We start from the raw sequence: 45,886 nt of genomic DNA, 5'->3' as shown, positions 1-45,886 counted from the left end.
GTCAGCATAAGTAAGATTATAGGCGGTACTGCATCCGGCCGCTGTAAATAACAGCAGCATTAAGGGGATGATAATTTTATTTTTCATAATTCTTTATTTTACATTTTTAAGTATGATGGTATTACTGTAATTTTTATCTGAGTGATGCTTTATTCATTTATACGATTTTCATTTCTTCCCTGCCATTTTAAATTGTTTTTTTGTTGGCTATTGATATACAAAAAGAAATAAAATGCAGAACTGCCAACAAACATGTTCCATAGACCATGCGGCTGAAAATAACTCCCGGGATTGCATAAAACCTTGTTTTTATCAAATTCAAACCACAATAAGGCAATCAGAATCGAGCTGACGCTTAGAATAAGGTAATGTCTTCCCGGATAACCAGGTTTGGCTAAAATGTTGACGATGGCTAATCCCAAAAATACCAGTATGATTATAAGTGCAGCAATACTTTCTTTTCCTTTTGGTATTAAAAAGGATAGAAAAAGATTAGTTGCAAGAAAGGTTAAAAAAGATACGGTAAATGATTGCCGTTTTTGTAATGTTGATAGATTGTTGTTCCGGGTAAGCCACCGGCTGTGTAAAAAAAATATTACCGGGAAAAGCGAAAATGAAAATACAGCCGAGTAATCAAATTTATGTGCGAGATTTATGAGTGAAGCATGGTAAAATGTACTTGCACAAAAAACATAAAAAAGGATAAGGGCCAAAAGATAGCTATAAACCGTATTCAGGTCATGAGTATCGCCATTATGTCTTTCTTTCCAACTCCTTTTAAAAATAATTATTGAGGCAATTAAATAAATAATATTGCCGAACGTATTGATTGGCTGGCGCACAGGGTTACTAATGCCAATTTTTTCACAAAAGGAAGCAGGTATTTTTTTATCAAAAGCAAAGGGTTCCCAAATATGTTGTAAAGAAGAATTTTGATTCAGCCACCAAATTGTTAAACCAAAAATCAATACAATACTTGTCAAAAGAATAATCGTTCCGAAACCAATATAAAAGTTCGGAAGTATTTTCTGTTTTAGGTTGGTATAATATGTTTTTATGTCTGAAAGCATTGTACTTGAATAAACCTATATTACCCCTGTTTGATTTTTAAAGTCATAGCATTAATAGCGACTATTACAGTACTCAATGTCATTAACACAGCACCGGCAGCGGGGCTTAATAATATACCCTGCTTATATAACACGCCTGCTGCTAATGGCAATGCCACAACATTGTAACCGGTAGCCCATATTAAATTCTGTATCATTTTCCTGTAAGTAGCTTTACCAAATAAAATCAGATTCACAATGTCTTTTGGATTGCTGTTTACTAAAACAATTCCTGCCGTTTCTGCTGCAATATCACTGCCACTGCCAACAGCGATACCTACATCTGCAATTGCCAAAGCTGGCGCATCATTTACGCCATCGCCTGTCATGGCGACAAATTCGCCTTTGCTTTGCAGGTCTTTTATCTTCTCTAATTTTTGATGGGGTAACACTTCTGCAATAAAACCATCCATGCCTAACCGTTCGCTTACTCCTTTCGCAACAACTGCATTATCGCCGGTGAGCAGGGTGGTTTTGATTTTATTTTGACGCAATGTTTTTATTGCATCAAAAGATTCGGGGCGGATCTCATCAGCAAGCGCAATAGAACCTGCTATATCTTCATCCACTAATACAAATACCAATGTTTCCTCAGCTTTTACCGTATCATCTTTTGTAAGAAATGTAAATTTTTCTTTTAAATAGCCAGGACTAACTACCATTACATCTTTACCGTCAATGATTCCGGTAATTCCCTTTCCAGTAATGGCTTCAAATCCCTTTACTTCAGGTAAAACCATATTTAATTCTTTTGCCTTGGCAGTAATACCCGTTGCAATTGGATGCTCTGAATTTTGTTCCAGTGCAGCAGCATATTGTAGTACCTGTTCCTTTGTGAAGTTTGCGCTGTGCGATACATATCTTATTACCTGGAATTTGCCAACAGTTAATGTTCCTGTTTTATCAAATACAATCGTGGTTATTTTTCTTGCATTTTCAAATGCTGTTCGGTTCTTAATCAGCAATCCACTTTTTGCAGCCAATGCAGTTGATTTGGCAACTACCAATGGTACAGCAAGGCCTAAAGCATGGGGGCAGCAGATAACAATTACAGTAACCATCCGCTCCATTGCAAATGCCAGCGATTGCCCCGTTAAATACCAATATAAAAATGTGGTAATCCCAGCAAGTAATGCAATTATAGTTAACCATTTTGCTGCTTTATCTGCTAAGAGTTGCGTATTTGATTTGGAGTTTTGTGCATCCTGTACCAGCTTAATTACCTGTGATAAGTATGAATCCTTAGCACTATGTGATACCGTAACTTTAATAGCACGATTGCCATTGATAGAACCGGCAATTACTTTTTCCCCTTTTATTCTTTGTACCGGTTTACTTTCTCCCGTAAGCATACTTTCATTCAAATAGGTTTCACCGTCAGCAATGATTCCATCGGCTGCCACTTTTTCTCCGGGTTTTATTAAAATCAAATCGCCTTCTTTCAGGGTGTCTGTTTTCACATCCACCGTCATTTGCCCACTTACTTTGTGTGCCTCTGAAGGCATAAGCTGGACCAGCAATTCCAATTCTCTTGATGCTCCTGCTACCGATTTCATTTCTATCCAATGCCCCAGCAGCATGATGAGTATTAGTGTTGCCAGTTCCCAAAAAAAATCCATACCCTGCAAGCCAAACACAATGGCTACGCTATACACATAAGCAACTGTGATGGCAAAGCCAATCAGGAACATCATACCAGGATTTTTTGCTTTGGCTTCATCCACCAATCCTTTTAAAAATGGCCAGCCACCATAAAAGAAAACGACAGAGGATAATGCCAGCAAAACATATTTTGAACCTGGGAAACTAATATGAATATTCAACCAGTGCTGTATCATTTCCGATAAGAGCATTATTGGAATAGTAAGAACCAACACGGTGTAAAACCTTTTGCGAAAATCAGCAATCATGCCACTATGCTTATTGTCCTTTCCATGAACACTATCCGAATCTGCGGTTACAACCGGCTCAAGGGTCATACCACATAATGGGCACTTACCCGGGGCATCCTTCAAAATGTGTGGGTGCATTGGGCAGGTATATTTTTGAAATGAGTGCTGATTTTTAGAAATATCAACAACTTGCGAATCATGTTTCTCAGGATGCGATTTACCTACAGATTTTTTTATTTCTATCAGAGTCATTCCGCAAATTGGACAACTGCCCATTTTATTCTCGATAATTTCCAGGTGCATAGGGCAGGTGTAAAAAGTATCTGTTGGATGATTATCGTTATGATGTTGATTTTCCATACTAAACAGTTTTATAAATCCTTATTTTCTTGATGAATTGTGGTTAATCATAATTTTCCATTCTCCTTTTACTTTTCTTAAAACTGATGTTGCTACTCCTTTGCGTTTTACTTCGGTATTATCTTTCGCCACAATAATTGTATAATTATAAGTTTCGGTGGCAAAAGCATAGTTGCCATCTATCTGCACTTCCACTATGTAATCGCTGAAAGTAAAAGATTTGAACTCTTTTAATTCAGGAGCAAGATGATGTTCCAGATAGTGAGCATAGCTGCCTTCACTGCCGCCGGATTCATACATTTTTGAATCCGCTGTAAATAGTTTTTCTGTACCGGTAACATCTAATTTTTCAACGGCGTTGTTGTATTGCTTTAATACCAACTTTACGGCATCTTCGTCTTTGGCTTTTGGTGATACCGGTAAGTTGTTGTCCTTTGTCACGAACTGTTTTATTGCTTCTCTCTCTGTGCCTGCTTCTTTACTTTGCGCAAACGAAGAAAGCACTACTAAACAAATTGCTAAAGCGCTTAATATCTTTTTCATTTTATTCTTTTTTGATGAATAAGAACACAGGTACTTGTTACCTGTGTTCTTATAAAATGATTAATGGTGATGAGCATCGGCAGGTTTGGCAGGTTTATTTTTAAACTTTGCCGAAACTGATTTACCATTTACTTTAAATGTTGCAATAGCATTGGCATACGTAGACGCTTTGGCATCATCTGCCATAAAGCCCTCGGTGCCCATTGGCATAAGAGCAACAGTTTTTGAAGTACCATCTGCAAACTGCAGCAATACTGTGCCGGTTATCCCTTTGTTAGATAATGGTTTTGCATCACCATCCAGCAAAAAGAATTGCAGCATACCATCCTTCAATAATATTTCTGCATGGTTTGGGTCAGCTTCCTGTACCGTGCCACCGTGTGGGCCTTTGCCTGCAACACCTACATTGTGTGGATTCTTTTGTGCAAACGTTGTAGTAATGCCTAACAGCATCATTGCAAATACTGCAACAATTGTCTTTAATTTTAATGCTTTCATTTTGCTTTGTTTTTATTTTTAAAAATTAATGTTTCATTTCTTTCATATCCATGCTATCATGCTTCATATCTTTCATGTTAGCGGCCGTACCTTCACTAACATTCATAACAAAGTCACTTGTGTAAACTTTTCCCTTGCTTTGAAACTGTATCCAGCCACGGTAAACACCTGGTTTATCAAATGTTGTGTGTAAGTCAAACTTGCCGCCTTCCACACTTGGATGCACATGTAAATACTTTTTATCGGCAAGGCTTACTACCACCATGTGTGCTTTTGCACCGAGGTAATCTTCTAAAGTATTTACATCTACTTCTTTACCATTCAGCATCATTACACCATTGATGTGCATGGGCATATTGGTTAAAAACTTGCCACCTTCAGGCGAAAGTGAAACAGAAAATCCATCACCGGCTGCGCCACTTAATTTATCTGCCCCATAAGTTTTTGCTGCAGGTACAGTACCTGCTACTGTTACACTTAAATTATCTACCGTATGGTTGGCACCGCTTGGTTTATAATCTGCAAACAGGGTGTATTTTCCGGGGAAAGGGAATTTCTCTTTTACTGTATAAGAACCATCAGCGTTTAATTCAGGATGAATATGATTGAACCAGCTAAGGTCTTCACTTACTACTATCAGGTGTATTTTTTTCGTATGCTCCACATCCAGCGGAACTTGTTCATTGGGTTTGTCTTTCATTTTGGGTGTAAGTGATAAAGTAACTTCCTGGTTGGGGTTAACCGAAGCAGGGCTGGTACTGAACTGCATGGTTACATTACCCGGACCTGTTGCGTTGTCGTTATGCTCCAGTTTCATACCGCATTTGGGGCAGGTATCGCCTTCTTTACCGGTTACTTCGGGGTGCATGGGACAGGTATAGGTTTTCATTACTCCCATTTTCATTTTTTCCTTGGGCGAAAGATTCATCTTAGAACCACACACTGAACATTGTCCGGGTTTATCACTTGTAATATTTGGATGAGCAGGGCATTCATAAAGGCCAACTACTTCCATTTTCATTTTTTCTTTTGGAGTAAGGTTTCTGCCACATTTTGGGCATTTCCCCGACTTATCCATAATTACATCAGGATGCATGGGACATACATATGTTACTTCAGCGGTTTCTTTGTTTTTGTTTTTTTGCATGGTTGAATCCTGAGCAAAAACTGAAACTGTAAGGATGGTTAAGGCTGCTATCATCAGCATTTTAAACGATTTCATTTTTTTAAATTTAAGTGTTACTGGAATTGAAAATTGTTTTTAGTTAATGCATCTGTGCACTTGCAAGTGCCCGGATGCTGGCAAGAAACCGTTTGAAAAGAGTTATAATTAATTATGCAATTGTGTATTCTCAATTTCTGCTTTTAATGGAAAGACGTGAAGCCAGAAATACTCAGTGAGAATATGCAGGAAGAAAGGTATTAAATACGAAACACTCTGATGAGTAAGTAAATGGGGTCGGTACAACTTCGTTTGACATATTTAGTCCAGGAGTTATTAGCATTAAAACCGCCGCTATTTAAGATTAAATTTTGAAGGCAATTAACGGGAGGTAAATGAGGTACAAATGAAATAATATTTGCAATAAAGTATGCCTGAGTTGAATTGTGGTTGTCTGCTTTGCTTACAACGAGCTTATCTTTGCAGCAGCCTTTCGGCATTGCTTCGGGGTTGCAGGAACACCCGGTTTTTCCGCCAAAATTGATAATGGAAACATGTGTTAGATGCCCGCTGCAGTAGTGAAAATTAATGGAGACCCCCAGCGCTGTGCTGGTATAAACTATCAGAAGAAATATGGCCCCTAATTTTTTCACTGAAAAGAAATTTACAATGTAAAACTACTGTTAACCTTTTTCGAAAAAAAAGAGGTTAATCATTCAAAACAATGACTTTTGTCATAAAGTTAAGGTTTACTTATAAAAATCACGCCGTTTTTGCTATCTTCTCCATAATATGGTGACTTTCACCAAACTTACAAAGAGCATCGCAATGGCTGCGGAGTTCTGAAAAAAGAATGTATTTGATAACTACATTGCTTTGCTTAATGGCAGGACGGCACAATTGCAGGCAAACATCCTTCTCTCTTTTATCAGGCACTATCAAATAAAAAACTTCGTCGCCATCTGCAATGGTATAACTCAAATCTGTTAAGCGCAAAATACCTGAATAAATGCTGGTGCTTTTTTCCACTTCAAATGCGGCGATAACATTGTTTGTCCCTTTTTGAAACCACAGCACATCAATCAATTTTACTGTATTTAATGTTTCTTTATCCAGATTAATTTCAGGAAACTGCTGTAAACTCAAAAATGAAAAATTGTTGCCACAATGCGACCTAGAACGGTCGTTGGAAGCTGAAATAACATCATAGCCCAAAGCATTCCCAATTTTCAGCAAATGGTACTGCATTTCAGTATGCAGGTTTTCTTCTTCTTTTTCCTGCTGGACATCCGCTTGTCTTTTTTCGATTAATTTTTCCAGTTTTTTACGTTCCGGTTCAGATAAATATTCGTCACTGCCTAAAATTAATTTCTGTGTCCCTATTTCAAATAACAGCCCTGCTATAGCTCCCAGGTCTGATGATAATTCGGAACGCTGCTGGTTATTGGTATCAATCATTACTTCTCTCAACTTTAGATATTCACTCCAGCTACCAAGCTTCTTTTTATCTTTAAACAGAAAATTGAAACCATTAATGATAGCAGTATTAAAAGGTGGAATGATAGTGGGGTGAAGAAAATAAAGGATACTGGCAACAGCAGGCCCAAGTCCTTTTATTTTTAAACTGTCCAGTTTGATAATTTCCTTCAGTATTTGTTCTTCTGATTTCGCATTAAGGCAGTTTTCCAAAAACTGCCCGAAAGCCAGTTTATTATTTTCGTTCTCATAAATATCAGGGATCCTCAACTTTGGTTTCCAGTAAAAGGGATGGGAAGCTCCTTCAAATACTTGTTTTTGCTCGGTGATACAAGTGAGTACAAATTCTAAAGAAGAGCCTTTAAAATCATTAGGAAATTTCTTGCTCTTAATATCATCAATCACCTGCATTACACCACGCCGGATGGAGCGAAAGGCCTTTAGCCGTTCTTCATTATTAATAAACCATGTGTTAAAAACAGATTGTTTATCTTCTTTATACTGCTGGATGATTTGGGAAAAGTTGCTGTTCATAAGTGTGTTAAAACAGCAAAATACGTTATTTACAGCAATCCTTCTTTCGCACAAAAATCACTTTGAATATTTTCCAGAAAAACTGTCCTATTGATTTTATTATAGTCATTACAGCATTGTTAGTAACATAATTACACTCATTCCAATCATCAGTGCGTCTTCAATAATAGTGATGGTGCTCATTGGTAAATTAAATACATCACCGAGGCAGGCACATTTTATTTTGCGTTTATTTAAAACACTTTGCAAAACTCCAATGATACTTACCGTCATCACCGCAAAGGTAACGATGTTGGTAAGGATAGGATTGAACCCGGTTAAGAAGGCTAAGCCTAAAGCCAATTCAGTAAATGCATAAACATAGCCCCATGCAGCCCACCTTTTGGCAACAATATCATACATACGGTAACTCTCAGCAAATCCTTTCAGATTAAGCAATTTGAAAAAAGAAAAAACCAAAAAGAATTCTGCCATGAAATGATTCATCCAACGCATCCATACAAAATCTCCTTGCATCCATTCCAGCAGCAATGTGGTGACGGTAATGTAACCAAAAATCAGCAGTATAGGTTTGTAGGTTTGCACCAAGGATTTTAATTCGTCCTCAGATATAGGCAATATTACTTCATTATGTTGGTGATTAGTCTCGGAGAGCTTGTATTTGGGATAATCTTTTAATGCAGTCTCTAATTCTGCAATTGCAATTTGGTTATCCATATCAATAATTGCTTTCCCTGTTGGTAAATCAATACTGACATTGTTAACGCCTGTTACTTTCGATAGAAGCTCAAGCACTTTTGCCTGACAACCGCCGCAGGTCATTCCGCTTACGTTATAAGTATGTGTCATTGTATAATTATTTCTGCCTCAAAATTACCACCTCATTGCCGGTCAAATATTATAGAATTGTGGGATTGTTTTATAAAATTTTGGTAAGCTCTAAGTAATACAAAATATCGATCCTTCATAATCTTTAGGATAGCAGTGAGATATTATTTCCTATACATTTAAAACCTAAAAGCACTGAGAAATACAATAGGTATCTCAGTGCTTTTAGAAAAATTATATTTTTATTTATACCGATTAAATACTTATAACTGTTTTCGTTGATAATGACAGCAATCGGGCAATTTCTGATACACTGAGTCATCAGCTCTGTACATCTCAGTATCATTACCAACAGATGCAATTTTCTTTTGAACATTGTCGGCTGCATCTTTTTTAAACACACTATATTTTAAAGTAAGTACCTGTGAATATTCATTCCACACGGCGGATTTTATACCATCTACAGTATATGCTGCAGTTTCAATACGACGTTTATCCATACTGCATGTGCCGGATACTTTTATCTTCTGTGTTTTTATACCAATCTCTCTTTGTGATTTATCACTTTGTGCATTGGCAGATTGAAATGTTGCACATGCGACCAGAATTGCAAATAATAAATGAATCTTTTTCATTTTATTTAATTTTTATTGTGAATAATCGAAACTAGGGGCTGCTACACGCAGGCTTGTTTATTTTATAAGCAGTAAAATTGAATTTGAAAAGGCTATTAATGATATACCCACTACCGGCAGAATGCCGGGTATTAAACAAGAAGGGAATCAAATACGGAAATTGCAATTAAAAATGTAAGAAGAAATGCCATGATGTATCGGGTGAGCATGGCTTGTATTTGCCACATTCATTGGCTTAGTTGCCAATGTCATTATTTCAAAAGAAAGCGTAAATAAATTCAGGCCGGTAAAATGCTTTACAGAAGTGGTTATATCATCAGCGGCAATATGGCTGTCTTGTATTTTTAAGCTTTTAAACTTTGTTTGGCAGCATCCACCTTTTTCATCTGCCATACCACACTTTCCTTTAACCTCCTGCACAAAGCTAATAGTGGTTGATTTTAGTTTGCCACAGCAATAGAATTGCCTTATACCCACTCCAAAGCTGGAAAGGCCATAAACACAAATCAATAATATGAGGGCAACTTTTTTCATTTATATATTAACGAAACTGAGAACAAAGATATTTCACGCCACCAGCTACTCTTGTCGGCTATTTTACAAAGCTACATACTTTCTTATAATGGGGTTTATATAGTTATGGTAAAGATTTATATGATTTTGCTCATATTAGACTGAATCAATAGACTTTCTATGCCTGCCGCCAGCCTTTTTAAAATGGCTTGGCGTAAGTCCGGTTACTTTCTTAAACTGTGCAGAAAGGTGTGCTACACTGCTATATCCTAACTGATATGAAATTTCACTCAGATTCATTTCATTGTAGATGATTAACTCCTTTACTTTCTCAATCTTTTGCAGGATAAAGAACTGCTCAATTGTAATTCCTTCAACTTCGGAAAACAATCGGGAAATATAGCTATAGTCTTTGTGCAAAGCTTTGCTTAAAAAATCTGTGATACTGAAATGCCCTTCCACTTCAGCCGATTGTGCTTTTTTAATCAATAAGCCTTTAACTCTTTCAATCTGTTTTTGTTTCTGGTCATCCAGTATTTCAAATCCTAAAAAATTCAATCTTTCAAATAATTGACTTATTTGTTTTTTTGTTGGTGACTTTTTTAATTCAACCTCGCCCAAATTAATCCGGACAGCTTTCAAGTTTAACTTTTCAAGTTCCTGGCTAACGGCTATTACACAACGGTGACAAACCATGTTCTTTATAAATAAAGTCATAAGGGTATATACTTACTGTAAGAATGCATTAAATTATCAGTATTTCTACACCGCAATATCGCAATTTTAAGCAAGGCTATGGCTGTATTTGGGAAGGTTGTTTAGAGTAAGGTCTGATTTCCAGCATTATTATAGAACAAAAGCATGGTAATGCCAAAATCGGTATAAAAATTGAGTGTCAATAATTTATAGACAACCAATTGAGCTATGATGAGAGCAACATTAAATGACAGGGAGTTGGTAGCTGACATTTTAACCCGGTCTTTTATTGATAACAAAAGCGTCAATTACATAATTAAACAGGATGAAAAAAGAGAGCAGCGTATAAGAGAACTGATGGAATATTCATTTGATATCTGCAATTTATTTGGTGATGTTTTTATTTCAGATGATAGAAATGGATGTGCTTTGATTGTTATGCCTGATAGAAAAAAAGTTACAATAAAATCAATTTTACTGGACATAAAAATGGCTCTTTCCGTAATAGGGTTATCAAATATTAAAAAAGTCATTAGCCGGGAATCTGCCATCAGTAAGATTCATCCAGGAAAAGCTATTTATTATTTATGGTTTATAGGTGTTCAACCATCAGAACAAGGACATGGGGTTGGTAGCCAACTCCTCAATGAAATTATTCAAAAGGGAATTTCTGAGAAAAAAACTATTTGCCTTGAAACATCCACTCTAAAAAACATCCCCTGGTATGACAAACATGGTTTCAAAATATACCAGGAATTGGATTTTGGATACAAGCTGTATTGTATGAAAAGGCCGTAACAAACATATAAGGTTATGCTTTTGTCTGGTACCCAAATGCATGTGATAACGTTTCTGTTTATTTGTATAGAAACAGTTATTCTGTTTTACCTAGTCATCTACCGGTTTGCAAGACCAGATGATAAATCAACTAAACTTAATATTGCCCTTATCCTGTTGCTTATTCTTTACAATGTTACTGGTGGCTTTTTGCCTGACCCTAATTTGCCAGGTTCTTTTTTTATACAAGAATCTATAGCCTATGGAACCGGCTTTATTACCCCCTGTTATTTTCCGTATTATGTTCATAAATCTTTTGCACTTGAAAAAATGAAATTTCATGCGTACCGGGGAGTCGTATTTTTTCTTGTTTTGCCTTACATAGTATTTGTAACTCTCTTCGCTGCGTCCGGTAATCTGGATACTGCAAAAAACCTGCTTATTATTCCGGTTATTTATGCGCTATGGGTAATTTTCACATTGATAAGTAGCGTAAAAGTTAAGTATCAAAATGATTTTAGTATAAGAGGGGCGAAAGAAGAAGTTGCTGTTCTTTTCCTGAGCCTGACACCCTGGGTTGGATTACCTATTATTGACTACTTCAACTTGGGACAGGCAGTGGAAGCTACTACAACAAATACTGGTTTTCTTTTATTGCTGGCGCTGCAATTGAAACAGCATATCGTTCGGTTACGGGAAGAGCATGAACGGCTGATTACTTCTGAAGAACAGTTGCTTAAATGGAATGAGCAATTACAGGAAGAGGTGAGAAAACGTACACAGGAATTGGAAAGGATTAGCCGGGAAGAGAGACTTACACAAAATTGCAAATTGTATAGCTTTACAACCAGAGAAATTGAAATTGTTATACTCGTTTACAAAGGGTATTCGCATAAACAAATTGCTGAAATGTTGTTTATTGCGGAAAGGACTGTTGCAAAACATGTACAGAATATATTTGAAAAGGCGCAGGTATCTAATCGCTTAGAACTGAGCAGGAAACTGGATATGGTATAAAATGCGTAGCAAGCAGAAAAGCAAAAAATAGTCAATTTTACGCAGTGAAATAGTAAGATTTACGTATTGGATTAGGTTTATATTTTGATAGTTGAATTGGTATTGTTTATACCAAATCAATCATTATGTCAAAAAGAGAGAATGGCGTTGCTTCTGATGCGGAAGTAACGGGAAAAATGGAGTTGACATCAGCCACGGAAATACTTCACCAATGGAGTAATTCGCTAAGTAATACATTAAAATATGGAGATAATCCTTCTGGCAGTCAGGAAATTCACATAATTGGGACTTTATTAAACCAGCATACCAATATAGCTGAAAATCTGCAACGACTCATTCTCGATGAAATGATTGGCAGAAATGCTGCGAAGGACAAGGAGCAATTTATCCGAATGGTTCAGATGATGGCAACGAGACTACTCGACCATCTTTCAGTTTACACAAACACAAATCTGAATAAAACCACAAGTGATTCAGTGGTATCATTCATACAGGTCCTGCTAAAAACAATATACTTTGTTCAAGAGTTTTTTGGAAAGTATTTTGACAAAAATGAGAGAGTACCTGCGGCGCTTGCAACTATTTACAATAAGGAAATAAATAGTCTTGCTGAAAAATTAAAACATGTATTGAGTAGTTCAATGCCAGCTGATACTGGTCTATCTGAAGTAATAAACAATCATTTCATGGAGCCAACAGAAAGTCATCAGCACAATGTCACTTATCGTCAGTTGTTCTACGAAAAGGAACTTCTGCAAGAACTGCTAAAAGAATATAACTTTACCAGTTCTTCTATAAGAAACATATTGTACTATTTTAATTTCAACTGTTCCGGGTTTGTGATTTATGAGTTTGACAGATTAGTGAACCTGTTAACCCCACTTGCATCAAAATCGGAGAAAATAAACCTGCTTCGGTCTGAACTAAAAAGTATTAATCAATTACCTTTCAGGATAAACTATTGCTTTGACGATAATATGCCTTCGCTGAAGGAACAGGTTAGCACATGGATAGCAGAAGAAATAAAGTATTGTGAGGCAGGGAATTTTATGCAGGTAGCCAACTTATCAGGAATTGACCCCGAAAACAAAATCAATACAACACTATCGGTTGCAAAATTGGGCTTACTCATTAGGCTTTTGGTAGTTGATAAAATAATTGTAAACCGTACTATGGCTCCCATGTTACGAACTGTCGCCAAAACCTTCACCACTTTGCAACGGGAAGAAATTTCATTTGGCAGTCTGGAAACAAAATATCATGCCCCTGATAAAGCAACAATAGGTATGATGAAAGAAATGCTCCAAAAGTGGATTCATATATTGGGAAAGTTGTAAGCGCCTCATTTCTGTCGGCGAAACAGAATATTCAATTAAAATTTGATTAGCCTGGTAAGGCCATTTTTATCAAGATACTTCCACAGTTCCTGGTAATGATGATATGTAAATCCACTTAAGTTTAGTAGCTGGCTTACCGGCCAATTTAGTATTTGGCCCATATTCTTAAAACAAAGGCGGTCACACATATCTTGAAACTCTGGAGTAAAGAGATGATTTGATAGGGGACTTCTTCTAAATAATTCTTCATTCATTGCTAAAACTTGTAAGTAATTATTAACTGCGGCCTTTTTAGACCGCAATTATTATGCCTGTTTAGGTCATCTTGCCAACTCATTTTTTTTTATGATTCGGCAAAGCGACAAAGGCAATTTAAAAAAGTTGGGTTCAAATATTAAAAGGCTTCGGGAAGCAAAAAAACTAAGCCTCCGTGAGCTGTCGTATGCTTGCGATATTGATAACAGCAAGATTTCAAAAATTGAAAAAGGCCAAATCAATATAACGTTTACTACAATCCTGCAATTAGCAAAGGCATTAGAAATCTCCCCTTCCGAATTACTTATGACGGAGTATGATTGATTTCGCTTCCAGGCTTTTTTCATCCTTCAGGTAGTCCTACTGTACCTATCTCAAATTCGCAGTTTTTGGAAATGTTTTTGTATTCCTTTTATAGATACAAATTCATAACCAAAGATTGACAGTATTATGTTACAATTAATATCATGGGGTCAATACATCACAGCTCTGTTGTTTGCCTTAATTTGCTATTACGTCTATGTAGCTTACAAATATTTTCGTTGGGAAATACTTCGCCTGATAGGAATAAGAAAAATAGACGAAACAGGTATAGCAATTCCTGTTGCAGAAATCAAAAAACAGTTTTCAGTAAGTAATCATGCTGATTTTTTACCAAAGGAACCTGTTAATGAAATAAATGGTATACTTCAACCATTTTGGGATGAAGTGAATGCTTACTTGGCTGAAATAAAGCTGGAGGCCCCAAAAAAGGAAATTTGTTTTGCTGTTAAGATGATATTGGAGAAATATCCAGCCTTAAAAAGTGATGAAAACAAAATGGCAGTGGAAACAACAATATCTGGTTTACTAAATCAATATTTTGCTGGAAGATTTACAGCAACAGATATGCAACATATCTGGCGCTGAAAAGTAATGCTTCATTATCTGTGTGCAGGAAAATCAAGTGCGATGGGTTAAGTATAGTGAAGCATTCTTTTTTATTATTTATTTCTCAAAATTAATGTGTGTATGAAAAAAGTGATTGAAAGAAAAAGGGTGATTTGCGGAACACTGTCCATTTTATTACTGTTCCTTACTGTATCAGTGCTAGCGCAGGATGGCAACGCTGGTATTAATGAAGCCAACACCAAAGTACGAAGCTATTTTGCTGCCGGTGTAAACCTAATGTATGCAGTTGGCGCCATTGTGGGGTTGATAGGTGCCGTAAAAGTGTACCAGAAATGGAATAGCGGCGACCATGATACAGGTAAAGTAGCAGCCGCATGGTTTGGCAGTTGCGTATTCCTGGTGATAGTGGCCACCGTTATCCGTTCATTCTTTGGAGTATAAACCCATTTTGTATGAAAGAAATCTTGATTGGCAAATTACTGGAGTATATCAGGGATAATAATCCTGATATACTTTTTGATTTAGAAGCTAAAGATAAACTCCGTGTTTGGCTGTATGACAAGGTAAGTACCGCCGGGCCATTAATAAAGCAGTTAAAGAATAGCAGCCGGCCTGAATATATTATTGTGGAAACTTGCCTGCAGGAAATTACAAAAGAATTACGTCCATCGAGATACAACTACATACTGAATATCCTGGAAACGGAATTTGAAAATGACTATAAGCAACTTCTTCAATCGGGATTGCTTCAGCATGAGGTTGTCAATATGATTAGCTTTTGTAATTCCACTTTTGATGACCTGGTGTTTGCCGAAGAAAATGAGGACAATCAGTTTATCCGCTATGCCATAACCGGCGCAGTAAGTGAATACCTGGAAAGTAACCGTGTGAATGAATCTGTGAGCAATGAGTTACAACAGTCAGCAAAAACTTAAAGACAATATTGAAGCTATTCGTATTGCGTTGAACTGGTCGGAAGAAAATAAATTGTCTTTTGACCAGCTTTCTGCTTTGAAGAAATATTCCGGCTTCGGTGGATTAAAAGCAATTCTGTTTCAAAAGGCATCCAAAGAAGAATGGAAGAAGCAAAATGCTTCTAAAGAAGATTTAAAACTATATCCGCAAATAATTGAACTGCATGAACTATTGCAGCAAAAACTTGGTGAGAAAGAATATGAAGATGCAATTGATTCTATCCGTAACAGTATTCTCACTGCTTTTTACACTCCTGAAATAATTCCGCAAACACTATTTAGTGTTTTAAAAGAGAAGGGTATTGAACCTACTGCTATGTATGAACCAAGCAGTGGTGCTGGTGTGTTTGTAACGGAAGCAGTTGCTGCATTTCCATCATTGCAAAAAGTCAATGCTATTGAGAAAGATTTTCTTACTGGTAAAGTATTAACCGCATTAAGTAGTTCGTTATCCATTCCTGCTTCCGTTCAAATAAAAGGCTTTCAAGAAACTTCGGGTTCAGAAAACAGCCAGTACGATTTAATCGTAAGCAATATTCCCTTTGGCAATTTTAAAGTGTATGATGAAAGCATGCAGGAAAAAGAGCTGAAGGATAAAATTCACAATTACTTCTTTGTAAAGGGGCTCAATAAGCTGAAAGACGGTGGTGTAATGGCTTATATCACTACCGATGCCTTCCTAAACAGCCGCTCTAACCAAATCGCCAGGGAATATCTTTTTACCCGTTCGGATTTTATTAGTTTGAATGTAATGCCGGATAACCTGATGAAAGATACAGGCAATACCGAAGCTCCAAGCCATTTGCTGATTGTTCAAAAGAATCAAACTAAAAAATCTCTTTCAGAAGAAGAAAAACAGTTAACTAAAACAGTTGAACAACAAAACGAATTTGGTAACTATCACCACAATCATTTCATCGTTCTTCATCCTGAAATTATTCTCGGTAACCAGATAAAACCCGGCAGAGACCAATATGGTAAAGCACATGAAACTATCTGGCAAACCGGCGACATTAATTTGATTGCTCCAGCTTTAAGCAGAACTATCAACGAAGGGTTTGATAAAAGATTTAATTATGAAAATTTCAATCAGGCAATTACACAAATTGAAAAGCCGAAAGGCAAACAGCTTACTTACACGGATATGCCTGAAAACAAATCCGATAATTCTTCAGTTCAGTTGGGTTTGTTTGATACCGGTTCAGCAACTATTGTAAACCGGGCTGCGGCTTATATCAATCCGTTGGATGCAACAGTAATTGATAAAAAGACCGCGAGAATTTTAAATATCATCCGAACGAAAGACAAACCGGAACATGAATTGATTGTTTTAATGACGGCAAAATCAACTGCCTTCAAACAATATGTATATAAACTTTACTCCAATACTGATGAATTACAGTTCTCCGCTAATTGGATGAATGCAGCTTTACTTCAGCATGAATTGGCTGGCTTAACCAATTCACTCAAAAAATATGACGAGCAATTTTATAACGATGGTGAAGCAGTGTTTCATGTTTCATTGGGAGAAGTTGACAGGCTGGAAACATTGAAGAATATAAATCCACTTTTTAAAGAAGGTACACTGATTGTACATAACAACAGGGTTGGCTTTGTTTCTTACCTGGCATTCGATGATAACGAGCCTGTTTTTATGCCCAGCCTGCAAGATAAAAAAGACCTTGGTTTTTATCAGCAATATACCAACATAAGGGATATGTATTTATCCCTTACAGAAAAGGAAAACACAGGTATTGCAGCAGATGAAAATTTGAGAAAAGATTTAAACGAAGGATATGAAGCATTGATTAAAGGATATGGACTACTAAACGCTGCTGCTAATCGGCAAAGGATTCTTAAAGATGAAGCATTTGGATTAACCATGCTTTCCTCAATCGAACGAAAAGAAGGGGAACAGTTTATTAAGTCTGATATTCTTACTCAATCCTTATTACCGAAACAGGAAGTTTATACAACCGACAATCCTTTAGAAGCCCTGGCAAAAAGCCTGAATGATAAAGGCAAGGTGGATATGGAGTTTATTGCTGCAGCAACAGACAATACAGAACCTGAAACCATTGCCGCTCTGGGTAACCATATTTACATTAATCCGGCTAATAATGAATGGGAAACAGCCGACCAGTTCTTAAGTGGTAATGTGGTAAGTAAGTTGCGAATTGCAACAGAAGTTGCAGAGAAGAATCCCGATAATCTGCAACTGCTAGAAAGTCTTACAGCAATACAAAAAGTACAACCCGAAAAAATTCCATTTGAATTGCTTGATTTTAATTTGGGAGAAAGGTGGATTCCCCTTGACTACTACAATCGTTTTGCTTCACACTTGTTTGAACTCAATACCGAAGTAAATTATTTTTCTTCTTTAGATACTTTCAAAGTAAAAGCAAAGCTCACCAATGCCAAAATTAACCAGGAGTATGCTGTTACCACAAAAGCCGGTCGGCCAACTTATGGCGATGCCTTGTTGGAATATGCCTTAGAAAATACTACGCCGTTCTATACTTATGAAATAGAGGTAGCTGGCAAAAGAATCCGTGTGCCGGATAGTGAAGCTATACAATTAGCACATCAAAAAATAGAATCCATACGCAACGGTTTTATTGACTGGCTGAAAGAATTACCTGATAACGATAAAAAGGAACTTGAAGCATTATACAACGACACCTTTAATTGCTATGTGCTGAGAGAGTATAACGGCAACCATTTGCAGTTTCCGGGGTTGGATAGAAAAAGATTGGCTATTGATGATTTGTACAGTTCACAAAAAAACTCCGTTTGGCGTATTGTGCAAAATCGTGGAGCATTGATTGACCATGAAGTTGGTTTAGGAAAGACATTGACAATGGTGGTAGCTTCCCATGAAATGAAGCGGCTGAAGATTGTAAACAAGCCAATGATTCTTGCACTTAAAGCTAATGTGCGGCAAATTGCAGAAACTTACCGAAAAGCTTACCCCAATGCAAGGATACTGTCACCGGATGAAAATGATTTTACACCGGCTAAACGGATGCGGTTGTTTAATGAAATAAAAAATAATAATTGGGATTGCATTATTCTTACTCATGACCAGTTTGGAAAAATTCCCCAAAGCCCTGAAATACAAAAGCAAATATTTGAAGCGGAGCTTGACAATGTAGAAAGGGATTTGCATACCATAAAAGAAATGGGTGGTGAAATTAGCAGGCGAATGTTGAAAGGTCTGGAAATACGCAAAACAAATCTTGGGGTTAAACTTCAGGAATTGAGAAAAAGTATTGAAGAAAAGAAAGATGCAGGTATTAACTTTCGGGAACTGGGTATTGACCATTTATTTGTAGATGAAGCCCACAAGTATAAAAATCTTACTTACACTACACGACATGATAGAGTTGCTGGCCTGGGAAATAAAGAAGGAAGCCAGAAAGCATTAAATATGCTGTTTGCCGTTCGGGAACTGCAAACAAGATTTAACAGCGACCTGTGTGTTACATTTCTTTCTGGCACACCTATCAGTAACAGCCTTACTGAAATGTACCTGCTGTTTAAATACCTACGTCCAAAGGAAATGGAACGACAGCGGATTGAAAATTTTGATGCCTGGGCAGCCGTGTTTGCAAAAAAGACAACTGACTTTGAATTTTCAGTTACCAATGAAATTATTGCGAAAGAAAGGTTCCGTCACTTTATTAAAGTGCCAGAGCTGGCTTTATTCTATAACGAGATTACAGATTATAAAACAGCAAAGCATATTAACCTTGATAAACCTGAAATTGATGAACAGTTAATCAATATTCCACCAACACCAGAACAACAGGAATTTACAAAACGACTGATGCAATTTGCCAAAACCGGTGATGGTGAATTAATTGGCAGGCCAAGACTGACAGATGAAGAAGATAAAGGCCGTATGCTGATTGCTACGAATTATGCTAAGAAAATGGCAGCCGATATGAGGTTGATTGATGCTGAAAAATACAGTGACCATCCTAATAATAAGGTAAATGTTTGTGCAAGAAAAGTAGCTGAAGTATATGAGCAAAGCAAGGAACACAAAGGCACTCAAATTGTATTTTGTGACATTGGTACGCCAAAGCCTGATGAGTTTAACATTTATGATGCTCTGAAAGAAAAGCTAATCAATGATTTTAAAATTCCTGCCCATCATATCACATTCATACATGACTGGACAGATAAGCAAAAACCTGAACTGTTTCGTAAAATGAACAATGGTGATATACGCATTTTATTAGGCAGCACAGAAAAGGCAGGTACAGGACTGAATGTTCAATCGAAAGTAGTTGCCATGCATCATTTGGATATTCCCTGGAAGCCCTCTGAACTGGAACAACGAGATGGCCGTGGAGCAAGGCAGGGGAATATTGTTGCAAAGGAGTTTTACAATAATAAGGTTAAGAACTTTATTTATGCTGTTGAGCAGTCATTGGATAATTACAAGTTCAACCTGTTAAAAAATAAACAAACCTTCATCAGCCAGATGAAGAACTGCGAACTGAATGTAAGAACAATTGATGAAGGAAGCATTGATGAAAAGAGTGGTATGAACTTTTCTGAATACATCGCCATCTTATCCGGAGATACTACACTGCTGGAGAAATCGAAGATGGAAAAGAAGATTGCAGTATTGGAGAGTTTACGCAATGCCCACCATAAAGAAACATTCCGGTCAAGGTTTAAATTAGAAAATCTTCAGGAAGATAAAAGTAAAACACTGCAAACTTTAGACAAGTTGAGTATAGATGAAAAGCAATACAAAAGTCAGTTACAGTATGATAAAGACGGAATAAAGATTAATCCTGTTCATCTCGAAGGTCTAAATAATGCAGATGCAGAAACTATCGGCAAGCATTTAATCCGTCTCTACACAGCCTGGAAACCTGATATTGGTGACGATGATAATAAAAAGGTTGGAGAACTGTATGGCTTTGATTTATTTATCCGCAGGCAAAAAGAAACTTATGAGGACAAAGGCTTCTTTGAATACAAATACAATAATGTATTTTATGCCGAGAATAAACAGACCGGCATTAAATACTCTTGGAACCAGGGGCATATCAATATTGACAACCCCAAGCTTGCGGCCCGATACTTTTTAAATGCAATTGACCGGGTGGAAAGTTTAAAAGAAAAATATCAAAGAGTACTGAGTGAGCTGAACCAAAACATTCCAATGCTGGAAAAGATCGTGGCAAAGCCTTTTGATAAGGAAGATGAATTAGGGCAGTTGAAGAAAGATGTATCAAGATTGGAAAGGGAGATTATGCTGAAGATACAGGAGAATCAGATGAAACAGCATGAGGCTGCTGAAATAACTATCGAAGCACCGGTAGTAAAAATGGAGCCTGGCATATCCCAAAACACTAAGAGTCTTTTGCCGAAGAAAAAACAAGATGATGTTAAAACAAGAGGGATGCGGATTTGATGGATGTAGTCCTACTCATAGACTTTTCGGTTCCGCCATATTTTGTTAATATTGTGGTCTGCAAGAAAATTACCACTAACGAACCCAATGTTACAGGCATTGTTGTTCGTATTTCTTATTTCAAGCACATTATTAGTTCTGTTTCTAATTTACTTTCGTCTTTTGCCCAATGACCGTAAATTTCAATATATGGAAGTATAATTTCAAATCCTCGCTTGGCCAGTTCGTCTGTCATTTTTTGTCCTGTTTGCTTTATGAGATTGTGACTTCCAATGTGTTTATAGTAAGCATATTTTTCTACGTCTATTATCATTTTTTCAAGTCCAAAGTTGTCGTTGGCGATAGTTGGATTTTCAAGTTCAACACCTGCAAAAACTTTGTCGGCAGTTTCGTAAACCCAAATATTCTTTCCCCTATTTTTTATTTCGTTGGTTTTAATTACATCCCACATTTTGCCGCTCAACTTAAAAGCAGTTCCAGCATAATCTTTGTTTGTCGCTATACTGCCAAAACCGTAGATATCTAATTGAAAGTTTTTGGTAATTATCTCTATGCCCATGTTATTATGATTTACTTGTTTATGCATGTCAATCATTACAGTCGTGTTAGATGATTGCCTGTTCGTCTGCGAAGGACTGTCTACTGATAAACTTACAAACTGTCTGAATTGTGTAGCCGTCTAACATTGCTTGTAACTATTGTATTTCCGAATCTTGAAGATAAAACTTTCGCAAATACTTCCAAAATAGGATGATTTGCGAAGTACCTTCTCGTTTGTTAGTCCTACCCCTTTTACCAACTCCAATTGACTTTTGGTGAACAATTTGCAACATCGGAAAGTATGTCCTCATCCGTCTATCAAATTAACAAAGGCATCAATCGCAGCATTGAGTTCAAAGGGCTCAAAGCCCAATATATCTGGTACCTGGGCGGCGGCTTAGTGGTATTGCTGATACTATTTGCAATACTCTATATCAGCGGCCTGGGTATCTTTTTTTGCCTGCCATTCATTGCGGTGCTTACTACGGCTTTATTTATGCGTATCTACAAGTTAAGCCGCACTTATGGCGAGCATGGTATGATGAAAAAGATTGCCCGGCGTTCGGTGCCTGATGTGATAAAAAGCTATTCAAAAGTGAAACTGAAAAAGATGTTGCTGAATGAAAAATCTGAATGAGATACTACCCGTTTATTCAATTGAAAATAACGCCATCCTTTCCAAAATGGGTGATGTAACAGTTGTGTTTGATGTGCAATTACCGGAACTGTTTACGATGAGCAATGACGAATACGAAGCCTTTCATCATGCCTGGATAAAAGCTATAAAAGTTCTACCGGTTAATAGTGTATTACATAAGCAGGATTGGTTTACTGAAGCAAAGTATAAACCTTTGTTTGTACAAGAAGATAATAGTTTTCTTACCAGAAGCAGCGACCGGTTCTTTAATGAACGGCCTTACTTGGACCATCGCTGTTATATCATGCTTACAAAAAAGCCTGCGAACCGGAAGTTAGGTTCTTCCATTTTTAGCAGCCTGCTCCGCAGAACAATTGTGCCAGAAGAAACCTTGAAGCCAAAACACTTTCATGATTTCATGAATCATGTAGGCCAGTTTCAAAAAATTTTGTCTGACAGTGGTTTTGTGTCTATGAAAATGCTGACAAACGAATTACTGGCTGATTTTGTACTTCATTATATGAATCTCAGCAATGATGGTGTAATTCTCCGGGATATTGAATTTAAACCCGAATGGAAAATTGGCGAAAACCATTGCCAGCTTTACACAATGGCCGATGCAGAATTTGTTCCAGCATTATGTGGTTCCCGGATTAACTATGACAAGTACTCCACTGATAAAACAAAATTCAGCGTAGGGTTTGCATCACCAATTGGTCAGTTGCTCTCCTGCAATCACATCTATAATCAGTATGTGTTTATTGAGGATGTACAAAAAACGATGCAAAAGCTGGAAAGTAAAAGATTGCGGCTGCAATCACTTTCTGCATATAGCCGGGAAAATGCAATCAGTAAGCAGGCAACAGATGATTTTCTGAACGAAGCCATCAGTGAACAACGATTACCGGTAAAAGCTCACTTTAATTTACTGGCATGGACAGATAACAAAGAGGAATTGAAGAACATTAGAAACTTATGTTCATCAGCACTTACTCAAATGGATGCCACTCCCAAGTTAGAAACTGAAGGTTCAGCGCAAATATTTTGGGCAGGTATTCCGGGCAATGCTGCCGACTTTCCTATGAATGATACATTTGATACATTCAGTCCGCAGGCTTGTTGCTTTTTCAATTTGGAAACCAACTATCGTTCCTCTGTTAGCCCCATTGGCATCCGTTTGGGCGACCGGCTTTCTGGCAAACCCATCCATGTGGATATTTCGGATGAGCCAATGGATAAAGGCATCTGCACCAACAGAAATAAATTCATTTTGGGGCCTTCTGGAAGTGGAAAATCTTTCTTTACCAACCACATGGTGAGGAGCTATTACGAAAAAGGCACACATATTGTGCTGGTGGATGTGGGCCATTCCTACAAAGGCTTGTGCGATATGGTGAAGGGGTATTATTTCACCTATTCTGAAACCAAACCCATAAAGTTTAACCCGTTTTATATTGGTGAAGGCGATATACTGGACACTGAGAAAAAGGAAAGCATCAAAACATTGTTATTAGCTCTTTGGAAAAAAGATAATGAAACTTTTAACCGCAGCGAATATGTAGCCCTTTCAAATGCGTTGCAATTATATTTTGAAAAGGTAGAAAGCGATAAAAACTTGTTTCCCTGCTTTGATAGCTTCTATGAATTTTTGAAAGATGATTTTGTAGCGGTACTGAAAGGTGATAATGTAAAGGATAAAGATTTTGATGTTTCAAACTTCCTTTATGTTTTAAGACCATATTACAGAGGTGGTGAATTTGATTACTTACTAAATGCGAAAGAAAACCTTGATTTGTTGCAGCAGCGGTTTATTGTTTTTGAATTGGATAATATCAAAGACCATCCGATTCTGTTCCCAGTCGTAACTATCATCATTATGGAAGTGTTTATTTCTAAGATGAGGAAACTAAAAGGAATAAGAAAAATGATACTGATTGAAGAAGCCTGGAAGGCAATTGCTAAAGAAGGAATGGCAGAATATATTAAGTACCTGTTTAAAACGGTGAGAAAGTTTTTTGGCGAAGCGATTGTAGTAACACAGGAAGTAGAAGACATTATTTCATCACCGGTGGTAAAGCAGGCAATTATCAACAACAGCGATTGCAAAATATTATTAGACCAAAGTAAGTATCAAAACAAATTCGACCAGATACAGGAATTGTTGGGATTGACTGAAAAAGAAAAGGCGTTGGTTTTGTCTATCAACAAAGCCAATGACCCGACAAAAAAATATAAAGAGGTCTTTATTTCTCTTGGTGGTGTGTTGAGCAAAGTCTATCGTACAGAAGTATCGCCGGAAGAATACCTGGCATACACAACAGAGGAAAAAGAAAAAGTGAAGGTGCATGCTTATGCTGCAAAATTTGGCGGGGATATCGAAAAAGGGATTAAGGCTTTAGCAGATGAGATTATTCACTCTAAAAACTGATAGTATGAAAACAACAATGCTTATCCTTTTAGCAACTTTAATTATCTCCGGCTGCAATACCAGCGGCAAAGATGAAATTATGGAATTTATACCCGGCACCTATGTAAGAGTCGGGCAAAATGAATTTGGGAAAGAATTTGACACCCTAGTTATCACTATCCAAAATCCTGCAGCAAAGCAATTCAAAATTCAAAACCGATGGCACTATATCCGGCAGGTAGAAGGTGAAGCCAATGTTCCCGAATATAAAGTGAAAGAAACATCAGGTATTTACAATGCTGAAACAAAATTGCTGGAAGAGGCAGAAACCTTAGACCATTATTCTTTTGATGTGAAAGAAAAAGTTTTGTTTGATGGAACTAATAAGTTTAAAAAAATAAAATAGCGTGTTATGAAAAAAATATTGGCAGTGGTGGGGTTGAGTATGTGCTGTATGTTTTTGCCAATACAGGAAACCAAAGCTCAAATTCCAATTGCAGACATTATCAAAGCGGCAGTTAAAAAAGTAATAAAGGCAATTGACCTTCAAATGCAGCGGCTGCAGAACAAAACCATCTGGCTGCAAAATGCACAGAAAACGCTTGAGAATAAAATGAGCCAGCTAAAACTGAATGAGATTAAGGACTGGGTGGAGAAGCAGCGAAAGCTCTATGATGATTATTTTCAGGAACTATGGAAAGTAAAAGCCGCCCTGGCTTATTATAACAGGGTTAAAGACATTATAGAACGGCAGGTACAAATGGTAAAAGAGTACAAGGGCGCCTGGGCTTTATTTCGGCAAGACAAGAATTTTACACAGGAAGAACTGGACTATATGTACAACATTTATTCAGGGATGATGGACGAAAGCCTGAAAAGTATTGACCAGCTGTTTTTAGTGGTGAATGCCTTTGCTACACAAATGAGTGATGCCAAACGGCTGGAAATTATTAATACCGTCTCTGATAATCTGGAGCGACAGTATGTTGACTTAAAAGATTTCAATAATCAGAACAAGATGCTTAGTATTCAACGGGCATCCGAGCAGGGCGAAATTGAATATGTAAAAAGACTATACGGTATTAGCCGATAGCTGAAACAATATTGTGAAAAATGAAAATGTGAAGAATGAAAAGAATTTTGCTACTGGCAACAGTAAGTCTGTTTGCCTTTCACTCATCAAATGCCCAAACCTTTGATGAATGGTTCAATCAAAAGTCAACGCAAAAGAAATACCTGCTTCAACAAATTGCAGCCCTGCAAGTTTATCTTGGCTATGCCAAAAAAGGGTACAACATTGTAACAGGAGGGATTAATACTATCCGCAACATAAAAAACGGAGACTTCAACCTGCACCGTGATTTCTTTAACCGCCTCAAAAATGTAAACCCTGCCATACGCCGGTATGCAAAGGTTGCGGATATAATTGCTTACCAGGTCAAAATCATCAAACAAACAAAACTCTCCCTTCAGCAAATCAGGGTAACAAAACAATTTACTGAAGCTGAACTGGATTATTGCAAACATGTATTTGATACACTTTTAGATGAATGTATAAAAACAGTGGAAGAATTATTACTCGTTACAACACCAGGTGAATTGGAAATGAAGGATGATGAAAGGCTGAAACGGATTGACGGGTTGTATGCTGATGTGCAAGATAAGTATTCCTTTGCCTGCTCCTTTAGTGAAGATATGGGTTTACTGGCTGTACAACGCTTGGGAGAGCAGATGGAAATTAACCGTTCTAAAATAGTAAATGGAATAAAATGAAAAAGCTGATTGTGATTTTGATTATGTGCAGTATGAGTTTTCAGTTAAAGGCGCAAAGTGAAGAAGTGCAGCAACTGTTGCTGAATATTGAAAAACTGGCGCAGTTTAAAAAGATTTTACAGAATATGTATGATGGGTATAAACTCCTGAATAAGGGATATACTGCGGTTAAAAACATTTCGGAAGGAAATTTTAATATCCATAAAACTTTCTTAGATGGTTTAATGCAGGTAAGTCCGGCAGTTAAAAAGTATAAGCGAATTGCGGATATAATCAGCTATCAACTACGCATAGGTAAGGAATATAAATTAGCGTATAACCGGTTTAAGGAAGAAAAACAATTTAGTGCTGAAGAAATTAATTATCTCGGCAAAGTGTACAGCAACCTGTTTAATGAAAGCCTGAAAAGCCTGGATGAACTGGCTATGGTCATTACATCAGGAAAACTTCGTATGAGCGATGATGAACGGTTACAAGCCATTGATAAAATTTATTTGTCTGTTGAAGACCAATATTCCTTTCTGAAAGATTTTACTAATAATACCAATATGCTTTCGTTGCAAAGGAAATCAGAGCAGGCACAGATTGAGATGTCACGAAGACTGTATGGATTGAATAAATAAAAAAGGGGTGTTCACTTTTAAAGTTGTGAGAATGAAATTGTGTGTAAGAATAATCTGTATAGGGGTCATAATATTATTGATACCTCATTTAGCAGAAGCCCAGGGAATGGCCAACAGGATCCACAGCCTGCATGAAGTGCTGGAAAAATTATATGATGATATGATGCCTTTGTGCAGCAGATTGATTGGTGTCGGTCGTGGTATAGCTGGCTTTGCCGCTACCTGGTATATTGCTGCAAGAGTGTGGGGCCATATATCAAGAGCGGAGCCGGTTGATTTTTATCCCTTGTTCCGTCCGTTTGTTTTGGGTTTTGCTGTATTGATATTTCCTTCTGTTATTGCCATGATTAACGGAGTGATGAAACCAACGGTAACATCTACTGCAGCAATGGTAACAGATTCAGATAAAGCTGTTGCTCAATTGCTAAAAATGAAAGAAGAGGCAATAAAGAAAACAGCTTACTGGCAAATGTATGTTGGCCCAAATGGGTCTGGTGATAGAGATAAATGGTACAAATACAATTATGGGGATAAAAGCGAAGGTTGGATTAAAAGTATTGGCAACGATATTAAATTTGCTTTTGCAAAATTCTCCTATAACTTTCGCAACTCTATTAAGCAATGGATGAGTGAAGTATTGAAAGTTCTCTTTGAGGCTGCAGCACTTTGCATTAATACCATTCGCACATTTTACCTAATTGTATTGGCAATTCTTGGCCCATTGGTCTTTGGCATTGCCGTGTTTGATGGCTTTCAGCACACACTCACAGTTTGGATTGCCCGCTATCTCAACATCTTCCTATGGTTGCCTGTTGCTAATATTTTCGGCGGCATTATGGGTAAAATCCAGGAAAACATGTTGAAGGAAGATTTACAGCAGATTGCTACCAATGGCGATACGTTTTTTAGTACCACAGATACTGCATACTTAATTTTTATGATTATCGGTATCATTGGTTACTTCACTGTGCCGTCGGTTGCCAATTATATTATACATGCCGGTGGCGGCAATACATTACTTTATAAAGTAACAAATATGATGAGTACATCCAGCCGTACTGTTGTAGCGGGTGGCACTTCTATGGCAAGAGATGCAATGGGTGGAGCTTACAACAAAATGAGTAACAGTATGGCTGATGCAGGTGCATCACAAGGATATTTTAAAGAAGGTAATAGTGGTGGCGGAAGTAATTATATGAAGGATAAATTGAGTGGGAAAACATAACTACAACTTCCCAATATTTGTTTGAATGATATTCATTATTTCATCAAAAGGTATCTGGCCTTTGTAGTAAAGCTTGTTTGTTTTTTCATATCTTTTCTTAAATGCGTCCCGTAGTGCAGCATCTGATAAAAGAAAAGCCTGGTTTTCTGTAACCGGTATAGCAAAATCCTTTGCAGGAAACCTTTTCTTTTTATGGGCTTTGTATTCATCAGTGTCTATAAATTGCTGCACCAGTTCATTCTTTAACAGGCAGGCTATATCATAGTACTGCCGCATGTAATTGGGCCTTTCCGTTTTGTCTCCCTGCTCCTGACGAAATTTTGTTGCAATAGTTTGCAACTTCTCTACAAAAGTATAACCAGGGTGGTAGCAGGTAATGTCCACCGCCCGGTTATCATTAATTTTTATGCTGCCATTACCGGCAGCCTCATCATACGCCCAGGAACTTATTGTGAGGTTGCTGTTCGGAGTTACGGTATCAAAACCTGCTTCCATTAATATTCCTTCTTTCACACCCTCTATACTTTCTGTTTTGCTCTCATACAAAAGACGGATACCACCGCTGCGATAGTATGCTTCATCATCAAACGCTGTATCTCTCTTTACAGAAACAATACCATCAATCTTTATATTCGCTGCAAGCCAGTCATAATATTTCTTTCTTGATTCAATATGATTGGGTTTTGTCTTGGCCGGATTTTCTTCAACTCCCAATGATGCCGGTGGCTTTATATGAATGTCTATATCCTCAGAAAACCGGTCTATAATTTTATATCCTTTTGATAATGATGTTCCTCCTTTCAGTTCAAAATCGAATCCCTGTTTCTTCAATCCATACAGTACATGCATAATCCAGTAATCCTTCTCAATAAGCCCGGGCAGGATGTTGTTTTTATCTGCCAATATATTCAGCAGATCTGGAAAGTCTTTGTGATTATGCAGGTAACCGTCAGCCATATTAGAGTGTATGAGGTTGTAGTAAGGGAGCAAATAATTTCTTTGCCTTTACGCTGCCATATTCCACCACTGAATGTTTCAGCTTTTTCTTATCCATCACTTCAACTTTGTCAGCCACTTTCTTTAATACTTCGCTGCTATCTTCCGCCAGTGATTCAAGATTATTTACTAAATCAACCAATAAAAATTCGGGTGTTACTTTTTTAGGAAAGTGGGGTTTTATTCGAAACTGAAATGTTTTATTACCCAGCTTAAACTCTCCGTGACGTTTATGATTATATACCGTTCTCACATTATACAATTGGGTGGTACCCACACCCAGGCTGTTATATACATTAGGTGTGGTAAGCAAAAAGCGATGGTCTTTTAAAAAACTTTCAACCAGCATATTTTCATCAGGTGGTGTTTTGCCAAAAGCACTTTCTTTTGGGTAATAGTACAGCCCTTGAGACAATTTTTGCAAAGTCCCATCCTGCACCAATTCATCCAGGTGCCTGTCAACCGACTTAGACCAATTGGCCAGTTCGGTACGGCGGTAAACCTCACCCGGCTTTAATTGCCTTTTTAATTGCTGTAACCTGCTCATATATTTTTATTTACCGGATAAAGGTACTATAATTTTTGATAAATAAATGAATATTAATTTAAAATTCATTCAAAATATATCATAATATATTGATAATCAGTTATGTTTTAATAAACCAATTCGGGCATCACAAACTAATTCTTACTTTACTATCGTATTAATGTTAATCGAAGAGAAAGGATGAAAATCAGGAGCCCAGCTAATCAGTTGTTCTCCCTTAAGTTTATGATGGGCAATGTTTGGAAATAAATCCATATCAATGGGATGTTTAGCATTGGGATTATGAAATAAATTTAACCCCTCACTCCATGTTTCAGTACAATTTTCATCAACCATATATGAAAACGATATTGGAGTAAATGAATGAGAATTGTGGTCATACCGGTCGCCAACTCTCAATACTTTTTGTTTGCTGGATGAAAAGCCTGCCTGGATACCCATCCTTGTAAACTTGGCAATTGTTCCAGTTGTGCTAAATAATACACCGCTTATGTTTTCACAATCTGGCTCAAAAAAGAATCCTGAATTTATTTTGGCACCTGTAGGTTTAGTATAGTGTGTTATCTTTTCAGTCTTGGCAAAAGCGGAGCCATCTTCCGAAACAATTAGCTCCTCTCTCTGTCCATATAGGTATTCCACTAAAGAAATGTATGACCAGGTCATTGAAAAATCATCATGAAAGTCAGCCACAGCCAATAAGAAAGGTTTGTCTTTTAAATGTGATAATTCCCAATATTTTTTACTCAATTTTGAAAAAAGGGTACTTCCATATCTAAGGGGTATTTCATTTTGAATTTTTGTCAAAATATCTGCCGGCCTCGTTAATTTTTCTTCATTGGGCAAATATGTTGGCGGATTGTTCTTATCCCTTCCCAATGTAACAGCTTCTACTCCAATTTCAACGTCATACTTTTGAATAATAAAATCAGGCCTTTCATACTTTCTGTTGATTAAAAACTCTTGCTCAGTTAGCGAGGCAAACAAATAAATTTCCCAAAGCCTGGCATCAAATCCATTTAGCGACTGAAATTGCTCGATAAAATTTCCGTCAATATCAGAAAGGTGGTTGGCTATTTCTATGATAGCCCTCTTTGAAGGGATAAATTGAGTATCCTCATTAAGTCTTGTAAAATAGGGATGAATTTTTTCCTGATTCACTACAATATTAAATAAATCCATTCCTCTTTCAGGCAGATTATGCACAACAGATTTAAGATTTTGGGCTGTATGCCACTTCATGGAATTGCTGAGCATATCCACAGCTTCAGCTTTACTCGAAAAACTTACTTTGGTATCAAATTCCCTGAATTGTCTGTTTTCATCTCTTACCAAAAGCACATAACTAAAGTCCCTGTCATATAAATCCAAAAGAACTACGCCTAAAATAGAGTTGTCGTCATTTGAATGATATTCTAACTCTCTTGCAAAATTTTGCACGGCTGGATGCCGTGTAAACAGCATAAAAATATTAAACTGATTCTTAGTAATCTGTCGTATAGTGATTGGTTCAACTTTCATTAAAATTCTGATAATAGTTTAAATGGCAAAGCTAAGGACGTTAGTTCTAAAGTTAGCCCTACCGCACTTACCCACTATTTGCCTTTCTTGGTAAAGTAATTGCAGAATATATAATTGTGAGTTTAGAAAAATGTGAGTAATGTTTCAGAAAACAAAAAATATAGATACCGCTTTTAGGTATATCCGGTTATTCAGTGTGGCATTCTTGGCTGCCTGTGTTATCATCTCTCTTTTTATTGCATACAAAAGCTATCAGCTTTCATCCCAATCTCAGAATAAAGTTTTTATACTGGCAAATGGCAAGGCATTAGAAGCTTATGCAGCCGACAGAAAAGATAATATACCTGTGGAAGCCAGGGACCATGTAAAAATGTTTCATCATTATTTCTTTACTCTCGACCCGGACGATAAAGTTATTCAGGCCAACATTACAAAAGCATTATACCTGGCAGATAATTCTGCAAAACAACAATACGATAACCTGAAGGAGAATGGGTATTATTCAAACCTCATATCGGGCAACATCAGCCAGGAAATCACAATGGATAGCATCATTATTAATACAGATGTGTATCCGTTTTATTTCAGGTATAAAGGGGAACAGAAAATCATTCGCCCCACCACCATTGTAACCAGGAGTCTGATTACCGAAGGATACCTGAGAAATGTTTCCCGTAGTGATAATAATTCACATGGTTTTTTAATTGAAAAATGGCGGACGTTGGAGAATACTGACATCAACATTCAAAACAGGTAGTATGTGGTTGTCCAAAAAGAAAAAGAAAGAGGTTCAGTCAGATGATAAAACTACCGTATCTGATAAAGTGGCTGGCAAAATTGCCGGTGTCGGCATTAAAGCACAACAGTTATTTGCAGAAAAAATGAACAGGATATTTATGAACACAGATTTTAAACGATTAAAACTACTACTGATATTTTTCTGCGTTTCTGCAGGTGGCTACAGTATTTATCTTATTGTAAACAGTGTTTTCAGTCCTGAAAGAAAGCAGAAAGCTTTAGAGATACAGCAAATGGATATTCCAAAGCACTTTAATAAAACGGGTGATGAAACTATAATGCCGGAGGCAACGGTAGATGAACAAACCTATTTACAAATACAGGATTTTAGAAAATACATGGATAGTTTAAAATTGAACAGAACGAATGAATACGACAGCATCCTGCAAGCCCGGCCGGGTTTGATGGATAGTGTGCAAATGCTGGAACAAATTTACTTATCACAAAACCAAAAATGAAGTGTATGAGCAGTGTACAAAGGTCGCAGGCCTTCCTGCGTAAACGGAAAATGATGCTGGTGTTGCCTTTTTTGGTAGTACCATTTCTTACAATGGCATTTTGGGCATTGGGTGGTGGTCAGGGAAAAGAACAGGCTATTATAGTAAAGCAGCAAGGTTTAAACTTAAATCTCCCTGATGCAAAAATGAAAGATGAGAACTTAACAGACAAACTAAGTTTTTATGATAAAGCTGATAAAGATTCTGCCAAACTTGAGGAATGGATGCGTACAGACCCGTATTATAAGCAACATGAAGACACATCTATTTTGCCCGTAAACGAATTAGAAGTACTCACTCAAAACTCAGCTTCCAAATACAACCAGCGGTTAAATTCATCGCCGTATGAAACATCTTCAAATAATCCTGAACAAAAGCTGATGCAAAAATTAGCTCTGCTGCAAAAGGAAATTAATAAACAGCCGGAAGCATCAGCCAATGAAAACCAGAATGCAACCAATTACAAACAAGATGAAGAACTTTCAGGCGAGGTGGATAGATTAGAAAACATGTTGCTTACAATGAATAAAACAAATACTGGCGACCAAGAGATGAACCAACTTAATGGAACATTAGAAAAGATACTGGATATTCAGCATCCACAAAGAATAAGGGAAAAGCTAAAAGAAAAATCATTACAACATAAACAAGTGGTTTATGCTGTAACTACTCAGCCTGCATTGGCAAATGTTTCGTTAATGGACACAAACAAAATTGCTACAAATAAGCTAAACAAATTCTATAGTTTGGACCCTGATAAATCAGTGGTTGAAGAAGGGCAGGCAATTGAAGCGATAGTGCACAGTAATCAAATGTTAGTGAACGGAGCTGTTATTCAATTGAGGTTAGCAACTGATATCTTTATAAATGGCATTCTTATCCCCAAAGGAAACCCTGTAAATGGTACTGCTTCACTAAATAACGAGAGGCTTGAAGTAGTGATAAATTCTATCAGGTATAAAAACACCTTATTCCCTGTAAAATTAGAATTATATGATATGGACGGCTTGCCGGGCATTTATGTTCCTGGTTCCATCAGCAGGGATGTGGCTAAAAATTCTGCCGATAACAGTCTCCAATTAATGGAACTCACCACACTTGACCCTTCTTTGAAGGCACAGGCCGCCGCTGCCGGCATCAATACGGTAAAAAGTTTAATGAGCAGGAAAGTAAAACAGGTAAAAGTTATGGTTAAAGAAGGTTACAAAGTTCTACTAAAGGATAAGAATAACGAATCCAATTTATAACGTATAAACTTTGAAAAGATGAAACGATTAGTGTGTATGATTTGTGTAGTGTGGTTATTCGTCTCTGCTGAGGCACAAACAAAACTGAGTATTACAACAGATAAAACCACCAGCCTTGTATTTCCCTTTGCTATTAAACATGTTGACAGGGGCACTTCCTCAGTTTTGGCACAACAGGTAAAAGAAGCCCCGGAAATTTTATTAGTAAAAGCAGCCGAAAAAGATTTTACAGAAACAAACCTGAGTGTTGTTACAGATGACGGGAGCGTATATGCCTTTACAGTTACTTACGATAATAAACCTGCTACATGGGTTTACTATCTGCCTGTTAACAGGACTGCAACAATTAGCTCCTATGCAAATGCCATTTTGGATAATGAACGAATTATAAAAGGCATAAAAGATAAAAAGTACAACATGAAGGCAGGTGTGAAAGGAATTTATATCAAGGACAACACAATATATTTCCAGGTGTACGTGAACAATGCCGGAACTGTCGATTATGATATGGACCTGCTGCGTTTTTTTATTAAGGACAAGAAAAGAAGTAAAAGAACCGCAGTTCAGGAGTCTGAACAAAAGCCCCTGCATATAACTGGAAATTATAGCAAAGTGAAAGGGAGCAGCAGCACTGTATTTGTAGCGGCACTTGAAAAGTTTACCATTCCTGATAAAAAATATTTAGCCATCCAAATGATGGAGAAGAATGGCGGCAGGCACTTTTTATTAAAGGTTCGTAATAAAGATATAATGAAAGCCAGAGTGTTGCCGGATTTAAAATGATAAAATGCCAAAGCAAAATCTTACAACCCTGAAAAGTCAATTACATGGGCTTGGTTTTTCAAGTGCTATTAATCAGGTAGAAGATTATGCAAAAGCAGGTAATAAGAACTTTGAAGCATTTATGTTTATAAAGAGTAGTAATGACCAGTTGATGTACACACTCGATTTTGAAAAGGATAACAATGGGTGGAGATTAAAAGGCTATAACCTGGTTAAAACATCTATTGATATACCCAAAGTGACAGTGGCCGGTTTTGATACAGGAGAGTTGGAACGAAGATTTGCAAGAGCTGACAAGATATACAATAACTATTACTCTGGGATGATTCGTAAAAATGATGAATCATTTCTCCAAAAACTGGAAGCTGACTTAATGAATGTTTTTAATGCAGGCAAAAAGGGAATGGATTTAGCCTCTCTGCTGATGGTTAAGTATTGGCCCGAAAGCGAATATGCAAAGTACTTAAAGGATGGAAACCAGTTAAAAGCAAAATACGAATCATCAATTAAAGTCGATGAGGCTGCCGGAGACTTAATACACGCAAAAGAAGCGTATAAAAGGCTTAAAGAAACTAAACGAATGAATAATGAACATCCCATAGCTGATGATGTACTTGACCTGGTGAATATTGCTCTGTCAAAAGGTGAACATTATATGACTTATAATAACAGTCTGTACTTTATTGATAAAGATGATATTCATTTTTTCAGAACAAAAGAAGAAGCAACTCAGTTTTCTAAAAATAATATCAGTGACCTGGACCACTTCACTGTTCTTCATTTCAATTCAGTTAAGGATGTTCTTGCACAAATTCCTTACAGCGAAAGTATAAATCAAATTCCGCAGCTTAACCCGGATGGAAATGGTTTATACAATAAAGAAGGCAATGCGTTTACCGATGCATTGATTGACCATTTTGATTCACAACAAGTATCAATATTTAATAAACAATTAAAAACAAATTTTATGAACAATGAAAATTTTCAGTATTTGGCGGATAACATCAAATACATGGGCTTTGGTGAAACACTTAAAGCCGATTTGGAAAGAAACATGGGAGAAGGCAAAGGTGAGTTTCAACTGAACTTTAAAGCCGAAATCAACAAAAAGCCTTTCGAGGCCACACTCAATTTCCGTAAATCTGATTCTACGGATATGTACTTCTTTAACAACTACCATGCTTCATTAGCAAAAAGTAATGGAGAAAAGAATGAGCAAACATTCTATCTGAACAAAGGAAAGGGGGTAACAGCAAAAGAAGCTTACAATCTGCTGGACGGCCGTGCCGTTCACAAAGATCTTACAACCAAAGAAGGCCAGCCATACAAAGCCTGGATTCAACTTGACTTTGAGAACAAAGACAAGAATAACAATTTTGAAGTAAAACAATTCCATGAAAACTATGGCTATGATTTGAAAGGAGCAGTTGAAAAATTTGCGGTGGCTGAATTGAACGACCCTGATAAATCAAAGGCGCTGATGCAATCACTGGAAAAAGGGAATGTACAATCGGTAACCATTGAAAAAGATGGTAGCAGTCACAAAATGTTTATGGAGGCGGACCCACAGTATAAGAAAGTAACACTGTACGATTCAAATATGAAAATGGTTGCTAAAGAATCGCTGGAGCAATACAAATCTGGAATAGATAAAGGCAGTAAAGAAGTAAAGGAAGGCCAGGAGAATGATAAAAAAAAAGATTTGAAGCCAGTAACGAAAACTGAAAAAGAAAAGCTGGAGAAAAAGAATGGGCAAAGCCTGCTGCCTAAAAAAAGGGAGAGTAAAGGCAAAGGTTTAGGGGTGTCATAATGCATCCCTAAATCATTTTTTTATTATACAACAGTAGTACCATGAATATTCAGAATATAACAGCACTGGTAAGCCAATTACAATCTTTGGGTTTTGAAAATTTGGCAAGCTTACTCTTGAAAAGGATTTGCTTTAAACCGGATAATTTTTATTTGAATCACAAAATAGCTAAGAATACCGAGCTACTGGAGTTCCGGCTTTATTTTGAGAAGCACAAGAATAGCAACGCTTATATGTTGCTGTATTATGATGTAGCACTACAACAGGAAAATGTTTTTGAAGAGCTAATGATTGCCGGGATTAACATAGCCGATCTTGAAAAGCAAATGACTGCTATAAACTGGATGTCAGCATTCAATCTTGATGAAAAAAAGAAGTTGGACCCAAGCGATAAAACAACCTGGGAAGCGGAGGTAAAAGTTGAATCTGTTGTTGAAAGTTTAGCTGCTCTTGAGAAGGATGAAAAAGGTAAAACCGTTGCATCAGCACTTAAAGCGAAGTTTTGGCATGGTACCCCATTTTATGAAATCTTTGGAAGTATTCCGGCAGTAAAGAATAAGTCAGATATTAGTCAGCGGTTTTACTTTTCTGAAAATAGTATTGGAATATCTGTAGATGAAGCCTACCGGTTTTTACAAAATAAGTGGCTTGAAAAGCAACTTCAGTTGAAAAAGAAACAGACAGATTCAACTGCTGAAAATGATAACGCCGAAACAAACAGTACTACAGGGAGCGGCTTGTTAAAAAAGCGGCGCATAAATCATTCTTCAAAGGGAAAGCGAAACAAGACTAATCAGGATTAACCAGTATGGAACCGTTTCCACCATTATCAGGTTTTTATAATGCCATTGCAGGTGATGCAAGAATTTGTAGCACTCATATCAGCATCTATATGGCCTTACTGCAACAATGGAATATTAATGGTGGAAGTAATCCTGTGAAAATAGAAAGAGCCATAATTATGAAAGCGGCTAAAATAAATGCCCGGCAGACATATAACCGGTGCATGAATCAACTACATGAGTTTGGGTATATCAGCTACAAGCCGTCTGCAAATAGTTCGGTTAAAAGTATTGTGGTATTGAAATATTGTGAAATTGAAAAGTGAGTTATGGAAACTTTATTTATTCCTACAGAAAATGATTTTAAAAGGTGGATTAAAGATGCAGTTAAGGAATATATCCAGGAACATCTGCAACATGCATGTTCAAATGAGAGTGATGATGAAGGGCTGCTCAATCGGAAAGAGATTGCAAAATTTCTCCGCATTTCCCTTGTAACCCTGAACGACTGGATAAAAAGAGGGCTGCCATCACATCCACAAAGAGGAAGAATTTATTTTGATAAAAAAGAAGTTCTGGATTACATCAAGGAGAAAAAAATGCGACAACTTAAAGTTGGTTCCAAGCTGTTTCATTTAAAGCAGCAAGTTGGTTAAACCAATGCATTATTTAAGCCTGAAAGTTTCAGGCTTTTTCATTGAATTTTTTGCCAAATTATTTAGGATAATTTGTAGCTTTACAGCACCTAAGTTCTTTTACATCATAATCTCAATGTTGTTTGCAAAAGATGTTTGCAAATCAGGATTAATGTCGTTTTGTTTGCAAATTGTTTGCAAATTTCAAAAATGACAAAAAACTGAGACAAGCAAGACAAGAAAATTTCAATCTCAAAATGATGTTTAAATCCATCAAAAAAGAAAAGAGATTGACTTGTTTTATCAAATCAATCTCTTCGCAATAAATTGAAAATCAGTGACTCTGTTAGGATTCAAACCTAAAACCTCTTGATCCGTAGTCAAGTGCTCTATTCAGTTGAGCTACAGAGCCGTGTTAAATCAAATTATCAAAAAACAACTTTCCAACCTTCTGATCCGTAGTCAAATGCTCTATTCAGTTGAGCTACGGGGCCTTAGCCCTAATTAGGGCTGCAAATATAAAGGGTTAATCTTTAAAAGCAAAAAGGTAATGAAAAATTTTATTCCTTATAAATTCCTGCAGCAGCTTTTTCAATCCATTTTTTAGGGAGTAACCAGGCAAAAAATACACCTAATTGGTTCATCCAGCCTGTAATTTTTTCTGTTTTGCCGGCATACATGGCATGAATTGCCATAGTAGCCACATCTTTAGCAGACATGTTTAAACGCGCTGCCGCTTTTTGTGCTTTTAAACCAACTTGTGCTCTGTTCGGAAAATCAGTATCTGTTGCACCGGGGCAAACAACGGTTACTGTTACATTGGTATTTTTTAATTCATATTGTAAACCCCTGCTAAAACTGAGTAAAAAAGATTTGGTGGCAGCATATAAAGTTAAACCCGGTACAGCCTGATAGGCTGCAGCACTGGCAACATTCAGAATATAACTTCTGGCTTGTTGTTTTAAAAGTGGAAGTAACAAATAAGTAAGCTGCACGGGTGCCAGCATGTTTAAGCGCATCATATCTTCATGTTGCATCAGCGGATACTTTTCAAAAGAACCGCTTAATCCATAACCGGCATTATTAATCAGGGCCTGTATAGGATAGTTGTTGTGTTGTATCCAATTATATACTTTTTCAGCTGCATTTTCTTTCGCTAAATCTATTACCAGATATTGCACATCAATGCCACATTTATCGGCCAATTCTTTTGAAAAACTTGCTAAAATTTGTTCGCTTCTTGCAATCAGTAACAGGTTGTTTTTTTGTTTAGCTAATAATTCGGCCATGGCTTTGCCAATGCCTTTACTGGAACCTGTAATAAGTATATAAGGTTTCATATCAAAATGCAATAAAGATTTACTGCAATATAACAAAGCCAGGTTAATTAAATAGCTTTTCTTTTAATGGTGTACGGCACTTGTAAAACGGTGGTAAAAAGGCGTTTTACTTTTTTCGTGTTTGGGTTTAAATTTACCGGTAATAATGGGTACATACATTACTCTTCTTCTGCTGGCTTCACCCACTAAAGGAGATTGCTTTACCCGATGCCAGGTACGACCATCATGTACAGTTAAATCGCCGGCAAAAATATCAAACCCAACTTCTCTGGGGTCATCGCTGTAATCAACAAAATACTTTTTACCAAACAGTAATTGTAAAATGTTTTGCTTATGTGTTCCGGGTAAAACACGCAGACCGCCATTTTCAAATAAACAAGTATCTAAATGTATGCCCACATTCAGCATGGGCATAATTTTTTGTCCTAAAAATAAATCTCTGGGACTGTCGGTATGCCAACCCATTTGGGTAAAAGTACTGTTGGGTATATTGATATAATTATTGATCACCAAACCATCTTTTTCATTTTCTGCTATACGACCTTCATAAGGACCCAGCAAAGCTATCAAAGCTTTTAAGCGCTCATCCCCTAGTAAATTATGAAGTGCATCGCTGTACAATGATGTAAAGCAAAGCCTTTGTATGGTTTTGTTATCTTGTTCATCCTTGCCAAATTTTAATGGAACGCCATTTATTTTATCGCGTCCTTCAGCAAGCCAAACATGCTCAAGCCGGTGTAATTCATTTAAATAAAGGGATATTTCTTGGGGAGTTAGAAAATCTCTAAAAACAATGACACCGTTTTTATCGAAAAATTCTTTTTGTTCCACAGTTATAATATCACCTAATTTAAAATTACTATTCCATTTGTTCATTCGAGGGTTATGTTTATCAAAGTAACTGCAATGTTAATTAATTATTATAAAATTGTAAACATTACGTGAACTAAAAGTAAATTAAATCTTTCAATTTAGCATCCCTTTCGTGTTTTACATCGTTTTTACCTATATTTTTGGGTACTAACCCATATGTTGAAGATAGCTTACTTACTGTTTTTTTTATTTTTTGTGCTGATGAATGGCTACTCATTTGCGCAAACGTTTAAAAAAGATACCCTTCCTCCAAAAAAAATATTGTATTTCCCGGTTATTGCAAAATCAATTGAAACTAATTGGTCATTTGGACTGGCCGGTTCGGCAACTTTCCGTTTATCTAAATCTGATACCACTTCCCGAACATCTAATATACAGTCGGTTGTGTTGTATTCACTAAAAAAACAATTTATTACAGCAATCAATGGTGCTGAATATTTTAAGAATGAAAAATATATTTTGAATGAACAAATTTCGTATAGTTCTTTTCCTGATAAATTTTGGGGTATTGGTAATACAACACCAGATTCTATAGTGGAGCATTATAGTTTTCAACAGTATTATTTATACTTGCATTTATTGCGGAATTTAGGGCACCATTTTTTTGGTGGGGTGTTGTATGAAATGCAACATGTTTATAAAATTAATTATATAACTGGTGGTTTATTTGATCAGGAAAATATTGCAGGCCGATCAGGGTATTTTGTTTCTGGCCTGGGATTAAGTTTAACGTATGATGACAGAAATGATGCATTTGCGCCGGATAAAGGCAATTTTGCACAGATCTATTTTAATCATTTTGATCCTTTAATCGGTTCCTCTTTTAATTATACCAACTTAGTAGTTGATCTACGCAAATTTTTAAGGATTTACCGAAAACAGGTATTGGCATTACAGGGATTTAGTTTTTCTAATATTGGCGCTGAAGTGCCATTAAGAAGTTTGGCCTCGTTAGGTGGTGCCAATAGCATGCGTGGTTATTATGGCGGCAGGTACAGAGACAAACAGGCTTTTGTTTTGCAGGCTGAATACAGAGTACCTATTTATAAAAGTGTAGGTATTGCTTTATTTGGTAGCAGTGGTGAAGTGGGGCATGCAATAGATGATTTTGCTTTAAACGGATTGAAGTATGCTTATGGTGCAGGTTTGCGAATACGATTAACCAAAAAAGAAAAACTAAATCTTCGTTTAGATTATGGCATAGGGCAGGGTAATAATCAGGGATTTTATTTACAGTTAGGAGAAGCCTTTTAAATTAAGCGGCATGAGGATAGGATACAGCAGGCGCAACCCATGCTTTGGCAATTACAAATACAGCATATGCAAATAGTGGTGCAGAAATTACATCTATGGTGTAATGTATATGTTGTATTAAAACCAATATGCCAATTGCAATTGTTGAAAGTAATGCCGCCAGTTTTAAATTTTTATTTTTAAAGCAAAGAAACATTAGAAATTGTGTAGATGTATGCCCTGAATAAAATAAATCTTTAGTCACGAAGCCTCCACCATAAAATCTATTACTTATAGGGTCTACCAACGGAATTAAATCATTAGGCGGGTTTAGCGGCACAAAATAAATGGTCAATAACCTGGAAATGGTTAAAAAAATAAATGACCATAAAAACAAAATGAAAATATTCGGATCTATGAGGGCATTCCGAATAAGCATTCCTGCCATAATCCAGATGATAATAAAAATGGGAGTGGATACATTCATGGGGGCAAAATGATTCACCAGCCAATCATTTAACTGAAACCCATCTCTGTTTTCAATATTTTGAAAATAAAAAGGCAGGATAACCAGTAAAATAATCAGTAAAAGCACACCGCTAATTAATTTCGATTTGAAATAGTGTTGTTGCCATGCACTTTTCCATTGCTGGTGCAGTATTTTTTTCTCATGCATCACCGGTGCAAGATAGCAGATATTTTTTTAATAGTGCCATCTTACGAATGCTTCCATTGCTGCATATTGTGTAAGCCCAAGGCTGGCATACAGTTGCGCAGTGGTAGCATTTCTGTCTTCAGCCCTTTGCCAAAATTCTCTGCTATCACTTCCCTGAAAAGGCACCATGTCTTTTTGTGATTGATGAATAAAAATACCAAAACGTTTTTTCATGACCTGATCGGGACTCATAGGTATGGCCATTTCTATTTCAGAAATATCCCATTCCTGCCAGGCACCTTTGTACAACCATAACCAGCAGTATTCAATCCATTTTTCGCCTGAAGCTTTAATTCGTTTCAAACTTTCTAATACAATATCTAAACAAACTTTATGAGTGCCGTGTGGATCGGCTAAATCGCCGGCACAATACACCTGATGGGGCTTTAATTTTTGTAAAAGTTCAATAGTAATTTCAATATCTTTTTCTGTATAGGGATTTTTTTCTATGGTACCTGTTTCATAAAATGGCAGGTTCATAAAATGAGCATTTGAATCGCCAATACCTACATATCGGCAGGTAGCACGGGCTTCGCATCTTCTTATCAATCCTTTAATGGCCCTAATTTCAGGTGTATCAATTTCATTTTTTTTCTTGGAGGCTAAAAATCTTTTAGCTTCTGAGAGTATTTGTTCGCTTTTTTTATTGTCAATACCAAATTGTTCTTCGAAGCCTACGGCAAAATCTAAAAACCGTGTTACAAATTCATCGGTTACGGCAATATTTCCGCTGGTTTGGTAACCCACATGCACATCGTGTCCCTGATCGTGCAGGCGCATAAAAGTGCCACCCATGCTAATAATATCATCATCGGGATGAGGAGAAAAAATTAAACATGTTTTAGGATATGGCTTACTTCTTTCTGGATGCCCCGGAATAGCGGCATTGGGTTTTCCACCAGGCCATCCTGTAATGCTATCGCGTAGCATATAATAGACTTGCAAATTAATATCGTAAGCATCTCCTTTTTCAACCAATAAATCACTCAGGCCATTTTCATTATAATCATGTGTTGTTAAACTTAAAACAGGTTTGTTCAATTTTAAAGCCATGTTTACAACTGCCCGTTTAATCATATTCGGAGTCCATTCAATCTCACCCGTTAACCATGGTGATTTTATCCTGGTAAGTTCGGCTGCTGCACTTTGGTCAATCACAAAGGTGCAATCGTTGTGCTGTTGTAAAATACTGGCAGGGATTTGTTCTGTTACGGCACCTTCCACGCTTTTAGCAATAATGGGCGCTTTTAAGCCCCATGCCATTAATAATATTTTTTTTGCTTTTAAAATTGTGCCGATACCCATGGTAATGGCCATACGAGGTACTTCTGATATATTTTGAAATTCGTATGCATTATTAATACGGGTTGAATTATCTAATGATACCAACCTGGTTTTAGAAAAAATACTGGAGCCGGGTTCATTAAAACCAATATGTCCATTGGTACCAATTCCTAAAATTTGCAAATCAATACCACCGGCATCTTCTATCATTTGTTCGTATATTTCGCAGGCTTTTTTTGTTGCTTCTTTCGATAGTTCGCCATTGGGTAAATGGATATTTTCCGGTAAAATATCAATGTGGTTAAATAAGTGTCGATGCATATAGCTCCAATAGCTTTGCCGGGCATCTCGCTCAATGGGATAATATTCATCTAAATTGAATGTAATTACATTTTTAAAACTAAGCCCTTCATTCCGATGCATATTCACCAAGTGTGTATATAACCGTAATGGCGTTGATCCGGTGGCCAATCCCAGCACACAGGTTTCATTTTTGGCTTGTTTTGCTTTAATCAAAGCGGCAATTTCGCGGGCAACAAATAAAGAGCCATCATTAGAACTATCGAAAATTTTTACAGGAATTTTTTCAAAACTGTCAATTAAATCAATGTCTAATTTGTGTGGTTTGACTGGTGCGGACATAACAAAATAGTTTGCGTTTTTTTGCAGGTTAAAAGTACAACTCTTTATTTAAAAATGGATAATAATGGCAAACGTTTGCGTTTTTAATTACTTGAATTTGCATTTTGATTCCATTTTTCGTTGAAATGAACTTGCCATAGCTGATAGCGTTTGGTATCTTTTATTAATTTATTTTCAAAATTGTTCCAATTCTTTTTATTGGCAGGACTCCAAAGCACTTCACTCAAAGCACTCATCCGCGGTAATATCATGTATTCAACTTTTGTGGGATATTGCATGTATTCTGTCCAAACATTGCCTTGTGCACCCAAAACATATTTTGCTTCATCCGCACTTAATTCTTTGGGAACGGGTTCATAACTGTATACTTTTTGAACAGGGGTATAGCCTCCAATGGTAAGTGAATCTTCCTGCTTATTGGGGCTGTGGTCAAAATAACACCATGCACCGGGTGTCATAATTACATTGTGTTTTTGTTGGGCAGCTTCAATACCTCCTTTTTCGCCACGCCAACTCATTACCGTGGCATTGGGGGCAAGGCCGCCTTCTAAAATTTCATCCCAACCAATAATTTGCCGGCCTTTGCTGTTAATATATTTTTCAATGCGCTGAATAAAATAGCTCTGTAATTCATGTTCATCTTTTATTCCTTTTTCCTTCATCAGTTGCTGGCAAAATGGCGATGCTTTCCAATAGTTTTTGGGACATTCATCACCGCCAATATGAATATATTTTGAAGGAAATAATTCCATTATTTCATCTAATACATTTTCCAGAAAATGAAAGGTGTAATCACTCGGACAAAATACATCATCAAACACACCCCAGCTTTGTTGTACTTGTTTGCCGGTGGTATCGCCACTCCATAAATTTTTGTTTTTGGGTGTAGGCGTATTTTTGTCGGGAAAGCAACTTAACTCAGGATAAGCAGCTATGGCAGCAGATGCATGCCCGGGCATTTCAATTTCGGGTATTACTGTAATAAAACGATCGGCAGCATATTGTACTACTTCTTTAATTTGTTCCTGGGTATAATAATCACCATATTTTAAACCATCATTTGCTGTACCCGGCGCATGGCCAATAATGGTACCGTTGCGATATGCACCTACAGAAGTTAGTTTAGGATATTGTTTAATTTCTATTCTCCAACCTTGGTCTTCGGTTAAATGCCAGTGGAAGGTGTTCATTTTGTACAACGCAATTAAATCAATGTATTCTTTAATAAAATCAACCGAAAAAAAGTGTCGTCCTACATCTAAATGCATTCCTCTGTATGTAAAACGTGGTTGGTCTTCAATATTCACTGCAGCAATATTGAGTTGGTTTGCGGTAGCATTTACCGGTAATAATTGAATTAAAGTTTGAATGCCATAAAAACTGCCTGCGTAGCTATTGCCTGAAATATCAATACCCGATGGCTTTGATTGGAATGAATAAAACTCAGGATTATTGGGTGCTTTGATGAATTTTTTTGTATGGATGGTAATACTGCCGGGTGTGGGATGTTCTTTTATCTGTAATTGAAAATGATAATATTTTTTCAGGTATTGATTGAAAAAATTTGCAGCATGTAAATCGCCTTTATCAGAAACTACCAAAGCCGTTTTTGGGGTAATGGTAAAAATGCCTTTTTGAACGGTGAGTTTTACAGGTTCCGGTATAATGCGAATGTTTGCATTTTGGGCTACAAGCATTTTTGTGGCGAAAAGCAGAAACAGATATAATGTTTTTTTCATGATGGGTTGTTTATAAAAATTGTAATGATGTATTCAATTGGATAGTATGGATGAATAGCATATTATCGTCTTCAATTGTTATTTAAAATTGGGTAAAATAGGAAGCTGTACATACGAATCGTGATGAAAGACTCGAATGGTTGCTTTTTTAAAGTCGCTGTTTTTTGCGTGGTATATGTCAATAAATTGTTGTGGGTTTCTATCTGCCAAAGGAAACCAACTGCTTTGTACCTGTATCATTATTTTATGACCTTTTTTAAAAGTGTGTGCAACATCGGGCATTGTGTATTGCACAATAGTGGGTACGT

At 36.8% G+C, this 45,886-nt stretch carries 45 protein-coding genes and 1 tRNA gene (1 of these 46 only partly in view); 25 read left to right on the top strand and 21 right to left on the bottom strand.

From position 1 onward, the window contains the following. Positions 1–408: 408 nt before the first annotated feature. Positions 409–633: a hypothetical protein gene (locus EO766_RS01730; RefSeq protein WP_143439185.1), complete on the top strand. Its 225-nt coding sequence runs from the start codon at positions 409–411 to the stop codon at positions 631–633. Between the two features lie 457 nt (positions 634–1,090). Here EO766_RS01730 and EO766_RS01725 read toward each other — a convergent pair whose 3' ends face one another. The 10 genes from EO766_RS01725 to EO766_RS01685 all read right to left on the bottom strand — a co-directional run bounded on the left by EO766_RS01725 (position 1,091) and on the right by EO766_RS01685 (position 10,267). Further along, complete coding sequence (locus tag EO766_RS01725; protein ID WP_253810110.1) at positions 1,091–3,361, bottom strand: copper-translocating P-type ATPase; 2,271 nt, start codon at positions 3,359–3,361, stop codon at positions 1,091–1,093. 21 nt (positions 3,362–3,382) lie between these two features. Continuing rightward, positions 3,383–3,904 (bottom strand): YybH family protein, encoded by a 522-nt coding sequence (locus tag EO766_RS01720; RefSeq protein ID WP_081301256.1) that lies wholly within the window; start codon positions 3,902–3,904, stop codon positions 3,383–3,385. Positions 3,905–3,964: 60 nt separating this feature from the next. Next, positions 3,965–4,402 carry a hypothetical protein gene (locus EO766_RS01715; protein ID WP_068241667.1) on the bottom strand — a complete coding sequence of 146 codons (438 nt, stop codon included), beginning with the start codon at positions 4,400–4,402 and terminating at the stop codon, positions 3,965–3,967. 25 nt (positions 4,403–4,427) lie between these two features. Continuing rightward, entirely contained in the window at positions 4,428–5,624 is a 1,197-nt protein-coding gene (locus EO766_RS01710; RefSeq protein WP_068241666.1) for a DUF8832 domain-containing protein, read from the bottom strand. Between the two features lie 200 nt (positions 5,625–5,824). Continuing rightward, a complete protein-coding gene (locus EO766_RS18540; protein WP_068241664.1) occupies positions 5,825–6,217 on the bottom strand; it encodes an HYC_CC_PP family protein in 393 nt (130 codons plus the stop codon). A 109-nt stretch (positions 6,218–6,326) separates the two neighbouring features. Further along, positions 6,327–7,445: a type II restriction enzyme NmeDI-related protein gene (locus tag EO766_RS01705; protein WP_287100645.1), complete on the bottom strand. Its 1,119-nt coding sequence runs from the start codon at positions 7,443–7,445 to the stop codon at positions 6,327–6,329. A 237-nt stretch (positions 7,446–7,682) separates the two neighbouring features. Continuing rightward, the gene (locus tag EO766_RS01700; protein WP_068241661.1) at positions 7,683–8,423 is read right to left on the bottom strand and encodes a heavy-metal-associated domain-containing protein; all 741 of its coding nucleotides are present in this window, start codon (positions 8,421–8,423) and stop codon (positions 7,683–7,685) included. Between the two features lie 242 nt (positions 8,424–8,665). Further along, on the bottom strand, positions 8,666–9,037 hold the full coding sequence (locus EO766_RS01695) for a hypothetical protein (protein ID WP_068241659.1): 372 nt from the start codon (positions 9,035–9,037) through the stop codon (positions 8,666–8,668). Between the two features lie 147 nt (positions 9,038–9,184). Beyond that, on the bottom strand, positions 9,185–9,571 hold the full coding sequence (locus EO766_RS18535; protein WP_068241657.1) for an HYC_CC_PP family protein: 387 nt from the start codon (positions 9,569–9,571) through the stop codon (positions 9,185–9,187). Positions 9,572–9,706: 135 nt separating this feature from the next. Next, on the bottom strand, positions 9,707–10,267 hold the full coding sequence (locus EO766_RS01685) for a helix-turn-helix domain-containing protein (RefSeq protein ID WP_068241655.1): 561 nt from the start codon (positions 10,265–10,267) through the stop codon (positions 9,707–9,709). Between the two features lie 207 nt (positions 10,268–10,474). On the opposite strand from EO766_RS01685, the gene EO766_RS01680 reads away from it, so the two are divergent. From EO766_RS01680 to EO766_RS01645, 8 genes are all read left to right on the top strand, one after another. Further along, the gene (locus tag EO766_RS01680; protein WP_068241653.1) at positions 10,475–11,044 is read left to right on the top strand and encodes a GNAT family N-acetyltransferase; all 570 of its coding nucleotides are present in this window, start codon (positions 10,475–10,477) and stop codon (positions 11,042–11,044) included. 351 nt (positions 11,045–11,395) lie between these two features. Next, positions 11,396–12,040 (top strand): LuxR C-terminal-related transcriptional regulator, encoded by a 645-nt coding sequence (locus EO766_RS01675; protein WP_167516781.1) that lies wholly within the window; start codon positions 11,396–11,398, stop codon positions 12,038–12,040. A gap of 125 nt (positions 12,041–12,165) precedes the next feature. Continuing rightward, complete coding sequence (locus EO766_RS01670) at positions 12,166–13,377, top strand: hypothetical protein (protein ID WP_068241649.1); 1,212 nt, start codon at positions 12,166–12,168, stop codon at positions 13,375–13,377. 345 nt (positions 13,378–13,722) lie between these two features. Then, positions 13,723–13,956, top strand: coding sequence for a helix-turn-helix domain-containing protein (locus tag EO766_RS01665; RefSeq protein ID WP_068241647.1), 234 nt, complete (start codon positions 13,723–13,725; stop codon positions 13,954–13,956). A 126-nt stretch (positions 13,957–14,082) separates the two neighbouring features. Next, positions 14,083–14,541, top strand: a complete 459-nt coding sequence (locus EO766_RS01660; protein WP_068241645.1) for a hypothetical protein — start codon at positions 14,083–14,085, stop codon at positions 14,539–14,541. A gap of 102 nt (positions 14,542–14,643) precedes the next feature. Further along, positions 14,644–14,964 (top strand): DUF4134 domain-containing protein, encoded by a 321-nt coding sequence (locus tag EO766_RS01655; RefSeq protein ID WP_068241643.1) that lies wholly within the window; start codon positions 14,644–14,646, stop codon positions 14,962–14,964. A gap of 11 nt (positions 14,965–14,975) precedes the next feature. Further along, complete coding sequence (locus EO766_RS01650) at positions 14,976–15,458, top strand: hypothetical protein (protein WP_068241642.1); 483 nt, start codon at positions 14,976–14,978, stop codon at positions 15,456–15,458. Beyond that, positions 15,430–20,934, top strand: a complete 5,505-nt coding sequence (locus tag EO766_RS01645; RefSeq protein ID WP_068241640.1) for a helicase-like domain-containing protein — start codon at positions 15,430–15,432, stop codon at positions 20,932–20,934. The genes EO766_RS01650 and EO766_RS01645 overlap by 29 nt, the downstream gene beginning before the upstream one ends. A 115-nt stretch (positions 20,935–21,049) precedes the next feature. Here EO766_RS01645 and EO766_RS01640 read toward each other — a convergent pair whose 3' ends face one another. Beyond that, positions 21,050–21,529 (bottom strand): GyrI-like domain-containing protein, encoded by a 480-nt coding sequence (locus tag EO766_RS01640; protein ID WP_068242044.1) that lies wholly within the window; start codon positions 21,527–21,529, stop codon positions 21,050–21,052. A gap of 210 nt (positions 21,530–21,739) precedes the next feature. Between EO766_RS01640 and EO766_RS01635 the strand changes: the two genes are divergently transcribed. The 7 genes from EO766_RS01635 to traJ all read left to right on the top strand — a co-directional run bounded on the left by EO766_RS01635 (position 21,740) and on the right by traJ (position 28,139). Beyond that, positions 21,740–22,111 (top strand): DUF4133 domain-containing protein, encoded by a 372-nt coding sequence (locus tag EO766_RS01635; RefSeq protein ID WP_253810144.1) that lies wholly within the window; start codon positions 21,740–21,742, stop codon positions 22,109–22,111. Beyond that, on the top strand, positions 22,095–24,539 hold the full coding sequence (locus tag EO766_RS01630) for a TraG family conjugative transposon ATPase (RefSeq protein WP_068242046.1): 2,445 nt from the start codon (positions 22,095–22,097) through the stop codon (positions 24,537–24,539). The genes EO766_RS01635 and EO766_RS01630 overlap by 17 nt, the downstream gene beginning before the upstream one ends. A gap of 4 nt (positions 24,540–24,543) precedes the next feature. Beyond that, on the top strand, positions 24,544–24,924 hold the full coding sequence (locus EO766_RS01625) for a hypothetical protein (RefSeq protein ID WP_068242047.1): 381 nt from the start codon (positions 24,544–24,546) through the stop codon (positions 24,922–24,924). A gap of 6 nt (positions 24,925–24,930) precedes the next feature. Then, positions 24,931–25,611 carry a conjugal transfer protein TraI gene (locus EO766_RS01620; protein ID WP_068242054.1) on the top strand — a complete coding sequence of 227 codons (681 nt, stop codon included), beginning with the start codon at positions 24,931–24,933 and terminating at the stop codon, positions 25,609–25,611. A 35-nt stretch (positions 25,612–25,646) separates the two neighbouring features. Then, positions 25,647–26,291 carry a hypothetical protein gene (locus tag EO766_RS01615; protein WP_068242056.1) on the top strand — a complete coding sequence of 215 codons (645 nt, stop codon included), beginning with the start codon at positions 25,647–25,649 and terminating at the stop codon, positions 26,289–26,291. Then, positions 26,288–26,914 (top strand): hypothetical protein, encoded by a 627-nt coding sequence (locus EO766_RS01610; RefSeq protein ID WP_068242058.1) that lies wholly within the window; start codon positions 26,288–26,290, stop codon positions 26,912–26,914. Before EO766_RS01615 ends, EO766_RS01610 begins: the two co-directional genes overlap by 4 nt. A 106-nt stretch (positions 26,915–27,020) precedes the next feature. Continuing rightward, positions 27,021–28,139 (top strand): conjugative transposon protein TraJ, encoded by a 1,119-nt coding sequence (traJ, locus tag EO766_RS01605; protein ID WP_253810146.1) that lies wholly within the window; start codon positions 27,021–27,023, stop codon positions 28,137–28,139. On the opposite strand, the gene EO766_RS01600 is transcribed toward traJ, so the two are convergent. From EO766_RS01600 to EO766_RS01590, 3 genes are all read right to left on the bottom strand, one after another. After that, a complete protein-coding gene (locus EO766_RS01600) occupies positions 28,140–29,096 on the bottom strand; it encodes a nucleotidyl transferase AbiEii/AbiGii toxin family protein (protein ID WP_074418605.1) in 957 nt (318 codons plus the stop codon). It lies immediately after the preceding gene. Position 29,097: 1 nt separating this feature from the next. After that, positions 29,098–29,682, bottom strand: a complete 585-nt coding sequence (locus EO766_RS01595; protein WP_068242062.1) for a DUF6088 family protein — start codon at positions 29,680–29,682, stop codon at positions 29,098–29,100. Positions 29,683–29,823: 141 nt separating this feature from the next. Further along, the gene (locus EO766_RS01590; RefSeq protein WP_068242064.1) at positions 29,824–31,200 is read right to left on the bottom strand and encodes a hypothetical protein; all 1,377 of its coding nucleotides are present in this window, start codon (positions 31,198–31,200) and stop codon (positions 29,824–29,826) included. A gap of 139 nt (positions 31,201–31,339) precedes the next feature. On the opposite strand from EO766_RS01590, the gene traK reads away from it, so the two are divergent. The 8 genes from traK to EO766_RS01550 all read left to right on the top strand — a co-directional run bounded on the left by traK (position 31,340) and on the right by EO766_RS01550 (position 37,773). After that, on the top strand, positions 31,340–31,957 hold the full coding sequence (gene traK, locus EO766_RS01585) for a conjugative transposon protein TraK (protein ID WP_068242066.1): 618 nt from the start codon (positions 31,340–31,342) through the stop codon (positions 31,955–31,957). Position 31,958: 1 nt separating this feature from the next. Next, positions 31,959–32,456, top strand: coding sequence for a hypothetical protein (locus EO766_RS01580; protein ID WP_068242068.1), 498 nt, complete (start codon positions 31,959–31,961; stop codon positions 32,454–32,456). Between the two features lie 5 nt (positions 32,457–32,461). Then, entirely contained in the window at positions 32,462–33,742 is a 1,281-nt protein-coding gene (gene traM / locus EO766_RS01575) for a conjugative transposon protein TraM (protein ID WP_068242117.1), read from the top strand. Between the two features lie 18 nt (positions 33,743–33,760). Beyond that, positions 33,761–34,525: a conjugative transposon protein TraN gene (gene traN / locus EO766_RS01570; RefSeq protein WP_068242070.1), complete on the top strand. Its 765-nt coding sequence runs from the start codon at positions 33,761–33,763 to the stop codon at positions 34,523–34,525. A gap of 244 nt (positions 34,526–34,769) precedes the next feature. Continuing rightward, on the top strand, positions 34,770–36,335 hold the full coding sequence (locus tag EO766_RS01565; RefSeq protein ID WP_287100643.1) for a hypothetical protein: 1,566 nt from the start codon (positions 34,770–34,772) through the stop codon (positions 36,333–36,335). A 41-nt stretch (positions 36,336–36,376) separates the two neighbouring features. After that, positions 36,377–37,138, top strand: coding sequence for a hypothetical protein (locus EO766_RS01560; protein ID WP_068242074.1), 762 nt, complete (start codon positions 36,377–36,379; stop codon positions 37,136–37,138). A 5-nt stretch (positions 37,139–37,143) separates the two neighbouring features. Then, positions 37,144–37,443 carry a hypothetical protein gene (locus tag EO766_RS01555; RefSeq protein WP_068242075.1) on the top strand — a complete coding sequence of 100 codons (300 nt, stop codon included), beginning with the start codon at positions 37,144–37,146 and terminating at the stop codon, positions 37,441–37,443. Between the two features lie 3 nt (positions 37,444–37,446). Continuing rightward, positions 37,447–37,773, top strand: coding sequence for a helix-turn-helix domain-containing protein (locus tag EO766_RS01550; protein ID WP_068242077.1), 327 nt, complete (start codon positions 37,447–37,449; stop codon positions 37,771–37,773). 317 nt (positions 37,774–38,090) lie between these two features. Here the strand turns inward: EO766_RS01550 and EO766_RS01545 are convergent. The 3 genes from EO766_RS01545 to EO766_RS01535 all read right to left on the bottom strand — a co-directional run bounded on the left by EO766_RS01545 (position 38,091) and on the right by EO766_RS01535 (position 39,968). Beyond that, positions 38,091–38,164, bottom strand: a tRNA-Arg gene (locus tag EO766_RS01545). A 148-nt stretch (positions 38,165–38,312) separates the two neighbouring features. Beyond that, positions 38,313–39,092, bottom strand: coding sequence for an SDR family NAD(P)-dependent oxidoreductase (locus EO766_RS01540; RefSeq protein WP_074418420.1), 780 nt, complete (start codon positions 39,090–39,092; stop codon positions 38,313–38,315). Between the two features lie 63 nt (positions 39,093–39,155). Further along, positions 39,156–39,968, bottom strand: coding sequence for a phytanoyl-CoA dioxygenase family protein (locus EO766_RS01535; RefSeq protein ID WP_074418419.1), 813 nt, complete (start codon positions 39,966–39,968; stop codon positions 39,156–39,158). Positions 39,969–40,121: 153 nt separating this feature from the next. Here EO766_RS01535 and EO766_RS01530 point away from each other — a divergent pair, with 153 nt between their 5' ends. After that, a complete protein-coding gene (locus EO766_RS01530) occupies positions 40,122–41,219 on the top strand; it encodes a BamA/TamA family outer membrane protein (protein WP_218058146.1) in 1,098 nt (365 codons plus the stop codon). Position 41,220: 1 nt separating this feature from the next. On the opposite strand, the gene EO766_RS01525 is transcribed toward EO766_RS01530, so the two are convergent. From EO766_RS01525 to EO766_RS01510, 4 genes are all read right to left on the bottom strand, one after another. Then, positions 41,221–41,874 carry a phosphatase PAP2-related protein gene (locus EO766_RS01525; RefSeq protein WP_074418418.1) on the bottom strand — a complete coding sequence of 218 codons (654 nt, stop codon included), beginning with the start codon at positions 41,872–41,874 and terminating at the stop codon, positions 41,221–41,223. 27 nt (positions 41,875–41,901) lie between these two features. Continuing rightward, positions 41,902–43,839, bottom strand: a complete 1,938-nt coding sequence (gene nagB, locus EO766_RS01520; RefSeq protein ID WP_287100642.1) for a glucosamine-6-phosphate deaminase — start codon at positions 43,837–43,839, stop codon at positions 41,902–41,904. 83 nt (positions 43,840–43,922) lie between these two features. Further along, the gene (locus tag EO766_RS01515) at positions 43,923–45,578 is read right to left on the bottom strand and encodes a beta-N-acetylhexosaminidase (protein ID WP_074421266.1); all 1,656 of its coding nucleotides are present in this window, start codon (positions 45,576–45,578) and stop codon (positions 43,923–43,925) included. A 78-nt stretch (positions 45,579–45,656) separates the two neighbouring features. Next, positions 45,657–45,886, bottom strand: partial view of a CocE/NonD family hydrolase gene (locus EO766_RS01510; protein WP_074421265.1) — the final stretch only. The gene runs 1,627 nt beyond the window's last position; only the last 230 of its 1,857 coding nucleotides appear in the window; its start codon lies beyond the right edge, outside the window; its stop codon occupies positions 45,657–45,659.

It is taken from the genome of Hydrotalea sp. AMD (genome assembly GCF_004100315.1).
In the GTDB taxonomy this organism is placed as follows: Bacteria; Bacteroidota; Bacteroidia; order Chitinophagales; family Chitinophagaceae; genus Hydrotalea; species Hydrotalea flava.
The sequence above is the reverse complement of the archived record's forward strand: the minus strand, read 5'-3'. Positions and strand labels throughout refer to the sequence as shown.

Bases quoted from the DNA above. Each gene is read 5' to 3' on its own strand.
- EO766_RS01695 (WP_068241659.1), bottom strand. From the start codon at position 9,037: ATGAAAAAGATTCATTTATTATTTGCAATTCTGGTCGCATGTGCAACA.
- EO766_RS01665 (WP_068241647.1), top strand. From the start codon at position 13,723: ATGATTCGGCAAAGCGACAAAGGCAATTTAAAAAAGTTGGGTTCAAAT.
- EO766_RS01645 (WP_068241640.1), top strand. From the start codon at position 15,430: ATGAGTTACAACAGTCAGCAAAAACTTAAAGACAATATTGAAGCTATT.
- EO766_RS01700 (WP_068241661.1), bottom strand. From the start codon at position 8,423: ATGACACATACTTATAACGTAAGCGGAATGACCTGCGGCGGTTGTCAG.
- EO766_RS01580 (WP_068242068.1), top strand. From the start codon at position 31,959: ATGTGGTTGTCCAAAAAGAAAAAGAAAGAGGTTCAGTCAGATGATAAA.
- EO766_RS01715 (WP_068241667.1), bottom strand. From the start codon at position 4,402: ATGAAAGCATTAAAATTAAAGACAATTGTTGCAGTATTTGCAATGATG.
- traK (WP_068242066.1), top strand. From the start codon at position 31,340: ATGTTTCAGAAAACAAAAAATATAGATACCGCTTTTAGGTATATCCGG.
- EO766_RS01660 (WP_068241645.1), top strand. From the start codon at position 14,083: ATGTTACAATTAATATCATGGGGTCAATACATCACAGCTCTGTTGTTT.
- EO766_RS01710 (WP_068241666.1), bottom strand. From the start codon at position 5,624: ATGAAATCGTTTAAAATGCTGATGATAGCAGCCTTAACCATCCTTACA.
- EO766_RS01670 (WP_068241649.1), top strand. From the start codon at position 12,166: ATGTCAAAAAGAGAGAATGGCGTTGCTTCTGATGCGGAAGTAACGGGA.
- EO766_RS01655 (WP_068241643.1), top strand. From the start codon at position 14,644: ATGAAAAAAGTGATTGAAAGAAAAAGGGTGATTTGCGGAACACTGTCC.
- EO766_RS01535 (WP_074418419.1), bottom strand. From the start codon at position 39,968: ATGAACAAATGGAATAGTAATTTTAAATTAGGTGATATTATAACTGTG.
- EO766_RS01725 (WP_253810110.1), bottom strand. From the start codon at position 3,361: ATGGAAAATCAACATCATAACGATAATCATCCAACAGATACTTTTTAC.
- EO766_RS18535 (WP_068241657.1), bottom strand. From the start codon at position 9,571: ATGAAAAAAGTTGCCCTCATATTATTGATTTGTGTTTATGGCCTTTCC.
- nagB (WP_287100642.1), bottom strand. From the start codon at position 43,839: ATGTCCGCACCAGTCAAACCACACAAATTAGACATTGATTTAATTGAC.
- traM (WP_068242117.1), top strand. From the start codon at position 32,462: ATGAGCAGTGTACAAAGGTCGCAGGCCTTCCTGCGTAAACGGAAAATG.
- EO766_RS01615 (WP_068242056.1), top strand. From the start codon at position 25,647: ATGAAAAGAATTTTGCTACTGGCAACAGTAAGTCTGTTTGCCTTTCAC.
- EO766_RS01685 (WP_068241655.1), bottom strand. From the start codon at position 10,267: ATGACTTTATTTATAAAGAACATGGTTTGTCACCGTTGTGTAATAGCC.
- EO766_RS01620 (WP_068242054.1), top strand. From the start codon at position 24,931: ATGAAAAAAATATTGGCAGTGGTGGGGTTGAGTATGTGCTGTATGTTT.
- EO766_RS01625 (WP_068242047.1), top strand. From the start codon at position 24,544: ATGAAAACAACAATGCTTATCCTTTTAGCAACTTTAATTATCTCCGGC.
- EO766_RS01600 (WP_074418605.1), bottom strand. From the start codon at position 29,096: ATGGCTGACGGTTACCTGCATAATCACAAAGACTTTCCAGATCTGCTG.
- EO766_RS01640 (WP_068242044.1), bottom strand. From the start codon at position 21,529: ATGATTGACATGCATAAACAAGTAAATCATAATAACATGGGCATAGAG.
- EO766_RS01540 (WP_074418420.1), bottom strand. From the start codon at position 39,092: ATGAAACCTTATATACTTATTACAGGTTCCAGTAAAGGCATTGGCAAA.
- EO766_RS01525 (WP_074418418.1), bottom strand. From the start codon at position 41,874: ATGCATGAGAAAAAAATACTGCACCAGCAATGGAAAAGTGCATGGCAA.
- EO766_RS01720 (WP_081301256.1), bottom strand. From the start codon at position 3,904: ATGAAAAAGATATTAAGCGCTTTAGCAATTTGTTTAGTAGTGCTTTCT.
- EO766_RS01560 (WP_068242074.1), top strand. From the start codon at position 36,377: ATGAATATTCAGAATATAACAGCACTGGTAAGCCAATTACAATCTTTG.
- EO766_RS01595 (WP_068242062.1), bottom strand. From the start codon at position 29,682: ATGAGCAGGTTACAGCAATTAAAAAGGCAATTAAAGCCGGGTGAGGTT.
- EO766_RS01555 (WP_068242075.1), top strand. From the start codon at position 37,144: ATGGAACCGTTTCCACCATTATCAGGTTTTTATAATGCCATTGCAGGT.
- traN (WP_068242070.1), top strand. From the start codon at position 33,761: ATGAAACGATTAGTGTGTATGATTTGTGTAGTGTGGTTATTCGTCTCT.
- EO766_RS01680 (WP_068241653.1), top strand. From the start codon at position 10,475: ATGATGAGAGCAACATTAAATGACAGGGAGTTGGTAGCTGACATTTTA.
- EO766_RS01610 (WP_068242058.1), top strand. From the start codon at position 26,288: ATGAAAAAGCTGATTGTGATTTTGATTATGTGCAGTATGAGTTTTCAG.
- EO766_RS01730 (WP_143439185.1), top strand. From the start codon at position 409: ATGGCTAATCCCAAAAATACCAGTATGATTATAAGTGCAGCAATACTT.
- EO766_RS01630 (WP_068242046.1), top strand. From the start codon at position 22,095: ATGAAAAATCTGAATGAGATACTACCCGTTTATTCAATTGAAAATAAC.
- EO766_RS01590 (WP_068242064.1), bottom strand. From the start codon at position 31,200: ATGAAAGTTGAACCAATCACTATACGACAGATTACTAAGAATCAGTTT.
- EO766_RS01650 (WP_068241642.1), top strand. From the start codon at position 14,976: ATGAAAGAAATCTTGATTGGCAAATTACTGGAGTATATCAGGGATAAT.
- traJ (WP_253810146.1), top strand. From the start codon at position 27,021: ATGGCCAACAGGATCCACAGCCTGCATGAAGTGCTGGAAAAATTATAT.
- EO766_RS01515 (WP_074421266.1), bottom strand. From the start codon at position 45,578: ATGAAAAAAACATTATATCTGTTTCTGCTTTTCGCCACAAAAATGCTT.
- EO766_RS01530 (WP_218058146.1), top strand. From the start codon at position 40,122: ATGTTGAAGATAGCTTACTTACTGTTTTTTTTATTTTTTGTGCTGATG.
- EO766_RS01550 (WP_068242077.1), top strand. From the start codon at position 37,447: ATGGAAACTTTATTTATTCCTACAGAAAATGATTTTAAAAGGTGGATT.